This window comes from Marinobacter sp. F4218, assembly GCF_019443085.1.
GTDB lineage: Bacteria > Pseudomonadota > Gammaproteobacteria > Pseudomonadales > Oleiphilaceae > Marinobacter > Marinobacter albus.
Genome location: NZ_JAHZIL010000003.1, coordinates 571,473 through 626,592, shown reverse-complemented (window position 1 = coordinate 626,592; position 55,120 = coordinate 571,473). Strand labels below are relative to the sequence as shown.

General features: G+C 59.2%; 58 protein-coding genes (2 of these 58 only partly in view). 27 read left to right on the top strand and 31 right to left on the bottom strand.

Going from position 1 to position 55,120, the window contains the following annotated elements:
* On the bottom strand, nt 1-920 hold the 5' portion of the coding sequence (locus K0B93_RS06780) for a Leu/Phe/Val dehydrogenase (protein ID WP_219866484.1). 181 nt of this gene lie to the left of the window's left edge; the window shows 920 of its 1,101 coding nt (coding positions 1-920); the start codon lies at nt 918-920; its stop codon lies off the left edge, out of view.
* Between K0B93_RS06780 and K0B93_RS06775 the strand changes: the two genes are divergently transcribed.
* The 4 genes from K0B93_RS06775 to K0B93_RS06760 all read left to right on the top strand — a co-directional run bounded on the left by K0B93_RS06775 (nt 919) and on the right by K0B93_RS06760 (nt 3,332).
* On the top strand, nt 919-1,233 hold the full coding sequence (locus tag K0B93_RS06775) for a hypothetical protein (protein WP_219866483.1): 315 nt from the start codon (nt 919-921) through the stop codon (nt 1,231-1,233). The two genes, K0B93_RS06780 and K0B93_RS06775, sit on opposite strands and share 2 nt — an antisense overlap.
* A 380-nt stretch (nt 1,234-1,613) precedes the next feature.
* The gene (locus K0B93_RS06770; protein ID WP_219866482.1) at nt 1,614-2,156 is read left to right on the top strand and encodes a hypothetical protein; all 543 of its coding nucleotides are present in this window, start codon (nt 1,614-1,616) and stop codon (nt 2,154-2,156) included.
* Nucleotides 2,157-2,286: 130 nt separating this feature from the next.
* Nucleotides 2,287-3,024, top strand: coding sequence for an AzlC family ABC transporter permease (locus K0B93_RS06765; RefSeq protein WP_219866481.1), 738 nt, complete (start codon nt 2,287-2,289; stop codon nt 3,022-3,024).
* Nucleotides 3,021-3,332 carry an AzlD family protein gene (locus tag K0B93_RS06760; RefSeq protein ID WP_219866480.1) on the top strand — a complete coding sequence of 104 codons (312 nt, stop codon included), beginning with the start codon at nt 3,021-3,023 and terminating at the stop codon, nt 3,330-3,332. The genes K0B93_RS06765 and K0B93_RS06760 overlap by 4 nt, the downstream gene beginning before the upstream one ends.
* An 18-nt stretch (nt 3,333-3,350) precedes the next feature.
* Here K0B93_RS06760 and K0B93_RS06755 read toward each other — a convergent pair whose 3' ends face one another.
* Entirely contained in the window at nt 3,351-4,121 is a 771-nt protein-coding gene (locus tag K0B93_RS06755) for a DUF3750 domain-containing protein (protein ID WP_219866479.1), read from the bottom strand.
* A 150-nt stretch (nt 4,122-4,271) separates the two neighbouring features.
* Here K0B93_RS06755 and K0B93_RS06750 point away from each other — a divergent pair, with 150 nt between their 5' ends.
* Complete coding sequence (locus K0B93_RS06750) at nt 4,272-4,487, top strand: dodecin (RefSeq protein ID WP_219866478.1); 216 nt, start codon at nt 4,272-4,274, stop codon at nt 4,485-4,487.
* Here the strand turns inward: K0B93_RS06750 and K0B93_RS06745 are convergent.
* Genes K0B93_RS06745 through K0B93_RS06735 form a run of 3 tightly spaced genes read right to left on the bottom strand, consistent with a single transcriptional unit; the run spans nt 4,474 to nt 6,791 of the window.
* Nucleotides 4,474-5,145 (bottom strand): hypothetical protein, encoded by a 672-nt coding sequence (locus K0B93_RS06745; protein WP_219866477.1) that lies wholly within the window; start codon nt 5,143-5,145, stop codon nt 4,474-4,476. The genes K0B93_RS06750 and K0B93_RS06745 overlap by 14 nt on opposite strands.
* 50 nt (nt 5,146-5,195) lie before the next feature.
* Entirely contained in the window at nt 5,196-6,374 is a 1,179-nt protein-coding gene (locus K0B93_RS06740; RefSeq protein ID WP_219866476.1) for a GNAT family N-acetyltransferase, read from the bottom strand.
* A 57-nt stretch (nt 6,375-6,431) separates the two neighbouring features.
* The gene (locus tag K0B93_RS06735) at nt 6,432-6,791 is read right to left on the bottom strand and encodes a hypothetical protein (protein WP_219866475.1); all 360 of its coding nucleotides are present in this window, start codon (nt 6,789-6,791) and stop codon (nt 6,432-6,434) included.
* A gap of 179 nt (nt 6,792-6,970) precedes the next feature.
* Between K0B93_RS06735 and K0B93_RS06730 the strand changes: the two genes are divergently transcribed.
* Together K0B93_RS06730 and K0B93_RS06725 are read left to right on the top strand one after the other, a co-directional pair.
* Nucleotides 6,971-7,657 (top strand): response regulator transcription factor, encoded by a 687-nt coding sequence (locus K0B93_RS06730; RefSeq protein WP_219866474.1) that lies wholly within the window; start codon nt 6,971-6,973, stop codon nt 7,655-7,657.
* Nucleotides 7,654-8,970, top strand: coding sequence for a sensor histidine kinase (locus K0B93_RS06725; RefSeq protein WP_219866473.1), 1,317 nt, complete (start codon nt 7,654-7,656; stop codon nt 8,968-8,970). The genes K0B93_RS06730 and K0B93_RS06725 overlap by 4 nt, the downstream gene beginning before the upstream one ends.
* On the opposite strand, the gene K0B93_RS06720 is transcribed toward K0B93_RS06725, so the two are convergent.
* Nucleotides 8,929-9,138 carry a hypothetical protein gene (locus K0B93_RS06720; RefSeq protein WP_219866472.1) on the bottom strand — a complete coding sequence of 70 codons (210 nt, stop codon included), beginning with the start codon at nt 9,136-9,138 and terminating at the stop codon, nt 8,929-8,931. The genes K0B93_RS06725 and K0B93_RS06720 overlap by 42 nt on opposite strands.
* A gap of 15 nt (nt 9,139-9,153) precedes the next feature.
* Here K0B93_RS06720 and K0B93_RS06715 point away from each other — a divergent pair, with 15 nt between their 5' ends.
* The 4 genes from K0B93_RS06715 (at nt 9,154) to K0B93_RS06700 (ending at nt 12,148) form a co-directional block, all read left to right on the top strand.
* Nucleotides 9,154-9,759 carry a YigZ family protein gene (locus K0B93_RS06715; RefSeq protein ID WP_219866471.1) on the top strand — a complete coding sequence of 202 codons (606 nt, stop codon included), beginning with the start codon at nt 9,154-9,156 and terminating at the stop codon, nt 9,757-9,759.
* 78 nt (nt 9,760-9,837) lie between these two features.
* Nucleotides 9,838-10,365, top strand: coding sequence for a DUF4136 domain-containing protein (locus K0B93_RS06710; RefSeq protein WP_219866470.1), 528 nt, complete (start codon nt 9,838-9,840; stop codon nt 10,363-10,365).
* A gap of 36 nt (nt 10,366-10,401) precedes the next feature.
* Complete coding sequence (locus tag K0B93_RS06705) at nt 10,402-10,758, top strand: translation initiation factor Sui1 (RefSeq protein WP_219866469.1); 357 nt, start codon at nt 10,402-10,404, stop codon at nt 10,756-10,758.
* A 136-nt stretch (nt 10,759-10,894) separates the two neighbouring features.
* Entirely contained in the window at nt 10,895-12,148 is a 1,254-nt protein-coding gene (locus K0B93_RS06700; protein ID WP_219866468.1) for a D-amino acid dehydrogenase, read from the top strand.
* A 70-nt stretch (nt 12,149-12,218) separates the two neighbouring features.
* On the opposite strand, the gene K0B93_RS06695 is transcribed toward K0B93_RS06700, so the two are convergent.
* The 8 genes from K0B93_RS06695 to K0B93_RS06660 all read right to left on the bottom strand — a co-directional run bounded on the left by K0B93_RS06695 (nt 12,219) and on the right by K0B93_RS06660 (nt 20,216).
* Complete coding sequence (locus tag K0B93_RS06695; protein ID WP_219866467.1) at nt 12,219-13,862, bottom strand: fatty acid--CoA ligase; 1,644 nt, start codon at nt 13,860-13,862, stop codon at nt 12,219-12,221.
* Nucleotides 13,863-14,017: 155 nt separating this feature from the next.
* Nucleotides 14,018-14,299, bottom strand: a complete 282-nt coding sequence (locus K0B93_RS06690) for a pyrimidine/purine nucleoside phosphorylase (RefSeq protein WP_218635126.1) — start codon at nt 14,297-14,299, stop codon at nt 14,018-14,020.
* A gap of 107 nt (nt 14,300-14,406) precedes the next feature.
* The gene (locus K0B93_RS06685) at nt 14,407-14,739 is read right to left on the bottom strand and encodes a Na+/H+ antiporter subunit G (RefSeq protein WP_219866466.1); all 333 of its coding nucleotides are present in this window, start codon (nt 14,737-14,739) and stop codon (nt 14,407-14,409) included.
* A 39-nt stretch (nt 14,740-14,778) separates the two neighbouring features.
* Nucleotides 14,779-15,048, bottom strand: a complete 270-nt coding sequence (locus K0B93_RS06680) for a K+/H+ antiporter subunit F (protein WP_219866465.1) — start codon at nt 15,046-15,048, stop codon at nt 14,779-14,781.
* A complete protein-coding gene (locus tag K0B93_RS06675) occupies nt 15,045-15,533 on the bottom strand; it encodes a Na+/H+ antiporter subunit E (protein WP_219866464.1) in 489 nt (162 codons plus the stop codon). The genes K0B93_RS06680 and K0B93_RS06675 overlap by 4 nt, the downstream gene beginning before the upstream one ends.
* Nucleotides 15,533-17,050, bottom strand: a complete 1,518-nt coding sequence (locus K0B93_RS06670) for a monovalent cation/H+ antiporter subunit D (RefSeq protein WP_219866463.1) — start codon at nt 17,048-17,050, stop codon at nt 15,533-15,535. The genes K0B93_RS06675 and K0B93_RS06670 overlap by 1 nt, the downstream gene beginning before the upstream one ends.
* Nucleotides 17,047-17,415, bottom strand: coding sequence for a Na+/H+ antiporter subunit C (locus tag K0B93_RS06665; protein ID WP_219866462.1), 369 nt, complete (start codon nt 17,413-17,415; stop codon nt 17,047-17,049). Before K0B93_RS06665 ends, K0B93_RS06670 begins: the two co-directional genes overlap by 4 nt.
* Entirely contained in the window at nt 17,415-20,216 is a 2,802-nt protein-coding gene (locus K0B93_RS06660) for a monovalent cation/H+ antiporter subunit A (RefSeq protein WP_219866461.1), read from the bottom strand. The genes K0B93_RS06665 and K0B93_RS06660 overlap by 1 nt, the downstream gene beginning before the upstream one ends.
* 353 nt (nt 20,217-20,569) lie before the next feature.
* Here K0B93_RS06660 and K0B93_RS06655 point away from each other — a divergent pair, with 353 nt between their 5' ends.
* Entirely contained in the window at nt 20,570-22,624 is a 2,055-nt protein-coding gene (locus K0B93_RS06655; RefSeq protein WP_219866460.1) for an NADPH-dependent 2,4-dienoyl-CoA reductase, read from the top strand.
* A 63-nt stretch (nt 22,625-22,687) separates the two neighbouring features.
* Here K0B93_RS06655 and K0B93_RS06650 read toward each other — a convergent pair whose 3' ends face one another.
* Nucleotides 22,688-22,852, bottom strand: coding sequence for a hypothetical protein (locus K0B93_RS06650; RefSeq protein ID WP_219866459.1), 165 nt, complete (start codon nt 22,850-22,852; stop codon nt 22,688-22,690).
* A gap of 106 nt (nt 22,853-22,958) precedes the next feature.
* The gene (locus K0B93_RS06645; RefSeq protein WP_219866458.1) at nt 22,959-23,939 is read right to left on the bottom strand and encodes a GlxA family transcriptional regulator; all 981 of its coding nucleotides are present in this window, start codon (nt 23,937-23,939) and stop codon (nt 22,959-22,961) included.
* A gap of 124 nt (nt 23,940-24,063) precedes the next feature.
* On the opposite strand from K0B93_RS06645, the gene K0B93_RS06640 reads away from it, so the two are divergent.
* From K0B93_RS06640 to K0B93_RS06615, 6 genes are all read left to right on the top strand, one after another.
* Nucleotides 24,064-25,866 (top strand): acyl-CoA dehydrogenase, encoded by a 1,803-nt coding sequence (locus K0B93_RS06640; protein WP_219866457.1) that lies wholly within the window; start codon nt 24,064-24,066, stop codon nt 25,864-25,866.
* Nucleotides 25,867-26,047: 181 nt separating this feature from the next.
* Nucleotides 26,048-26,305 (top strand): hypothetical protein, encoded by a 258-nt coding sequence (locus tag K0B93_RS06635; RefSeq protein ID WP_219866456.1) that lies wholly within the window; start codon nt 26,048-26,050, stop codon nt 26,303-26,305.
* An 89-nt stretch (nt 26,306-26,394) separates the two neighbouring features.
* Nucleotides 26,395-26,688, top strand: a complete 294-nt coding sequence (locus K0B93_RS06630) for a hypothetical protein (protein WP_219866455.1) — start codon at nt 26,395-26,397, stop codon at nt 26,686-26,688.
* Nucleotides 26,689-26,883: 195 nt separating this feature from the next.
* Nucleotides 26,884-28,914: a PhoX family protein gene (locus K0B93_RS06625; RefSeq protein ID WP_219866454.1), complete on the top strand. Its 2,031-nt coding sequence runs from the start codon at nt 26,884-26,886 to the stop codon at nt 28,912-28,914.
* Nucleotides 28,915-29,132: 218 nt separating this feature from the next.
* Nucleotides 29,133-30,773 carry a methyl-accepting chemotaxis protein gene (locus K0B93_RS06620; protein ID WP_219866453.1) on the top strand — a complete coding sequence of 547 codons (1,641 nt, stop codon included), beginning with the start codon at nt 29,133-29,135 and terminating at the stop codon, nt 30,771-30,773.
* Nucleotides 30,774-30,843: 70 nt separating this feature from the next.
* Nucleotides 30,844-31,206 (top strand): DUF4870 family protein, encoded by a 363-nt coding sequence (locus tag K0B93_RS06615; RefSeq protein WP_219866452.1) that lies wholly within the window; start codon nt 30,844-30,846, stop codon nt 31,204-31,206.
* Nucleotides 31,207-31,486: 280 nt separating this feature from the next.
* Here the strand turns inward: K0B93_RS06615 and K0B93_RS06610 are convergent, their stop codons facing one another.
* Together K0B93_RS06610 and K0B93_RS06605 are read right to left on the bottom strand one after the other, a co-directional pair.
* The gene (locus tag K0B93_RS06610) at nt 31,487-31,780 is read right to left on the bottom strand and encodes a DUF6316 family protein (RefSeq protein ID WP_219866451.1); all 294 of its coding nucleotides are present in this window, start codon (nt 31,778-31,780) and stop codon (nt 31,487-31,489) included.
* A 163-nt stretch (nt 31,781-31,943) separates the two neighbouring features.
* Complete coding sequence (locus tag K0B93_RS06605) at nt 31,944-33,251, bottom strand: MFS transporter (RefSeq protein ID WP_416383196.1); 1,308 nt, start codon at nt 33,249-33,251, stop codon at nt 31,944-31,946.
* Nucleotides 33,252-33,451: 200 nt separating this feature from the next.
* Here K0B93_RS06605 and K0B93_RS06600 point away from each other — a divergent pair, with 200 nt between their 5' ends.
* Nucleotides 33,452-34,291: a 23S rRNA (adenine(2030)-N(6))-methyltransferase RlmJ gene (locus tag K0B93_RS06600; protein WP_219866449.1), complete on the top strand. Its 840-nt coding sequence runs from the start codon at nt 33,452-33,454 to the stop codon at nt 34,289-34,291.
* 83 nt (nt 34,292-34,374) lie between these two features.
* Here the strand turns inward: K0B93_RS06600 and dctP are convergent, their stop codons facing one another.
* A complete protein-coding gene (dctP, locus tag K0B93_RS06595) occupies nt 34,375-35,472 on the bottom strand; it encodes a TRAP transporter substrate-binding protein DctP (RefSeq protein ID WP_219866448.1) in 1,098 nt (365 codons plus the stop codon).
* Between the two features lie 93 nt (nt 35,473-35,565).
* On the opposite strand from dctP, the gene K0B93_RS06590 reads away from it, so the two are divergent.
* Together K0B93_RS06590 and K0B93_RS06585 are read left to right on the top strand one after the other, a co-directional pair.
* On the top strand, nt 35,566-36,474 hold the full coding sequence (locus K0B93_RS06590; RefSeq protein ID WP_219866447.1) for a DMT family transporter: 909 nt from the start codon (nt 35,566-35,568) through the stop codon (nt 36,472-36,474).
* On the top strand, nt 36,464-36,742 hold the full coding sequence (locus K0B93_RS06585; protein ID WP_219866446.1) for a GIY-YIG nuclease family protein: 279 nt from the start codon (nt 36,464-36,466) through the stop codon (nt 36,740-36,742). Before K0B93_RS06590 ends, K0B93_RS06585 begins: the two co-directional genes overlap by 11 nt.
* On the opposite strand, the gene K0B93_RS06580 is transcribed toward K0B93_RS06585, so the two are convergent.
* Nucleotides 36,720-37,613, bottom strand: coding sequence for an alpha/beta hydrolase (locus K0B93_RS06580; protein WP_219866445.1), 894 nt, complete (start codon nt 37,611-37,613; stop codon nt 36,720-36,722). The two genes, K0B93_RS06585 and K0B93_RS06580, sit on opposite strands and share 23 nt — an antisense overlap.
* Before the next feature lie 79 nt (nt 37,614-37,692).
* On the opposite strand from K0B93_RS06580, the gene K0B93_RS06575 reads away from it, so the two are divergent.
* Together K0B93_RS06575 and K0B93_RS06570 are read left to right on the top strand one after the other, a co-directional pair.
* Complete coding sequence (locus K0B93_RS06575; RefSeq protein ID WP_219866444.1) at nt 37,693-38,724, top strand: alpha/beta hydrolase; 1,032 nt, start codon at nt 37,693-37,695, stop codon at nt 38,722-38,724.
* A 19-nt stretch (nt 38,725-38,743) separates the two neighbouring features.
* The gene (locus K0B93_RS06570) at nt 38,744-39,400 is read left to right on the top strand and encodes an OmpA family protein (RefSeq protein ID WP_218635100.1); all 657 of its coding nucleotides are present in this window, start codon (nt 38,744-38,746) and stop codon (nt 39,398-39,400) included.
* Nucleotides 39,401-39,493: 93 nt separating this feature from the next.
* Here the strand turns inward: K0B93_RS06570 and K0B93_RS06565 are convergent, their stop codons facing one another.
* A complete protein-coding gene (locus K0B93_RS06565; protein ID WP_219866443.1) occupies nt 39,494-39,778 on the bottom strand; it encodes a hypothetical protein in 285 nt (94 codons plus the stop codon).
* Nucleotides 39,779-40,020: 242 nt separating this feature from the next.
* Nucleotides 40,021-41,250 carry a phosphoglycerate dehydrogenase gene (serA, locus tag K0B93_RS06560; protein ID WP_219866442.1) on the bottom strand — a complete coding sequence of 410 codons (1,230 nt, stop codon included), beginning with the start codon at nt 41,248-41,250 and terminating at the stop codon, nt 40,021-40,023.
* A 193-nt stretch (nt 41,251-41,443) separates the two neighbouring features.
* Here serA and K0B93_RS06555 point away from each other — a divergent pair, with 193 nt between their 5' ends.
* A complete protein-coding gene (locus tag K0B93_RS06555; RefSeq protein ID WP_219866441.1) occupies nt 41,444-42,847 on the top strand; it encodes an FAD-binding oxidoreductase in 1,404 nt (467 codons plus the stop codon).
* Entirely contained in the window at nt 42,847-43,524 is a 678-nt protein-coding gene (locus K0B93_RS06550) for an SIR2 family NAD-dependent protein deacylase (RefSeq protein WP_219866440.1), read from the top strand. The genes K0B93_RS06555 and K0B93_RS06550 overlap by 1 nt, the downstream gene beginning before the upstream one ends.
* Nucleotides 43,525-43,557: 33 nt before the next feature.
* On the opposite strand, the gene K0B93_RS06545 is transcribed toward K0B93_RS06550, so the two are convergent.
* From K0B93_RS06545 to K0B93_RS06525, 5 genes are all read right to left on the bottom strand, one after another.
* Complete coding sequence (locus K0B93_RS06545; protein ID WP_219866439.1) at nt 43,558-44,871, bottom strand: ABC1 kinase family protein; 1,314 nt, start codon at nt 44,869-44,871, stop codon at nt 43,558-43,560.
* A 45-nt stretch (nt 44,872-44,916) separates the two neighbouring features.
* The gene (locus K0B93_RS06540; RefSeq protein WP_219866438.1) at nt 44,917-45,579 is read right to left on the bottom strand and encodes a fumarylacetoacetate hydrolase family protein; all 663 of its coding nucleotides are present in this window, start codon (nt 45,577-45,579) and stop codon (nt 44,917-44,919) included.
* 21 nt (nt 45,580-45,600) lie between these two features.
* Nucleotides 45,601-46,143, bottom strand: a complete 543-nt coding sequence (locus K0B93_RS06535; protein WP_219866437.1) for an adenine phosphoribosyltransferase — start codon at nt 46,141-46,143, stop codon at nt 45,601-45,603.
* Between the two features lie 31 nt (nt 46,144-46,174).
* Nucleotides 46,175-47,473, bottom strand: coding sequence for an NCS2 family permease (locus K0B93_RS06530; RefSeq protein ID WP_219866436.1), 1,299 nt, complete (start codon nt 47,471-47,473; stop codon nt 46,175-46,177).
* A 153-nt stretch (nt 47,474-47,626) separates the two neighbouring features.
* The gene (locus K0B93_RS06525; protein ID WP_219866435.1) at nt 47,627-48,244 is read right to left on the bottom strand and encodes a trimeric intracellular cation channel family protein; all 618 of its coding nucleotides are present in this window, start codon (nt 48,242-48,244) and stop codon (nt 47,627-47,629) included.
* Between the two features lie 185 nt (nt 48,245-48,429).
* On the opposite strand from K0B93_RS06525, the gene K0B93_RS06520 reads away from it, so the two are divergent.
* Together K0B93_RS06520 and K0B93_RS06515 are read left to right on the top strand one after the other, a co-directional pair.
* The gene (locus K0B93_RS06520) at nt 48,430-48,996 is read left to right on the top strand and encodes a BLUF domain-containing protein (RefSeq protein ID WP_219866434.1); all 567 of its coding nucleotides are present in this window, start codon (nt 48,430-48,432) and stop codon (nt 48,994-48,996) included.
* Between the two features lie 151 nt (nt 48,997-49,147).
* Complete coding sequence (locus tag K0B93_RS06515; protein WP_219866433.1) at nt 49,148-50,128, top strand: NADPH:quinone oxidoreductase family protein; 981 nt, start codon at nt 49,148-49,150, stop codon at nt 50,126-50,128.
* Between the two features lie 95 nt (nt 50,129-50,223).
* Here the strand turns inward: K0B93_RS06515 and K0B93_RS06510 are convergent, their stop codons facing one another.
* The 4 genes from K0B93_RS06510 to K0B93_RS06495 all read right to left on the bottom strand — a co-directional run.
* On the bottom strand, nt 50,224-52,053 hold the full coding sequence (locus K0B93_RS06510) for a long-chain-acyl-CoA synthetase (RefSeq protein WP_219866432.1): 1,830 nt from the start codon (nt 52,051-52,053) through the stop codon (nt 50,224-50,226).
* A gap of 75 nt (nt 52,054-52,128) precedes the next feature.
* Nucleotides 52,129-52,956 carry an SDR family oxidoreductase gene (locus tag K0B93_RS06505; RefSeq protein WP_219866431.1) on the bottom strand — a complete coding sequence of 276 codons (828 nt, stop codon included), beginning with the start codon at nt 52,954-52,956 and terminating at the stop codon, nt 52,129-52,131.
* A complete protein-coding gene (locus tag K0B93_RS06500) occupies nt 52,953-54,923 on the bottom strand; it encodes an acetyl/propionyl/methylcrotonyl-CoA carboxylase subunit alpha (protein ID WP_219868050.1) in 1,971 nt (656 codons plus the stop codon). The genes K0B93_RS06505 and K0B93_RS06500 overlap by 4 nt, the downstream gene beginning before the upstream one ends.
* A 35-nt stretch (nt 54,924-54,958) precedes the next feature.
* Nucleotides 54,959-55,120, bottom strand: partial view of an enoyl-CoA hydratase/isomerase family protein gene (locus tag K0B93_RS06495; RefSeq protein WP_219866430.1) — the final stretch only. 660 nt of this gene lie beyond the right edge of the window; 162 of the gene's 822 nt are visible here — the last part of the coding sequence; its start codon lies off the right edge, out of view — the gene reads right to left on this strand; the stop codon is at nt 54,959-54,961.

The following is a 55,120-nucleotide window of genomic DNA, read 5'->3' as shown; positions in this document are numbered from 1 at the left end:
GTTGCCCCGGTGCGCTCGTAGAACACGTCAATGATGCCACCGGCATTGATGGCGAAGTCCGGGGCATAAAGAATGCCCCGGTCTTTCAGGGCCTGATCGTGGTCCGCGCGTTCGAGCAGGTTGTTGGCTGCTCCGGCTACCACCTTGGCCTTCAGCTGCGGAATACTGTCGTCGTTCAGCACCGCACCCATGGCGCAGGGCGCCACCACGTCCACCGGCAGGTACAGAATGTCCTCAGCGGAGGCGGGCTTGGCACCCAGTTCATCCACGGCGCGTTGCATGTTCTCGGCAAAGATGTCGTACACCCAGAGTTGGGCACCGGCTTCTTTCAGGTGCCTGGCCAGGCGGAAGCCGACATTGCCGATGCCCTGGATGGCGACCTTCAGGCCGCTGAGGTCATCCCGGCCCAGCTTGTGGCGGACGGCGGCTTTCAGGCCGATAAAAGTGCCATAGGCCGTGGCCGGAGATGGATCGCCGTTGCTGGGCTGGCCGTCAAAGCCAATGCGCTCTGCAATGCCGGCGACATGCTGTGTGTGTCGCCCCATAACTTTCAGGTCCGGTACGCTGGTTCCGGAATCCTCGGCGGCAATGTATTGGCCGCCCAGACCCTCCAGATGCTTGCCCATGGCTTCGAGCAGGGCTTCGCTCTTCTCTTTGCGAGGATCACCAATAATGACGGACTTGCCGCCACCCAGGTCCAGGTTGGCAAGTGCTGATTTGTAGGTCATGCCTTTGGACAGGCGCAGTACGTCGCGCAGTGCCTGCTCGTCGGTGGTGTAGGGGAACATCCGGCAACCGCCCAGGGCAGGGCCGCGCGAGGTGTTGTGAATCGCAACAATGGCTTTCAGTCCGGTTTCCGGATCGCAGAAAAAGGACAGGTGCTCGTGGTTATCGAACTCGGGATGGCTGAATACGTTCATGGCGTTTCACCTTTCTTCCTTGGCTGTCGCTACCCTTGTGGGGCCTGCGGTAGCCGATGTTTTGTTGTTAGACCGCGGTAGTCGCGATTGGTTGGTACTCAGGGCGCGCGGTGCGTCCTTCCTGATTGGCTATCACCGTTTCCAGAAATCAGCAGGTGCAGTCAGCCGCAAACGGGGCTGGGGCCTGCGTTGGCTGACCATGGCGGAGCGAAAATCGGGGCCGGGCTGGCCTCTGGAAACGGAAGACGTCGATGGTATTGGGCGGGCACGAATACGCGAGGCGCACTCCCGCCGGGGGGCGTGTTGTGTCTGACATAATGAAATCCTCTCCACCTGGCCGGATCTCGGCATGAGTGGCTGTCTTGTTTTTGTCGTCCGGCTTGTGGCCGGCCTTTTGATTTCAGGTGTCCGCTTTCCTAGAGAGGAATTGCCCTTTTGGGGCCGGACGGAAAATAAATTAGTGACTTTTTACGTTAACGTCAATGCGAAAGGCGCGAACAATTCGGGTGAGCTAAGGCAAACCCCCGCAAGGTTTTGTGCACCGGGCAAAAATTTTTTTATAGGAAATGAATATATCCCGCTTTTCGTTAGCGCGAATCGTTTTCAGTCCCTCGCCGGTGGCCGCTCCGGTGTGGGTTATACTCGGATAAGAAAGCTGTGGCGACCCGCTCTGACTGAGCGAAGGAGAGAGTTATGAAACGGCTTTTCTACCTGGTTGATTCCATCGACAGCGTCGAAAGCATTTCCGATGACCTGCATCAGGAAGGCGTCACCAACTGGCGTTTCCACATCGTCAGCAAGGATGAAGCGGGTCTCTATACTCACCGCCTTCACTCTGCCAGCGTTCTGGACCGGACCGATCTGGCCAGGTTCGTGGAGCGCGGGCTGATTATCGGTGGGTTGTTCGCCCTGTGCTTCGTGTTGCCACTGGCGCTGTGGGGCGGCCTGGACTGGCCGGCGTCCGCTTTTGTTGCCATGGGCGTGTTTATGGTGCTGGCGGGTGGCTGGCTCGGTGGTTTTGGCGGGATCGGAACCGAAAACTACCGGATCCGGCGATTCCACAAGGACATTGAAGCCGGGAAGTACCTGATCATGGTGGATGCGCCGAAAGCGAATGTTGATCAGATGAAAGCACTGATGGCAAAGAACCATCCGGAGGCGGTCCTGCAGGGAGAGGGCAGCAGCTTCAATAATCCTTTCGCAGCGGGCGACGGTCGGGTTCATGTCATTCACTAGGCGGTCCTGGATCGGGTCTCAGGTACTGGCCTCAGAGATGACCTTGCAGATAGGACCTTAGTCTGAGAAAGGCCGCAAACTTCGGTATTCACCTATACGCGATCCGGGGGATCTGCCTTAGCTTCCTCTGATGTCTGTCGCTTCCTATTCTTATACCATTCAGCCGCGAAAAGTCCGTCAGGAGTTTGTCCGGCTTTTTCCCATCTCCCTGTTTGTGGTGGCATTCGGTGCTGCCTTTGGGCTCGCGGCTACCCAGAAAGGCCTGTTGCCGCTGGAAGCACTCCTGATGAGCACGGCGGTGTTTGCCGGTGCTTCGCAGTTTGCGGCGACGGACATGTGGGGCAGTGAGGTTTCGGTCCTGCCACTGATCGCGGTTGTGTTTGCCATCAATTCCCGTCATCTGCTCATGGGCGCGTCGTTGTATCCGATGCTCAAAGACGTTGCTCCGGCGAAACGGTATGGGTTGCTTTTGCTGCTAACGGACGCGAACTGGGCGGTATCTGCCCAGGATTACCAGAATGGCAAACGCAATCTGGAAGTGATTCTGGGCGGAGGCCTGGTGCTCTGGATGGCCTGGCTTGTAGGCACCTGGCTGGGTGTTTACTTCGGCGGACTGCTGCAGAACCCGAAGAGTCTAGGGTTGGATATGGTGCTCGGGTGCTTCCTGCTGGCCATGGCGCTCGGGGGGAAGAAATCGCCGCGGGTGCTGGTTGCCTGGACTGTGGCCGCACTGGCATCCCTGGCGGCGTGGAAGTGGCTGCCACCGAATACTCACGTGGTGGTGGGGGCGCTGGCCGGTGGTGTAATCGGGTACTTCTGGCTGGATAAAAAACCGGTCAGTGCCGCTGCCGAGGGAGAAGCGGCGTGACCATCGAAACCACGACGGCAGGCGTTCTGGCATTGATCGCCATCATGACGATCGTCACCCTGGCGACTCGATTCGGTGGTGTGTTTGTCATGTCGTTCGTACGAATCAGCCCCCGCATCGAGAGTTTCATCAATACCATGGCCAGCTCCGTACTGATCGCCATTGTCGTGCCCATGGCCTTTGCCGGGGACCTCGGGGCCATCGCGGCGCTGTCGGTTACCACCGTCACCATGCTGGCGCTCAGGAAACCCCTGCCCGCGATCGCCGCCGGCATCGCCGCTGCCGGTATCGTCCGCTATCTGATCTGAAATCGGCGCGTGCTCGCGCTAGGGGGCACCGTCTTGCATCGGGTTGGGGTTGCGCAGCGCCAGCTCGCCGATACCGGGCAGTTTGATACCCAGGGCCAGGGGATTAACCCCCAGTGACAGGCCCAGAATGTTCAGCTCCAGTCCTTCCCGGACACCGGCCAGCAGGCCGAAATACCCCCCCAGGGAGAACTGGTAACCGGCGCCGCCGGGTACCTCGGCAACCACGCTGTTACCCAGATAATCCTTGCCAATGGCGTTACTGGGTAAGGCAACCTCGAGGCCGGGGACCTCCCGAATCACCCAGGCGATAAAGGTATTGCTGTTCGGTCCGGGCCAGGCCTCATACTCCGTTGGGTAGGGGTAACGCTCGATCGCCTCGTAGATCGACGGAATCAGCGTCTCGGCCTCGGCCCCGCGAACGTCTGCGTAGAGTTCGGGCCTGGCCCCGTACCAGTGGCGGTCCGGCTCGCCCGGGCGGGAGTTGACCACATAGCTGCGCCACCCGGTAACTTCGTGAACCCGGTACTCGTCGGCCCCCTTCTCCTTGGTGGCAATCCAGGTGTGGACGGCAAAGTAGCCGCGCCAGCTCCAGGCCCGGGCACCGTAAACCTGGATGATGGCGCCTTCATGTTGCTCCGGCCGGGGCGCAATTCCGGCGCTTTCCCGGCTGGCAGTTTGCCAGCTTTCTGCGCCCTGGAGGCTGCTGCTGGTGGCCAGCAGTACCGGCCCTACCAATAACAGGAACAGGCCGGCCAGGGGCCAGGCGGTGTACTTCAGGAGACGCTTCATATCAGGGTTCCGGATAGGTTGGGTGCTTTAATTCTAGTCGGTACGACATGGCCCTGTCGCCGGATCCGTTCTGGACAGTGCGGGTTTGCCGGGGTTCCGCTTGTCTTCTAGGCTCAAGGTAACAGTCATTGAAGAGAGAGGAGTGGCGTTATGACCGATCACCATGTGTACAAAAAAGTCGAAATCGTCGGTTCGTCGCGCAAAAGCATCGAGAACGCCATTGAAAATGCCCTGGAGGAGTGTGGCAAGAGTATCCGCAACATGGAGTGGTTCGAGGTGGTCGAGACCCGCGGCCATATCGTCGATGGCAAGGTCGGCCATTATCAGGTTGTCATGAAGGTGGGATTCCGCATCAAGGATAGCTGACGTTGATAACCCGGTTCCGGATGGCGCCGGCCAGGCGGCTCATCAGGTCCCGGGCTTCGCCGTCGTAAAGGGCGTGACATTTGTCCCGCAACACGCGGCGCTCATGATCGGAGGCGGAGCCGGATACTTCCTTCGACATGTCCAGGTGCTGGCAGGCTGCCAGGTGCGCCTTGATCTCGGTGTCGATCAGCCTGGTCACCAGTTCCTCCACCGATTCGCTGCAGAAAGGCCGGTTCCGGTTCAGCAGGTTGCGTGCTTCCAGTGCGGCGTTTCGTGCTTCCAGCCGAAGGTCGCCCGCTGACTCGCCATTTTCCACAGCTCGAAGAAACATGCCCAGCCGGTCATGTAGGATCCAGAGTTGGGGCCAGATCTGGTCATAGGCGTCTTTCTCGGCTTGGTATTTGGCGGCGCCGGCTTCGGAACCGGAAGAGCCGGGGCGGTCCTGATCCGGGCCGTTGAACTGACCGACGCGAAGTTCATCCACCTCCCGGCCGAGAGAGCCGGTCCGCTGCCGAAGCGTTTCGACCTCCCGGCTGGCGGTCCGTTTGGCACTGGATGCCACCCAGAGGGCAGCGAGGCCGACAAGCAAGGCCAGTGCGGCAATCAGTAGTGGGAAATGGGGGCCGTCGAGAACGCTCAGAAGTGGGTCCGTTTCCATGGGGTTGAATCCCTTTACAAAAACATTGCGTTGGACTTTCAGTATAGAAGCTAATCACCGTTGCGCTGTCGAAATGGCAGAAGGGTAAGGGCCTCCTCGTAATACCCGGCAACATGCTCGGCTTCGTCCTCGGTAAACGCCGCTATGGCCTCCCGGAAACCGGGGTGGCGGATCCCGTGCCAGGAATGGGTGATGACGGGTTCGAATCCCCGTACGAGCTTGTGTTCGCCCTGGGCGCCGGCGTCAAAGTGCGTCAGTCCGAGCTCGATGGCCAACTCAATGCCCTGGTAATAGCAGGTCTCGAAGTGCAGGTGATTGAACTCGTCGAGGCAGCCCCAGTAACGGCCATAGAGCGTATTCGCTCCGTTAAGGAAAAGGGCTCCGGCGATCATTTCCCCGTCCCTGACTGCCATCACAAGATGTAGGTGCTCGGAGAGGTTCTCTCGCACCAGTTCAAAGAACTGCCTGTTCAGGTAGGGGCGTTGGCCGCGTTTCAGGTAGGTGGCCTGGTAAAACACGTAAAAGGCGGAAAGCACGTGATCGGGAATGTCGCGCCCGTGAAACCGCTGAAAGCTGATGCCCTGTTCAGACACCTGGCGTCGTTCCTTGCGGATAGATTTGCGTTTGCGGGAGGTCAGCTGTGCCAGGAAGTCATCGAAGCCGTCATAATTCCGGTTGTGCCAGTGGAACTGGCAACCGGTGCGATGCAGTTCCTGTTCGTGCGTCAGCAGCGCCTGGTCTGCGGCGTCGGGGAACAACAGGTGCCAGGAATGGGCGCCCAGTTGTGGCATCAAGGAATCCAGAAGTTCCGGGACCTGGCCTGGGCCGAGTTTTTGCCGGAGTCCGGGCTCCAGCAGCAGCCGAGGGCCCTGGGATGGTGTAAACGGGATGGCGATCAGGAGCTTGGGGTAATAGGCCAGGCCGTGGCGCTGATAGGCGTCCGCCCAGGCCCAGTCGAATACATACTCGCCCATGGAGTGAGTCTTCAGGTAGGCGGGTGCGATCCCGGCAAGCTCGCCGTTGACCCGGAACACCAGGTGGCTGGGTTGCCATCCGGTTTCCGCCCTGGTGCACCCGGAAAGCTCCAGCGCGTGGAGGAACTCATGGCGCAGAAACGGGTTATTCCTGCCGGCGAGTCGCTCCCAGTCCGACCGGGTAATGTCCGCGATGGACTGGCAGGTTTCGACAGTCAGCGAAACGGAAGGGGAGAGGTGTCCGGGTTCGGGCATGGCTCGGGTGGCTCCTTGAGGATATCCCGATACCATACGCCAAAACCCGGGATCTGATCACTGTGCGACGGGTTCACAGCGTTCCTTCAGCTCCTTCTGCCATTCTGCCCGGCGTTGCTCGTATTTCTCTTGTTTCTCCTGTCGGATCTCTTCCCAGGTTTCGAGCTGCTCTTCGGTCAGTTGCAGGCGCTCGGCCATTTCCGACCAGCGTGCCTCCCGTTTTGCCTGTCGCTCGTCATGCTTGAAGCGCCCCTTGTTCTCACGGAAGTTTTCGCACACTTGTTCCATGTTGGGCTTACCGTGGTAGCCGCTGTGTTTGTCGCCGCCATGATGGTCGGCAAGGGCAAACGGGCTTGCGGCGAGCAGGGCAGATGCCAGAATGCCGGCGGTCACGATGGAGTTCTTGCGTTTGTTCATAACAGGTCCTCAGGTTGCATGCCGAGGGTGCGGCAATGGATGTGATTCGCCGCTATGGTAGCGCCGAACGCTGTCAGCGGATGTCAGTACCGTGTAAAGGTTCTGCAAAGGAATACGCGCCGAATCAGCGGGTTGGCGCATGCGTGTTAGACTCCATTTTGTGCTTACGGAGACAGACAATGCAAAACCGGGTGTTGCTGGTAGAAGACGATGACGAACTGCGGGAATTACTGGCCCGCTACCTGACCAATCAGGGTTTTACGGTCCGCGAAGCGGCCAATGGCCAGGACGGACTGACCCTGGCCCTGGGCCAGGATTGCGATATTGTGGTTCTGGACATCATGTTGCCGGACATAAGTGGGCTGGAGGTGCTGAGGGAGTTGCGTGCGGCGACCCATTTGCCGGTCGTGCTCCTGACGGCCCGTGGCGATGAAACCGATCGGATTGTCGGTTTTGAGGTTGGAGCCGACGACTACATTCCCAAACCCTGTAACCCGAGAGAACTGGTTGCCCGCCTGCAGGCGCTGCTGCGCCGGATAGCCTGGGACCAGAAGACCGATGTGAACGCCGCCAGGGTCTACGGCGATTTACGGGTTGAGCCCGGGCACCGGCGTATTCTCCAACAGGGCGTCGCCCTTGATCTGACCGCCACCGAGTACGAGGTTCTGCAGGTTCTGCTGGCCCATGCCGGTAGCGTGGTGCGCAAAACTGACCTGATGCAGTGGGCGCTCGGGCGGCGGCTCGAGGCCTACGACCGCACCCTGGATATGCACATCAGCAATCTGCGCCGCAAACTGGGCAACGAAGATCCGCCACGCATCGAAACGGTCAGGGGGCTGGGATACAGCTATCGGGTGCCCGTGTGAGCCGTCGCCTGATGTTTCCACTGTTCTGGCGGATCTTCCTGTCAATCTGGCTGGCGATGGCGGTCACCGTGGTAGCCAGCAACCTGGCAACCCGTACGCTGCTGGATCGGGAACGGCAGGCGATAGAGCGCCAGGTTGGTCTGAGGGATCTGGGGCTGGAGGCTATCAGGGTTCGTGAAACCGAGGGACGTGGCGATGCCTGGCGCTTTCTGCGCGAACAGGGGAAACGGCTGGAACTGCGCCTGATCCTGATTGAGCTGGACGACGACAAGCGTTTGCCGTCGTCCATCCGAGAGCGGATGAAGTCCGGGTGGTACCCCCAGAAACCCGCGGTGATAGACGTGGCTGATGGTTACCAGCTCGTCGCCTGGCCCCGGGTAAACGGTGAGGGTTGGCTGGATCCGAAGTTTTTCCGCGTCATCGAGATGGGACTGGCTTTCGTGCTGATTACCCTCGCGTGCTTTTGGATTGCCCGTTTCGTTTCACGGCCGCTGAAGCACATGGAAAGTACGGCTCAGCGGATTGCCGGTGGCAACACGGAACTGCGGGTGAGCGAGGACATCGCTCGCCGACGGGATGAGGTCGGCCAGCTTGCGACTGCCTTCAATGCCATGACCGAACGCCTGTGCGGCCTGCTTGAGCGACAGAAACACCTGTTGCGGGATATTTCCCATGATCTGAGGACGCCGCTAACCCGACAGCGTATTGCCATTGAGCTGGCCAGTGATGGCGGTGCCGACGAGCAGCTGGTCGCCAGTATTCTGCGCCAGAACGAGCGTCTGGAAGCCATGACATCGCAGATACTGACGCTGTACCGGGTCGCTGAACAGGGGGGTGATATCGAACGTGAGTCCGTAAAACCGGTCAAACTGCTCAATCAGGTACTGCGAGATGCTGCGGATTACGCCGATCACCAGGGTGTGGAATGCAGGCTGTCGGCGACAGACGAGACGGCCAAGGCATCGGTATTGGGAGATGCTGGCCTAATGCAGCGGGCCTTTGACAACATCCTGCAGAACGCTCTGGATCACACACCACCGGGTAAACGGGTGCAGGTCAGGGCGTCGGTTGCTGATGGTCAGGTGACCGTCGATATTGAGGACGAAGGGGCGGGCGTGCCGGCCGAGTTGTTGCCACATCTATTCGAGCCGTTTTTCCGGGCTGACAAATCCCGCGGCGGCAAGGGCTGGGGGCTGGGGCTTGCGATTGCACGGGATATCGTGACGGCCCATGATGGCGAGATCAGAGCGGCAGCAGGTGAGTCTGGTGGGTTACGAGTGACGGTGCGGGTGCCGGTGTTTACCGCCGGTTGAGCGCGGTGGCTCTTGGGCGTCGTCATCGGTGGGCCTGAGATCCGCTGCGCCGGAGAAGTCGATGCCCTCTTGCAACTCGTCTTCCTCGAAGCGTATGCCGCAGGCGGCTTTCCGGAGTTTTGCAGGCTCTGCGGTTCCGGGACTGTTAGGCTTGTTTTCCTCGGACATAAGGTTTACCGATCAATGACTAGAGATTACCCCGTTCCCGCAGGATACCTCGAGCGCGAGACGGAAGTGAAGAAAAGCCGGTTCATCGCCCGGGTCGCACCGGTCAGTTCCCGGGACGAGGTGAAAGTCTGGCTGGAACAGGCTCATCGCGATCACCCGGATGCCCGGCATATCTGCTGGGCATACCAGATTGGCCGTCCCGGCTCGGCAGCCGAGGCGGGGATGAATGACGATGGAGAACCTTCCGGCACCGCAGGCAAACCGATCCTGAATGTCATTCAGCACAAAGACATGGGGGATGTCCTGGTCATGGTTGTTCGTTACTTTGGCGGTATCAAGCTCGGTGCCGGCGGCCTCGTCCGTGCCTATGCCGGAGCTGCCGAGAGTGTGCTTTCCGCCGTTGAGCGGTCAGTTCAGCAGCCTATGATACCGGCCGATGTGGTGATGGGGTTTGCCGATGAACAGCCCCTGCGGCACTGGTGCGAGGTTCACGACGCCGTGCTGGAGTCGGTGGAATACGGCGCCAGTGTCAGGGCCCGGGTGGCCTTGCCCGAACACCAGGCGGATGCGTTTGTCGCGTTCTGTGATGCCCAGAAGCTGGATTACGATCTCGAAAGGTGAGGAACCAGAAGGGCATCGTGGTCCGTGTCCTATGCGTATACTGAAGCTACGAAACCTCCAATAAAGGAGAACTGCATTATGCGTTTCCTGATGATTTCGGCATTGGTCCTGGCTCTGGCAGGCTGTGCCGGCAATGTGGTGACGGACTACAACTCCTCAGCGGTTTTCGGTAACTACGCCAGTTGGGCCTTTGCCCAGAACGCCGGGAGTGGTGCGTTCGTGTCGCTTGATGGCAGCCGGGTACAGAGTGCGATTGAGCGGGAACTGAAGCGTAAGGCGATGCGCAAGGTGCCGGCCGATGAGGCAGACCTGCTCGCCAACTGGAAGATCGTGGAGGAGGATCGCCTGGAGCAGACCGGCGTGGGGCTGGGCTTTGGCTATGGCTGGAGCAACTTCGGCTGGGGTATCTCTGCACCCCCACCGGTGCGGGAGGTCACAGAGGGTAAGCTCGTGGTTGAGCTGGTGGATACCGAAATCAATGAGGTGGTGTGGCGCGCCGCGAGTCGCCGTTACCTGACTGAGCATCAGTCCCCTGAGACCCGCAGCGAATTGATTGATGAGGTAGTGTCCGAAATGTTTTCCAAGTACCCTCCGGGCCTCGAATAATCGAGTTACGCAGACCAAGGGGAGTGCAGCGCAGGCATGAAAAATCGATCGGAAGGCGGACTGGTTTTTTCCACGGAACAGGGGCGGATGTGTCCTGACTGCCGGAACCCGGTATCGGAATGCACGTGTGGAACGCCCTCCCGGCCCGAGGGCGACGGGATTGTTAGGGTGAGCCGTGAAACCAAGGGCCGGAAGGGTAAGGGCGTGACCCTGATCACCGGTATCCCGCTTGACGAAAAGGAGCTCAAGGCCTTCGCCAAGGTGCTAAAAGCCAAATGCGGCACCGGGGGTACGGTCAAGGACGGAACGGTTGAGATACAGGGCGATCAGCGGGACATCCTCGTCCCGCTTCTGCAGGCGAAGGGCTGGACCGTAAAACGGTCTGGTGGCTGATGGTATAAGACGCAACGGGCCGTCGCTCACGCTACAATTAACGGCATTAACCTTTCTCTTTCCTTGAATACGCGGAGTCTGCCCGGGATCATCTTGCGGTGTTCGGGCGCGTCGGCTCCTCTGACCGGAGGCTTGCATGCACATTCTGGTTTTGGGCGCGGGGGTCGTAGGTACGACCACTGCCTGGTTTCTGCAGAAGCAGGGTCATCAGGTCACGGTGATCGATCGACAGAATCAGGCCGGGGTAGAAACCAGCTACGCCAACGGTGGGCAGATTTCAGTTTCCCACGCCGAGCCCTGGGCCAACCCCTCGGCGCCGCTGAAGGTTCTCAGATGGCTGTTCAAGGCAGATGCCCCGCTGCTGTTCCGGCCTCGTCTGGATCCGGACCAGTGGCGCTGGGCGCTGTCATTCCTGTGTGAATGTACGTCCACGCGGGCAGCCCACAACATCCGGCAGATTGTGAATCTTGGTACTTACAGCCGGAGCCAGTTGCAGAACCTGCGGGAGGAAGTGGGCCTTGAATACGATGCTCTGCAGAAGGGCATTCTGCATTTCTACACCGACCCGCGGGAGTTTGAAGCTGCCATCAAACCGACCCGAATCATGCAGGATCTGGGTTGCGATCGGCAGATCATTGATGCGGACAGAGCCATTTCGTTAGAGCCTGCCCTGAAGCCGATCCGGGACCGGATAGCCGGCGCCACCTACACCTCGGAAGATGAGTCCGGCGACGCCCGAAAATTCACCCATAACCTGGCACAGAAGTGTGCCGAGGCGGGCGTTGAATTTCGCTATGGCACCGAAGTGCTCGGTTTCGAGCATGCCGGAGAGCGGATCCTGGGGGTTCAGACGCTGAAAGACGGCTGTCATGAAATCCTCCGGGGGGACGCCTACGTCCTCAGTCTCGGGAGTTTCAGTGCGCCTCTGGTCAAGAAGGTGGGGTTGACCCTCAGTATCTATCCGGCCAAGGGCTACTCAATCACAGTGCCGGTGAAGAATGAGGACGCCGCGTTCCGCGTCAGTCTGACCGACGACGAATACAAACTGGTTTATTCGCGGCTAGGGGACCGTCTGCGGGTGGCCGGCACGGCGGAGCTCAGCGGTTATTCCCGGGACCTGAACTATACGCGTTGCCGCGCGATTGTCCGGCGCACGGCCGAGGTCATGCCCGAGGCGGGCTACTGGGATCAGGCCGAGTTCTGGAGTGGTTTGCGCCCGGCAACCCCGTCCAACGTGCCCTATGTCGGCAAGAGCCACTTCCCCAATTTATATCTGAACACCGGCCATGGCACTCTCGGCTGGACCCATGCCTGTGGTTCGGCTGCGGCGCTGGCGGACATCATAAGCGGACGCCGGCCGGACGTGGACTTCGCCTTTACGGGTATCTGAGGGGCCGGCCAAAGCAAAGAGCCAGCTCAATTGAGCTGGCTTCTGATTGCTGGCCGAATCATGTCGTGGCTTATTGCAGCTGGTCCCGAATCAGCTTCTTGTTGATCTTGCCCACACTGGTTTTCGGGATGTCTTCAACGAAATCGATCTTGCTGGGTATGGCCCACTTGTTGATCTCGCCGGTATCGACAAACTGCTTCAGATGGTTCTGGATATCTTCCAGTGTCGCATCCTCGCCCGGTTTCAGGGTGACCAGGGCATGGGGACGCTCGCCCCATTTCTCGTCGGGCACACCGACCACGGCGGCCCCGGCGACGGACGGGTGCTGACTGATCAGGTTCTCCAGATCCAGCGATGACAGCCATTCCCCCCCGGTCTTGATGACGTCCTTGATGCGGTCCTTGATCACCAGCGTGTTGTCAGGCTCCATGGAGGCAACGTCACCTGTATGCAGCCAGCCGCCTTGCCACAGTTCTTCACCTTTCTGCTTTTCCTTGAAGTAGCTCTGGGTCAGCCAGGGCGCGCGGGCGACTACCTCGCCTTTGGCGTCGCCATCGTGGGGAACCGGCGTGCCATCGGGATCGACGATCTCAAGTTCCACCATGGGTACCGCAATGCCGGTTTTGACTCGCTTCGCGGTCTGTTGTTCCAGCGGCAGTTCCAGGTCTTCAGGATCGAGGTGGGTGGCGCTCAGCAATGGGCAGGTCTCGGACATGCCGTAGCCGGTGTACATACGAATGCCCAGTTTGGCGCCAGCGTCGCACAGGCCCCTGGTCAGGGCGCTGCCACCGATCAGGACGTGCCAGTTGCTCAGGTCGGCGGTCTTGATCGACTCGGTCCCCATCATCATCTGCATGATGGTCGGCACGCAGTGGGAGAACGAAACCTTGTGCTCCTTGAGCAGATCAACCAGCAGCTCGGGTTCGTAGCGCCCGGGGTAGACCTGTTTGATGCCCATCAGGGTGGCTGCATAGGGCACGCCCCAGGCATGGACGTGGAACATCGGGGTTACCGGCATGTACACCGACGATGAACGGAGTAGCGGCATCTCGTCGTAGGCCGATAGCGAGCCGGTCATGGCCAGTGTGTGCAGCACCAGCTGCCGGTGGCTGAAAAAAACGCCCTTCGGGTTGCCGGTCGTGCCGGTGGTGTAGAAGGTGGTTGCGACACTGTTCTCGTCGAAATCCGGAAACTCGAACTCGGTGTCGGCCTTGGCCAGCAAGGCTTCGTACTCGCCCGCGGTGTCGAGTTGGGTTGACTGCGCGGCGGCCTCGTCGGTGAGCTGGATGTAGGTCTTGACGGTCTCGATCTCATCCTTGACCGATTCAAGGATGGGCAGGAAGTCATCGTGGACCAGAACCACGTCGTCTTCGGCATGGTTCATGGTGTAGACAATTTGCTCCGGAGACAGCCGCACATTCACGGTGTGCAATACCGCGCCGATCATCGGAATGGCGAAGAAACACTCCAGGTAGCGCGGTGTGTCCCAGTCCATCACGGCAACCGTGTCGCCGGCTTTCACACCCGCATCTGTGAGGGCGTTGGCCAGGCGATGAATACGTTCCACCAGGTCGGTGTAGGTGTACTTGCTGCGATTAGCGTACACGATCTCCTGATCCGGATTATAGCGCGGGCCAGAGAGCAGGAGCTGCTTGATCAGCAACGGGTACTGGTAGGCGTTGTCCGCCGGCGGGAGAATTCGGGTTTGTGCCATCACCTGTTTCCTCTTTCTCAGTTGTTGATGTTGTCGCGAGAAACAGGGGTAAATCTGACACAGATTGAGTAAAACGGAAACCGTAACGAAGGAAAAAACCGCAGAACATACCGGCGCTTAAATGAAACGACTGTTACGCTCTGCGGTTCTGGAGATTATTCGTAAGTGCAGAGGTAAGCGGTGTCGATATCGGCTTTTGCTTTGAAGCTAGCCTGACCGGCAACATCGAAACTCTCACCGGCTCCATAGGTCATCCACTCATCCACACCTGGCAGCAGCACGGTCAGGGCACCGCTGATGACCGTCATGGTCTCTTTCTTGCTGGTTCCGAACTCATACTCACCCGGGCTGATAACGCCTACGGTTGCCGGCAGGGTTGAGGTCTGGAAGGCGATGGACTTGGCCTTGCCATCGAAGTATTCGTTAACCTTCAGCATACGCTGGTTCCTCAAAAATGGATGGGGCGCCTACTATACGGAAAAATGTTGCAAGACCAATGACTATTTTGGTGCCGGGCTGCAACTGATCAGTTTAGCTCAACCGCTTACTGTTCCCACGGTTTTCCCCGGGTGTTGTTCACCGTGGATACACCGATGTGCATGGCGGCCTTGGCCAGAATGTTGGCACTCACCGGCGCGGTCATGAACAGGAACACCGTGATCAGGATTTCCGCGATGCCAATGCCTTCCCCCTGACTGCTGAAATAGATCACGGAGCTTATGACAATGGCACCGACACCCACAGTGGTGGCCTTGGTGGGGCCGTGGAGCCGGGTAAAGAAGTCGGGAAGCCGGGCCAGGCCGATGGCGCCGACCAACGTAAAGGCGCCGCCGGTCAGCAGCAGCAGACAGATGGCGTATTCAGCAAACTGGCTCATCGCAAAGGTCCTCCAAACGCGGTTGAACGTGGCGCCGGCTTATTCAATGACGCTGCCTCGCTTAAGGTATTTGGCCATGGCCACGGTACCCACAAATCCCATGACCGCAATCAACAGGGCTGCCTCAAGGTACATGCGAGTCCCGAGCGTTATGCCCAGCAGAATGATCAGGGCTATGGCGTTGACGTACAGGGTATCCAGGGCCAGCACACGATCGGGCGCATCCGGGCCCTTGATCAGCCGGTAAACGTTCAGCAGGGCCGCGAGGGTCACCATGCCGATGGTAATGTAGAGCGTGATGGTGATCATTCGAACATCTCCAGCAACGGTTTTTCGTAGCGGGTGCGGATGGCGTCAATCACCTCGTCATCGGTCTCCGCATCCAGGGCATGCACCAGCAGGATCCGGTTATCGTCGCTGATATCGACACTGACGGTGCCGGGCGTTAGCGAGATGGTGCTTGCCAGGATACTGATCGCCAGCGGGTGCTCCAGTTCCAGAGGGTAAGAGACGAATACCGGCCGGGGTTGGCGCGGGCTGAGAATCAGCTTCGCCACCTCGAAGCTGGCGACAACAATATCCCGGATCACCCGCACCAGGTACGCCGGCATTCGCCAGGACTTGATGAATGCAGGCCGTTCCGGCCAGAAGCCGTGGGTAATCTGGGGGATGGCCCAGGCCAGGATAATGCCCATGACCACGCTGGCGCCGGATACGCCGTCGTTCAGGAACTGCCAGCTGGCGAAGAGGATCAGGCTGAGCCACGGCTGGGGAAAACTGAGGCGATCGAACATTAGTTATCCTCCCCAACCATGGGCGTCTTGAGAATCTCGATATAGCCTGAGGGATTCTGAAGCTGGATTGCAGTGGCATCCGTGTAGTCGCTGATCGGACCGGCGAGGGCAACGACGACAATGCTCAGGGCCACCAGGGCTCCGGCGGCAACTGAGACGTTGCCACCCAGCGGGCCGGGTTCCTCAATGTGCCCATCCACGGTCCGCCAGAACACGATGCTGCCGGCGCGGCTGTAAGCAATGACGGTAAAGAAACTGCCAATCAGGATTACCGACCACAACCATGCCATTTCGGGCCCGGACATGGGCGATTGCAGAATGAGAAGCTTGGCGAAAAACCCGCTCAGGGGCGGTAGGCCCGCCGCCGCCACCGCGCCGAGCAGGAACAGCACGCTCAGGAAGGTTCGATTGCGCATTCGGGGAGCGGTCACAATCCTGTCTCTTGCGCTGCCCCGTTGGCGGGCGACCAGTTCGGCCACCAGGAACAGCCCGCCCACGGTCCAGGTGGTGTTGAGCAGGTAGAACAGGGCAGCAGAGATGCCCGCCACCGAACCCAGGGCAATAGGCGCCAGCAGGGTACCGACGGAAATGATGACCTGCCAGGCAACGAGGGTTTTCAGGTTGTCTGCACCGAGCGCACCGATAACCCCCATGGCAAGGGTCAAGAGCGCCAAAGGAAACAGCCAGTCCATACCCAGGTTGGCAAGTGCACCGGCGTCGTCGCCGAAAACGAGCAGGTAAACCCTCAGAATCGCGTAGATGCCCACCTTGGTCATGACCGCGAACAGCGCGGCCACCGGTGCGGTGGCCTTGGCATAAGCCTTCGGTAGCCAGAAGCACAGGGGGAGCAGGGCGGCTTTCAGGGCAAAGACCACCAGCAGCATCATGCCGCCGGCCCTTACAATCTCAAGATTTTCACCGCTGACCTTCGGTATCTTTATGGCAAGGTCTGCCATGTTCAGAGTGCCGGTGACGCTGTAGATCATGCCTACGCTGATCAGGAACACGGCGGATCCCGCCAGATTGAGAACCACGTAATGCAGTCCGGGAACGGTGCGCGCCCGCCCCCCGCCATGCATCAGCAGGCCGTAGGAGGCAATCAGCAGTACCTCGAACGCCACAAACAGATTGAACAGGTCACCGGTGAGGAAGGCAATGTTCAGGCCCATCAGCTGGAACAGGAACAGGCCGTGGAACTGACGATTGCCTTCGTCGGCGCCACCGATGGCAAAGAGATGACAGAGCAGCGCGAGAATCGCCGTCAGTATCAGCATCAGGGCCGCCAGGCGATCCAGCACCAACACAATGCCAAAGGGCGGCTGCCAGTTTCCGAATGCATAGAGGCGGTAGCTGTCGTCGCTGGCCAGGACGACCAGAACGACGGTCGACACCAGGAGCAGCACCGTGGTGGCGATGGCCAGGGTGCGTCTCAGGCTGATGGGCGCATAGCCCATGAAAACCTGAAGGATGCCGCCGAGCAGTGGGATCAGGATAGGTGCGGTAAGCCACTGGTTCATTTACCGGTACCCTCCTCGTTCTGTTCCGGTTGGGGCGCTTTGGCATCCTGATGTCCGTCCACATGATCGTCCTCGTGGTCAGCCAGGCTGCGCAACGACAGCACCACCACGAAGGCGGTCATGGCAAAGCCGATCACAATCGCCGTCAGTACCAGCGCCTGGGGCAGCGGATCGGTGTAGGTGTCAGTTGTCCCGATAATGGGCTGGGCTCCGGTCGCGAGCCGGCCGCTGGAAAACAGGAAGAGGTTGACGCCATAGGAAATGAGCGTCAGGCCGACGATCACCGGGAAGGTCCGCGCCCGCAATAGCAGGTACACGCCAGATGCGGTCAATGCGCCGATGACCAGTGCAAAGACAAGCTCCATTAGGTGCCCTCCCGAGTACTTTTAATGGCGGAGTGAGGTGAAAGTCGCCCGATACTGACCAGTGCCAGCAGAGTGGCCCCGATCACGGTCAGGTAGACGCCTAGATCGAAGACCAGTGCCGAAGCCACCTCAAACTTGCCTACCACCGGCCAGGTAATGTAACCGAAGGTGGAGGTCAGGAACGGATAGCTGAAGGCAAAGCTGCCTGCACCGGCAACGACGGCGAACAGCAGACCGACCCCGATAACGCTGTGGTATTTGAACGGCACCCGGTCCTGGGTCCAGATCATGCCACTGGCCACGTACTGGAGAATCAAGGCGATCGAGGTGATGAGGCCGGCAATAAAACCACCGCCCGGAAGATTATGGCCGCGGAGAAAGATGAACACGGAAACCATAAGGGCCAGCGGTAACATGGGTCTTGCGATCAGTCGCAGCATCAGTGGGTGCGCGTCCCGGGTCCAGCCGTGGCCCTGGCCATCGCCCGGAGGCGGTGTCAGGGCCGTGTTTTTAAGCATGGCGTAGATACCCAGGGCGGCAATGGCCAGAACGGTAATCTCACCCAGTGTGTCGAAGCCCCGGAAATCCACCAGAATGACATTGACCACGTTGGTGCCGCCTCCGCCAGGCTTGCTGTTCTCCAGGAAGAACTCCGAGATGGAACTGAACGGCTGGGTCAGCATGGCCAGAGTCACCAGAGTCATGCCCACCCCGGCAACCGCGGCGATGATGATGTCCCGGGCTCGCCTGGGCTTGGACGTTTCCAGCGGTGTCCAGGATGGCATGTAATAGAGTGCCAGCATCAGCAGCACGATGGTGACGACCTCTACGGACAGCTGGGTCATCGCCAGATCGGGAGCTGAGAACCGGGCGAACGCGAGCGCCACCAGCAAACCCACGACGCTGAGCAACACCAGAGCATAAAATCGGGCGCGATGAAAGGCCGCGGTGAGGCAGGCACAGAGAATCAGGATGCCCGCGCCAACAACCGTTGGGCCATCAATCGGGCTCAGGCCCGCCTCACCGATGAATACCCCCAGGTTGCCGAGAGGCGCAGCAGCGACGGCGATCACGCTGAGCACCAGGAGCAGTCCGTAACGTTGCAGCGAACCGTTTTCCAGCGTTGCGGTCAGGCGGTGCGCCAGGTTTTCGACCCGCAAGACCACGGCCTCGAATACGGCTTTCTCGTCGATTTCCTTGAACCGGGCATGAAAGTCAAAGAAGCGTTGACGCTGACTGTACATCAGCAGGCCACCGAAGAATGCCAGGAAGCTCATGAGCAGCGGCAGATTGAAGCCATGGGCGATGGTCAGATGGTATTCCGGAACATCGCCACCGAGGGTCGCCGCGGCGGCGGCATACAGCAGTGGCCCCACGGAAATTGCCGGGAAGATACCGACCATGATGCAGGCAAACACCAGAATCTCGACCGGAATCTTCATGTACCGGGGTGGTTCGTGGGGCGGGTAGATGGGCAGGTCTACCGGTTTGCCATTGAAAAAGACGTCGTGAATGAAGCGGGCGGAATAGGCCACCGCAAAAATCCCGGCAAGGGTTGCCACCAGTGGGGGCAGCCAGGCCCAGAACCCCGGAAGGTTCAGTTCCAGCGACTCGGCGAAGAACATTTCCTTGCTCAGGAAGCCGTTCAGCAACGGTACCCCGGCCATGGACGAGGCAGCCACCATGGCGAGCGTGGCGGTGTGGGGCATGTAACGCCACAGGCCGTTGATCCGTCGCATGTCGCGGGTGCCGGTTTCGTGATCGATGATGCCTGCAGCCATGAACAGCGAGGCCTTGAATATGGCGTGGTTTATCACGTGGAAAACCGCCGCTACGGCCGCCAGTTTCGTGCCCATGCCGAACAGCAGGGTGATCAGGCCCAGGTGACTGACGGTGGAATAGGCCAGCAGTCCCTTGAGGTCATGCTTGAACATCGCCACATAGGCGCCGAGCAGAAGGGTGGCCATGCCGGTGAAGCTCACCATATAGAACCACTGCTCGGTGCCGGCCAGGGCAGGATACAGGCGTGCCATCAGGAAGATGCCGGCCTTCACCATGGTCGCCGAGTGAAGGTAGGCGGACACTGGCGTGGGCGCCTGCATCGCATGGGGCAGCCAGAAATGGAACGGGAACTGGGCGGACTTGGTAAAAGCCCCGAGCAGCACCAGAGTCAGCGCGACCGGGTACATGCTGCTTGCCTTGATCTGGTCGCCCGCTGCCAGCACATCGTCCAGTTCGAAGCTGCCGACGATGTTGCCAATCATCAGAATGCCCGCCAGCAGCGCCAGGCCGCCACCGCCGGTAACCGCCAGAGCCATGCGGGCGCCGCGTCGGGCATCCTGCTTGTGCGTCCAGAAACTGATCAGCAGGAAGGATGTGAGGCTGGTCAGCTCCCAGAAAATCATCATCAGCAACAGGTTGCTGGAGAGCACAATACCGAGCATCGAACCCTTGAAACACAGGAGCAGGGCGTAGAACTTGCCGACGTTTTCCTTGGCCTTCAGGTAGTAGCGGGAATACAGGATGATCAGCAGGCCGATAATCAGGATCAACAGCGCGAACAGCAGCGACAAGCCGTCAAGCCGGAAGCTCAGGGACAGTCCCAGGGCCGGCAGCCACTCGGCAGTGAACAGCACCACGCCCCCATCGGCAAGGGTCTGCCAATGAGGATAGAGCGCGGCCAGCGCAATGAGGGCCGGAACGGAAGATGCTATAGCGATTGCCGTGCGCCCGCCCTGGGCAAACAGGGGCGCGGCGATGGCGCCCAGAAACGGCAGTAAAACAACCAGCGGTAGCGACATCGCAACCTCGTTATCGGTTCTTCTTTTTCATGAATGGAAACGGGTGTTTGCCTGAGTCTAGTCTCGGGCCAGCCTTCCTGCATAACTCTGGAAACATGCTTGGAATCAGAGCTCTGCGGGAGAGTTCAGACCGGGGCAGGTGGGTCGGGGAAGTAGGGTAAACGACCCCGGTGCCGCGCGATGTCAGCGGTAAGCGGTGGGCGCTTGGAGTGCATGCAGCCGAAGGACCTTGCGGTCATGGTTGCTCCGTCAGTCAAACTTGATTGCCGATGATACGTGGCCCGTCCCGCAGGTCAAGTCAACTTGCCATAGATCAAGTGTATACTCGATATAAATTTTTCAGAGGTCATGTTATGAGCGCCACTTACCCGAATCTGCTGAAACCCCTTGATCTCGGTTTTACCGAGCTCCGGAACCGGGTGCTGATGGGGTCCATGCATACCGGTCTGGAGGATCGGTTCTGGAACATCCATAAGTTTGCGCGCTATTTTGCCGAACGGGCCGAAGGTGGCGTGGGCCTGATGGTGACGGGTGGCTACTCGCCCAACATCGCCGGCCAGCTTGCGCCGTTGGCCTCCACGATGAATAACCGAGCCACCGCGTTGCTGCATCGTCACGTGACCGGGGCCGTTCATGAAGCGGGCGGCAAGATCTGTCTCCAGTTGCTGCACGCGGGCCGTTATGGCTACCAGCCTCTGATCGTCTCGGCCTCCGCGACCAAGGCGCCGATCAGTCCTTTCAAGGCACGAGCGCTTTCCAGCAAAGGCGTTGAGCGGCATATCAATGATTTTGTCAGTGCCGCCAAGCTGGCCAGGTTCGCCGGTTATGATGGTGTCGAAGTGATGGGGTCCGAAGGCTATTTCATCAACCAGTTCCTGTGTGAACGTACCAACAAGCGCACCGACCAGTGGGGTGGTCCCTACGAGAATCGCATGCGTCTGCCGGTGGAGATCGTTCGCCGTATTCGTGAGGCGGTTGGGCCCGAGTTCATAATAATCTACCGGCTGTCGATGCTGGATCTGGTGGAAGGGGGCCAGACCTGGGATCAGATCGTGACCCTGGGCAAGGCCATTGAGGAGGCCGGCGCCACGATCATCAATACCGGTATCGGGTGGCACGAGGCCCGGGTGCCGACCATTGTGACATCCGTACCCCGGGGCGGGTTCGCCGATGTCACGGCCAAGTTCTACGGCGAGGTGGATATCCCGGTCTGTACCACCAACCGCATCAATACCCCGGAAAAGGGCGAAGAAATCCTCGCCGCCGGCAAGGCGGATATGGTGTCTATGGCGCGCCCGCTGCTGGCGGACAGCGAGTTCGTCCGCAAGGCGGAGCAGGGGCGCGCGGATGAAATCAACACCTGCATTGCCTGCAATCAGGCCTGCCTTGACCACGCTTTCCAGGCCAAGCGGGCATCCTGTCTGGTCAATCCAAGGGCCTGCCACGAAACCGAACTGGTGCTGACGGTTGCTCCAGTGGCCCGGCGCGTGGCTGTGGTTGGCGCGGGGCCGGCGGGACTGGCGGCGGCGACGACGGCGGCAAAGCGGGGACATCGGGTGACCCTGTTTGAGGCTGACGACAGGATTGGCGGCCAGTTCAATTACGCCAAGCGTATTCCCGGCAAGGAAGAGTTCTACGAGACATTGCGTTACTTCCAGCGTCAGATTGAACTGCTGGGCATTGACCTGCAGTTGAACACCCGGGTCGACAGCGAAAAGCTAGTCGCCGATGGATTTGACGACATCGTCATTGCGACCGGCGTGAAGCCACGCACGCCAAAGATTGACGGCATTGACCACCCCAAGGTTCTGGGTTACCTCGACGTGCTGCGGCACAACAAGCCGGTGGGCACGAGCGTGGCGGTTATTGGCGCCGGCGGGATCGGCTTTGATGTGAGTGAATTCCTGACCCACGATTTCAGCCATCAGCCCGAGGGCGAGCAGGTCAGTGTCGAAGCCTGGCAGGCGGAGTGGGGCGTGAATCCCGACTTCGAGGGCCCGGGGGGGCTGGCGGAGCCAAAACCGACGCCGTCACCGCGCAAGATTTACCTGATGCAGCGCAAGACCGGCAAGGTGGGCGCAGGTCTTGGCAAAACCTCGGGCTGGGTACACCGCAATAGCCTCAAGCATCGGGACGTGGAAATGCTCCGAGGCTGTCGCTACGATCGGATTGATGACCACGGGCTGCACATCGCGCTGACCGACAAGGACGGCAAGGCGCAGGAAACGCGGGTGCTTGAGGTGGACAATGTGGTGATCTGTGCGGGGCAGGAGCCCTATCGGGAGCTCTATGATCAGATCGAGGCAAAGGGTGTCAGAGCGCATCTGATCGGTGGAGCGGATGTCGCTGAAGAACTGGATGCGAAACGGGCAATTCGCCAGGGAACCGAAGTTGCCGCGAATATTTAGCCGCCGAAGCGTGGGGCTTCCCGCCCCAAAGTGATCAGTATCTGACGCGGAGCGTCAGTCTGATCACTGGAACATTTTGAGCGCGGCGGAAATCGCCTCGGCCTCTGCTTCGAGTACCTGGCAGCGCAGGCTGTTGCCCTGCTGAAGCGCTTGAGCCAGCTGTTTCTGCTTCATGTCATAGAGCCGGTTGAGAATATCGGCCTGACTTTGTCTGATCGGTGCGTTCATGGTTACCTCCCCACTTTTACACCTGTGTCGAAAACTTTTACGTTCGGCACCAACTTTTGGCCCTCCCATAAGGTTAGATGCATAACGCAGGCCAGTTGTTACAGCGTCAACGGCCAAATCGCGAGCGATAGGCACCGGGTGCCAGCCCCGTGTGTTTGCGGAATAGCCGGCTAAATGAGCTCACGTCCTCATAGCCGACCCCGTTGATGATTTCGTCAATGTAGCGTCGTGACGTTTCCAGATGATGACGAACATGCTCCACCCGAAGCAGTTGCAGGTAGGTGTTGGGAGTATCGCCGGTGGCGGCCTTGAATCGCCGCAACAGAGAACGCTCGCTCAGCCCGGCCTCCCGGGCCAGTTCCGCCAGCGAGACGGTGTGCGCAAAGTTTGTGTCGAGCCAGTCCTGCAGTTTCAATACCATGCTGTCGGAGTGGTAGCGCTTCGCCTGCAGGGCGCTGTATGGCGCCTGACTTGTGCGTCCGGCATCAATGACAAAAGCTTTCGCCAGTTGTCGGGATACCTCCGGTCCAGCGTACCGCTCCACCAGGTACACGCCCAGATCCCACCAGGCCATGCCGCCCCCGGCGCAGGCGATGTCGCCGTCGACCGTTACCAGCTTCTCCGGTCGGCAGATCACCTCCGGGTAGCGCTGACGGAACTGGTTGCTGAAGCCCCAGTGGGTGGTTGCCTCCTTACCGTCAAGCAAGCCCGCTTCCGCCAGCAGAAAGGCACCGGTGCAGTTGCTGGCCAGCAACGAGGGGGAGGCATCCTGCCGGGACAACCAGTGAACCAGCCCGGTATTGCGTGCCAGTATGTCCGCGATCGGCGCACCGATGGTCGGCACGATGATGATATCCGCGGCCGGCAGCTCATCCCCGTTCCAGCTGCCATCGGCGAGCAGCGTGATGCCGTTGATGCAGCGGCAGGGGGCGCCGGCCTGCGTGAGCAATTGTGTCCTGAACATAGGCTCGGGCTCCTCTCCATGGATACGGGCCCAGGTCACGCCCGCCAATCGGAACAGGTCGATGATGCCAGTAATGGCGCTGGCAAGGGCGCCATCAAAACCGATGATTGAGACCGTGTGCATGGACTACTCCGTTGGCAGGACGTCTGGCAGGCGTGGCGGTATTGGCCATGATTATGTCATAAATGCCGGTTTTCTATCCCCCCTTGCTGTGACACTCTGTGTGCAATTAACAGGAGAACCAAGCATGACTGACACTTTGATCGAACGCCGGGATCTGGCATTTCAGCTTTACGATGTGCTCGATACGCAATCATTGATCCAGCGGGAGCGCTTCAGCGAGCACAGCCGCGACACCTTTGACGCGGTAATCGAAACCGCCGACCGCATTGCCCGGGACAAGTTTGCGACCCACAACAGTGCCGCCGACAAGGACGAACCGCGCTTTGTGGATGGCGCCGTCGAGATGCTGCCCGAGGTCAAAGAAGCCTTTGATGCTTACGCGGAAGCCGGCTTCATTGCCGGTCGCTACGATTACGATCTCGGTGGCATGCAATTACCGGAATCGGTGATGGCTGCCTGCAACGGCTTTTTTACCGCTGCCAACCCAGGCACCGCCGGTTACCCGTTCCTGACTACCGCCGCTGCCAACCTCATCCGCGTTTTCGGCAACCAGCAACAACAGGACACATTCCTGCCCCACATGCTGTCAGGGCGCTTTACAGGTACCATGGCGCTCACCGAACCCCATGCCGGTTCCTCTCTGGCGGACATCCGCACCTCGGCGACACCCACCGATGATGGCCATTATCTGATCAAGGGCGCGAAGATCTACATCTCCGGAGGCGAGCAGTCGCTGACTGAGAACATCGTTCATATGGTGCTGGCCAAAATCAAGGGCGCTCCGGCAGGGGTGAAAGGCATCTCCCTGTTCATCGTTCCCAAGTTCCTGGTCGACGAGGAGGGGAACGCCACTGAACGGAATGGCGTGAACCTCGCGGGCCTGATTCACAAGCTTGGGTACCGGGGCACCACCTCCACCGCCCTCAGCTTCGGGGATGACGCCCCGTGTCATGGCTATCTGGTGGGCGAGCCGCACCAGGGCCTGAAGTACATGTTCCAGATGATGAATGAAGCCCGCGTCGGCGTGGGCTTTGGCGCGGCGGTCATCGGATATCGCGGGTACATGCACAGTCTGGAGTATGCCCGGGACCGACTTCAGGGGCGCAAGCCCTCGGAAAAGAACCCGGAAGCGCCGCAGGTTCCCATTATCGATCATGCCGATGTCCGGCGAATGCTGCTGGCCCAGAAAGCCTACAGCGAGGGTGGCCTGGCGCTGTGCCTGTATGGCGCCCGGTTAATGGATGACCAACATACCCACCCGGACGAGCAAAAAAGGACGGAGGCGGGCAAGCTGCTGGATCTGCTGACCCCGGTGATCAAGGCCTGGCCTTCGGAGTATGGTCCCAAGGCCAACGACCTCGCGATCCAGGTGTATGGCGGGGCAGGATACACCCGGGAATATCCGGTGGAGCAGTGCTGGCGCGACAATCGCCTGAATCCGATTCACGAGGGGACCAACGGCATCCAGGCACTCGACCTGCTGGGCCGCAAGATCTGGCAGGACCAGAGTCACGGCCTGCAACTGCTGATGCAGGAGATGCAGGTGGATCTGGAGGCGGCGTCCACCGCCCGTTGCCAGCAGTGGGCGCTGTCGCTGAGCGAAACCCTGCAGCAGGCAGTAAAAGTTACCCAGAGTCTGGGCAAGTCCTTGATGAGCGAGAACCCTGACAACGTGCTTGCCAATGCCTCCTGTTATCTGCACCTGTTTGGCCACATCATCGTGTCCTGGATGTGGTTGCGTCAGGCCAACGTCGCTGAAAAGCTGCTGGTGGAAGCGGGGTCTGACGACGAGCGTAACTTCTATCAGGGCAAACTCCAGGCTGCCCAGTACTTCTTCCACTGGGAATTGCCGACGGTGGCCCAGGACCTGGTGCTGTTGAAAAACCAGGATGATACCTGCCTGAACATGAAGCCGGAGTGGTTCTGACACCCCTAACCTGAATCACCGGCGAGCGCCGGGTCGAGGCAAGGCTCGCCGGTGGTCAGGGGGAAGTGGCGAAATCGGCCGTTGTGATCCAGACTTTTGAGGTCCGCCTTTGCGGATTCCTCAGGGCATGTTGAGTAGACCAGGAACAAGATAAGAACTCGACCACAGGGATGGTAAAATCATGGCAACACCGAATGCTCATTCAGTGGCGGTGCACTGGTCTGTCCAGGATATGCTCACTGAATACCTTACGTCAGGTCGGCTGGCGGAGGTGGTCTATCGCGACAGCGCCGGCCAGGTTTGTGTGGTTCACGACGTCATCAGGGATCTGTTCAGGCGGGCGGGCCAGGATTTCATCCTGCTCGGTCGGGGGAACCTGGTGGGCATAGATCATGTGATTACCCTGGATGGTCAGCTTCTCTCCGTAAGTCATTACTAACCAAAGAGTAACCCTGATGTAATTGTATGTAGCAGGATGTGGCCGTAACCTGTTTCGTCGAAATCACCGACCAACAGAAGGATATGGTTATGAACAAGTTCACACTGGGTGTACTGGCGTTCGCGATGACACTCGGCCTTTCGGCCTGCAGTTCCGAAGACAACGAAGGTGTCGATGTCGAACAGGCTGCCGACAATGCCGGTGAAATGATGGAAGACGCCGGTAACGCAGCCGAAGAGACGTACGAGGAAGCGACCGGCCAGGACGAAGGCGCCCTTGGCGAACTGGAAGAGGGTGCGGAAAATGCGGCGGATGAAATGGGTGATGCCGCTGAAGAGGCCGGAGAAGACATGGAAGAGGGCTACGAGGAAATGACCCAGTAACACGTCGGAGTCACCTTGCGCTGTCCGGCGCAGAGCCGTACCTCTGTGCCGGGTTGTCAGTCCTGCAACCCTGCCGGCAAGCACCTGTCAAAAAACGGTAACCATTCTGTCTTAACTCTGTTCCCGCCCTGTCATAATTACTGTTGAAACTGACCTCTCCGAAACGAATGCCTGTCATTATAGGGAGAGAGCACCATGGCCAAGCACGACCTTGATCCGAATTACCTGGATCCGAACTACGAACCGGTAGTCAACCACGCCGGCAACAACCCGTTCCATGAGGTCCTCGCGGCCCGTATGCAACGCCGCTCGGTGATAAAAGGCACCGTTGGTGCCGCGCTGGCCAGCATCATGGGCGTCGGCCTGGCAGCATGCGCCAGCGACGGTAATAGTAGCAGTGGCAACACCAATGCCAACTCCGATAACGCCTCGGCCACCGAGTTGGGTTTCAAGGCCGTTGCTGTCTCAGCCGCCAACCAGGTGGTTGTTCCCGAAGGCTACTCCGCCCAGGCTTTCCTGCCCTGGGGTACACCGATTACCGGTTCCTATCCCGCTTTCCGGGCCGATGCCTCCAACAGCGGTGAGGACCAGGAACAGCAGATCGGCATGCATCACGATGGCATGCATTTCTTCCCGATCGACCAGAAAGCCGGCGGCAGCAGTTCCACCGAGGGCCTGCTGGTGATGAATCACGAGTACATCAATCCGGGCGCCCTGCATCCGGATGGCCCCACCAGCGCTGACGCCAACGGTGGTGTGCGTCCCGAGGACGAAGTTCGAAAGGAGATTGCCGCCCATGGTGTGTCCGTGGTGCATATCAGGCAGGACAGCCAAGGCACCTGGGATGTGGTCTTTGGCAGCCCGTTCAACCGGCGGATTACCGGCGGTACCGAGATGGATATCCGCGGCCCCGTACGTGGATACGAGAAACTGATCACCAGGTTCAGCCCGGATGCCACCGAAACCCGCGGCACCCTGAACAACTGCTCCATGGGCCCGACACCGTGGGGCACTTACCTGACCGCCGAAGAAAACTGGCACGGTTATTTTGCCAATAGCGCGGGCACGCAGCCCCGGGAACAGGCCCGCCATGGTGTCGGCAGCTCCAGTCGATACGACTGGGAGCTGGCGGACAACGGGGCGGACGCCTACGTCCGTTTTGATATTACCCCGGGTGCCGGAAACGCGGACGAGGACTATCGCAACGAAGCCAACACCTTCGGTTACATGGTAGAGATCGATCCCTTTACGCCCGAGAGCAAGCCGCAGAAGCGCACCGCCCTGGGTCGTTTTGGTCACGAGGGGGTGATTTTCGCGCCGGTCAAGGAAGGCCAGCCGGTGGTCTGCTATTCGGGTGACGATTCCCGCTTCGAGTACATCTACAAGTTCGTGTCATCCCAACCTTATTCGGCAGCGACTGCCGGTGGTTATCTGCTGGATAAGGGTACTCTGTACGTTGCCCGCTTCAACGAGGACGGCTCCGGGGACTGGCTGGCACTGTCGCTTGAGGATGCCGACTTTGCCGCCAAGGTGGCTGCCGCCGAAGGCACCACGGTCGGTGAAGTTGCATTCGACGGTTTTGCCAACCAGGCCGATGTGCTGCTGAACACCCGACTGGCCGCCGACATTGCCGGCGCAACACCGATGGACCGACCCGAGTGGGGAGCCGTCGATCCGAACACCGGTGAGGTCTATTTCACGCTGACCAATAACTCCCAGCGTACGGAAGAACAGACCAACGCGGCCAACCCGTTGGCAGAAAACCGCACCGGCCACATCATCCGTTGGGCGGAGGAAAACGATGACCACGCCGCTGTTGCGTTCAACTGGGACATCTTTGTGTTTGCGGGTGAACAGGGCACCGAAACGGTTGTCGATGGAAACACGGTTGTTTCCTTGAGTGACGACAATATTTTCAACAGCCCGGATGGTCTCTGGTTCGACTACAACGGCCGGCTGTGGATTCAGACCGATGGCTCCGACGATGCGCCATACCAGAACAACATGATGCTGGCGGCCAATCCGGTGACCCGCGAAATCAAGCGCTTCTTCGTGGGACCTCAGGGGTGTGAGGTCACCGGTGTGGTGACCACGCCGGATGTGAAGACCATGTTCGTCAATATTCAGCATCCGGCGGCGGATTGGCCGTTCGGGACCGAAGGCGACCATCCGCGAGATGCCGCGGTGATTGTCACCCGTGACGATGGTGGAGTAATCGGCGCCTAGGCGCCCTGCCAACCGCTGACTGCAACCGCAGGGCTGGTCGATTCCGTCAGGGAATCGGTTGGCCCTGCGGTTTTTTTGTTCAAGAAATCGCCGGCCACGCCGTTACAATCAAAGTATCAACTAAAGTATGAGTTATTAGCTTAAGCCAATTCATTAATCTCCCTAATGGCCTTCAGGCGAAGAATGATTGAACGAATAACAATAATTTCGAGGTTTGTATGGCATTACTCGAACGGACAACAGTTCTCTGGGGGGTGGCAGTCGCGGTCGTCGGTGCGGTTACCGGGGTATTGGTGGCACCAGTGTTAGGTCTTGAACCCGCGTCCGTGTTTATTGGACTGATTGGCGGTCTTGCGCTTGCCGGTGGTTACTTCATCTTACGGGTTCTCGAACCCATTGAACGGGGCATCAAGGGCCTGAACGACGGCTCCTTGCCTGATGATCATCCGCTTCGAACCCAGTGTGACGGTCTGCTTGCTGATGCCAAGGCGGGGCGTGCCCTGGTTGAGACGCTGGCTGGCAGTGCTGACCAGAATGCCATTTCTGCGGCCCAGGTCTCTTTCGCCGCTGACCAGTTGAAACTGCGTCTTGACCGACAGGTGCAAGAGACCGCCCAGATGGCCGACTACGCTGGCCAGATCACGGAAACTGTCCGTGAATCCTCCGCCCAGGCCACTGAGGCCGCTACCATGGCGCACCAGGCGAGTGTGACCAGTGCAGAAGGGCGGCAGGCTCTGGTCGATGCCATCGACAGCGTGCGGCTGGTTCATCAGCAATCGGCAGAGAACCTCACGCTCATCCAGGAACTGAATGAGAAATCCAACAAGATCCAGGGTGTCACCACCACCATTCAGGGCATCGCCGAGCAGACCAACCTGTTGGCTCTCAACGCCGCCATCGAAGCCGCTCGCGCTGGTGAGCAGGGCCGGGGATTTGCGGTAGTCGCGGATGAAGTTCGGCAACTGGCGGGTAGAACGGCCCAGGCCACCAGTGAAGTCGCCGAAACCCTGCAGGAAATTCGATCAGGCACCAACCTGGTTGTCACCCGGATTGAGGATCTTGCCCGTAGCGTCGAGGAAGGGCTGACGTCCGTGGAGAGTGTTGGCGAGCGTCTGGACCAGATTCGTGACCAATCAGACCGGGTGCAGCAGCAGGTGGCCCGGATTGCTGAAATCGACCAGAAAAATGAGCAGAGTCTGGAGCAGATGTTTGCCGGCATTGAAACGGTCCGGGATCAGATTGAAGAGAGTGACTCCAGCGTTGCGTCACTTGCGGAACAGGCCGCAACCCTGATGGAACTGGCGGAGAAAGCCAACGCCGCCTTTGCCCTGAACAGTGATGCCAGTTACCACCGGTTTTTTTACGACCAGGCCAAGACCGGCGCCGCGAAGATCAGCCGGTTGTTTGAACAGGCGATCCGTGACGGCAAGCTGTCGGAACAGGCGTTGTTTGATAGGAAGCGGGAATTGATTCGCAATACCCACCCGCCCAAGTACGCGAGCAGTTTTGACCGATTTACCGACCAGTACCTGCCTGCCGTTCAGGAAGCCGTCAAGAACGCCCACGAGTCCCTGGTCTTTGCCATCTCTGCGGCACCGGACGGCTACGTACCTACCCATAACCGCGACTTCGCCCATGCCCCGACCGGCGATCCCAAGGTGGACCTGGTCAAGAGCCGGAGCAAACGGCTGTTCAATGACCGGACCGGTATCCGTTGTGGTAGTCACACCCAGGATATGTTGTTGCAGACCTATCGTCGGGACACCGGGGAAATCATGCATGACCTCTCCGTGCCCATCTATGTAAAGGGTAAGCACTGGGGCGGCTTTCGCCTGGGATACCGTCCGGACAACCACTGATCCTTCAGGAAGTTTCGGTGTCTGCGGGCTGTGGTAGACTCCAGAAAGAAACCCCGAAGGAGAGTACGTTTTGGCAGAACAGGAACATATCCCCGCTGATCCCGACCCGATCGCACGTCGTTCAGACCCGGCGCGCAATCTGGCGGTTGTGGTCTATATCCTTCAGGCCCTGTCATTCTTTGTTGGCGGCATCACCGGTCTGGTGGGCGTGATCATCAATTACGTCAAGATGGATGACGTCCGCAATACCTGGATCGAGCGCCATTTCCAGTGGCAGATTCGCACCTTCTGGATCGGTCTGCTGTGGACAGTTATCGGTATCGTGACAGCGCCGCTGATCATTGGCTGGTTCATCCTGCTCGGGATCTCTATCTGGATCATTTACCGGATTGTCAAAGGCGCACTCGCGCTGAACGAGGGAAAACCCGTCTGATGTTCCAGACGACCGGGCGGTTCGACACCGTGGAAGTGGAGTTTGCACCGTCCCTGCTGTCTTTGCTGATATCCGAGCCGGGTCTTCAGGCCCGACTGAACACCGAATCACAAAGCCGTATTCACGGCCCTTTCTTTATTTTTCCTGTATCAGAGGGTGCTCACATAACTGAGAGCGGCCAGACTGAGCAGGAAAAAGCACAGGGCGAAGGTCACCCTGGCTCGGCGGTGGGGTGGGAACAGACTTTCACGGTAGCTCATGTTCAGACTCCGGTGGCCAATCATGGAGTTGCTACTGCCAGCGAGTGCCAGAAGATCCTGGCCTCGACGCACAGCCCGCAGTTGGTCTTGGAACACTGATCTGCATCGTGTAGGTGCACGGCCTTCAAAGCGCCGGGCGTTCGTTTGTTCAGGCCTTTGTAGGCTTTGATGTGGCAACTAAGAGCGTCGGAAGCCTCTTTTGACGTCGCGAAAGGACCCAGATCCGCCTGTTCGCGGGTCAGGGCATACCAGCCATACAAGGTGTGCATGAGCCGGTTCTGATGTGTGCTGGGTATTGCGGTGTCTGTTCTCATGTCTCTGCCTCTGTTTACAACGACTACGCAGTAGAACGACACTTCCTTGTTGTTATCTTCCCGCTGGTCTGGTCCGTGATTGTGGATACCGCTCACCACGGACAATGCCCCAAAATGGTTCCTCGGGCATTGCTTTTTGTGACGCAGCTCTCAGACGGACGGGTCAATCTGACGTCACTTCCCGGAGCCTAAGGGCACTTAACAAGCCCGCGAACCCCATCAAACCCAGAACAAGAATCACGGCCACCTCCGACACTGTGGACACCAGTGCAGTGAGGCCACCGGTTATCAGCAGTAGAAAACCGATCACCGTATTACTAACTGCAGTGTAGTCGGTTCTTTTGTTGCCGCCAGCCATATCGACCAGGTAGGTTTTCCGCCCCAGACGGACGCCAGCGTGGGCGATGCTCAGGATAAAGAAAGCGGCCGGATAAAACCAAACACTGCCCATATCCGTGCCCACGAACAGGGCGGTAATGCCAACGGCGAGGCATACGCCGCTGGCCATGGCGGCTCCTCGGATCATCACCTGGCGACTGGATTTGTCGGCCATCCAGCCCCAGAAACTGGCGCTGACGGAACTTGCCAGACTGCTGGCAAGCAGGAAAATGCCCAGCATCCACCCGGCGTCTGCCTCTTTCTGGGCCAGAACCACAAAGTACGGGGACGCAAGGGCAGAGCACAGCAGCAAGGCTCGGGTAATCACGAAGTGGCGAAACGGGGCATCGTCCTGCATAAGCGAGAGGCTTTTCAGGGCGTCGGAGAGGGCGTTGCCGCCACCACCGGTTTCTCCCGCATATTCCTGGACGCCAGCGAACAGGAACCCCGCAATGATCCAGAAACCGGCGGCAAGCAGCAGCAGGGCGGTGTAAAAGGCGATGCTGGGGTCGCCACGATCCCAGAACAGCAACACTGTCATGAGTACCGTTGCCGTTCCACCCAGGGTGGTGGCAAGTCCGGACAATCGGCCCCGGCGGGTCTTGGGAATGCATTTTCCCTGAACGTCCTTCATCGCCACGGAGCAGAAGCCTCTGGCGAGCGAGAACGCGATCAGTGCCGCGATTATGCCACCGCCCGCGGCATAGCCCTCCAGAAACCAGACACTGGCGGCCATGGCAATGACACTGACGGCCTGACCGAAGCTACCGAGGGTCCAGAACCACTTACGTACCGCTTTTCGCCGGACCCAGGCGCCAATCACCATCTGTGGTACCAGGGAGCCTGCTTCGCGAATGGGGACCAGCCAGGCCACGAGAGCTGGAGCGCCAACAGTGCTCATTAGCCACGCCAGTACAGTTTTCGGGCTGATCAGCAGGTCTCCGAGTTTGGTCAGAACGTTGCTGGCCAGAATCAGGAAGAAATTGCGCGGGACTTCACGGCAGGCTTCCTCGGGTATGTCCTTGCAGACGCGAGCATCTTCCTCGTTGGCAATGAGGCTGTAGAGCTGATCGATGTGATCTCTGTTCTGCATGGGCAAACCGGCGTCCTCGGAGCGAGTGTATGGCAAGGATACCAGCTAACCACGATATCCCTGAACCCGGGATCTACGCAGGGGGCAACCGGTCAGACCAGCCAATCACGGAACACTGCAGCAACCGCCGGAGGCGCCGCTTGCTTGCCTGATGATTTTCCTTGATGCCTAATGGGCCTCCGTACTTAGGGAGCCGATCCATGCTGAGTTATCTCCACGCCTTCCATGCCGGAAACTTCGCCGATGTTCAGAAACACGCAGCCCTGACGCTGGCCATTGCAATGATGCAGGCCAAGCCGTCGGGTATTGCCTTTTTGGATACCCACGCCGGCAGCGCGATTTACGATCTCGAGAGTGAGCGGGCCCGGAAGACGGCTGAGGCCGATCACGGCGTCCAGAGAGTCTGGACTGCCCGGGCCCGACTGCAATCGCCGGACTGGCAAACGGTGCTGGATACGTTGTCAGCGAACAACCCGGGGACCGGCCGGCTGAAACATTATCCCGGTTCGCCGGCGTGGTTTCGCCGCTTTCTCCGCCCCGGAGACTCGCTGGCGGCCTTTGAGCTTCACCCCACCGAAGGCAATCACCTGGAAGACTGGGCATCGGAGCAGGGGGTCAGGGTGGTCCGTTCGGATGGTCTTACCGGTTTGCTGAAGCAGCTTCCGCCCCAGCAGCCGCGATTGCTTGTGCTGATTGATCCTTCCTATGAAATCAAGTCCGATTACGCCAATGTGGCGGCAACATTGGCAAAGGCATGGCAGAAGTGCCGGCATGGCGTCTTTCTTATCTGGTATCCGATTCTCACCAGTGGACTCCAGCAGGGCTTGATAGACGCGGTCCGGCAGAGTGGGATTCGAAAGGTCCTGCGTAGCGAAGTGCGCCTTGAGCACCCGCCGGAACGGGGCATGACCGGTTCGGGCATGCTGGTCGTGAACCCACCCTGGGGATTCGATGACCGCCTGGCAAGTATGCTGGGGGAGGTCGAGGGAGCCGACCTGCTGGACATCAGACACCAGTTGGATTGGCTGGTGCCTGAGTAGAGCGAAGTATCAACCCGTTGTGGTAGTTATCGCAAACGAACCCTGATGCAGGTGTCCTGGCTGATGAAGGCGTTGGCTTTGTCTCAGCCCCCGTTCTCGGTCGGTGATGTCTGCGCTCGGCTCTCAAGCGTTTCAACCAGCTGGCGAATCCGCTTGAGAATTTCACTCCCGCGTTCGCCGGTTGCGTCCATGTAGTCCTGATGCACCGGCTTGCTGGCTTCTGCAAACGCCGCGCGTTCGGACTCGGTGAGCCGAACCACCTTGATATCGCCGGCTTCGAGCATGCTCTCCAGACGGGTCTGATTAAGTTCTTCCTGGGTTTTCCAGGACACCTCGGCGACTTCGGCCAGAGCGCTATCGAGCCACTGCTGCTGCTTGGCAGGTAACGCCTTGTACCAGTCTCCGTTGGTGACCAAGGAGGAAATGAACTGGGCAGGGCGGGCATCCGTCAGGGTGCTCTGTACTTCGTAGAAGTTCATCTCCTCGATCGCAAAAATCGGGTTGGTCTGGGCGTCAATCTGGCGCAGTTGCAGGTCGCTGTATACCTGGGAATAAGGCGTCTGGCTCGGCTTGGCGCCATAGGCACGGTAAGTTGCTGCCGCCATGTCCGAGGTCATGGTCCGGATTCGCAGGCCCTCGAAATCCGCCGGCGTACGTAGAGGCTTGTTGGCGGTCCACGCCATCCACCCTTCCGGTACAAAAGCCAGCAGTTTCAGGTTCCGACTGGCGTAGGGCGTTTCGAACATCGCCATGAGTTCAGGGCTGGCCAGGAGCTGGCGGTTCACTTCCCCGTCATCGGACAACAGATAGTGCAGGGTGAATACACCCACCTCGGGAATCTGGTCGGCCAAGTGCCCCGGGGAGGCAAAAGCGAGATTCACCGAACCATTTTTGGCGAGTTCTGTCAGCTGAGCCGAGGTCCCCAGAGAACCATACGGAAAGATATCCAGCAGGATTTTGCCGTCAGACAGTTCCTCAATACTCTCCTTTAGCGCTTCCGCATAGGCGTGTTGTACACTGCCCTCGATTTCTTCCAGGGCAAAGCGCCAGGTGACGGGGTATTCCGGTGGTTCGGCTTCCGGCGATACGCTGCCTGCCGACGTGGGTTCACTTTCGGAACAGCCGGCCATGAGTGCGAACAGGATTGCCAGAAAGGAAAACCTGAGGCTGGTGGTGCGCATTTCCCGTTCTCCAGAGCCGGGGTGAATGGTGAATTGCCGCTAAGTTAACACATTTGGGCAGGCGGGTTCCTGCTCTCAATCGTCGGAGGGAGTATGAAAAACCAGAAGCAGGCGATGCTGTTCGGCCTCGCGACGGTCCTGCTTTGGTCTACGGTTGCCACGGCGTTCAAACTGGCGTTGCGGGAGTTGTCGCCGGTCGAGATGCTCTTGATTGCGTGTATTTCCTCGGTGTTGGTGATTGGCGGTGTGCTGGTGGTCCAGGGCCGCTGGCATCAGGTGTTTGAGCTTAACCGTCGACAATACCTGCAATCGTTCGGCATGGGGCTGATTAACCCCTGCCTGTATTACTTCGTTCTGTTCGGTGCCTTCGACCGATTGCCGGCGCAAGAGGCGCAGCCGCTCAATTATACCTGGGCCCTGGTGCTGGCCTACCTGTCAGTGCCCTTCCTTGGGCAACGATTACGGAGGCTGGATATCCTGGCCGGTCTCGTGTGTTACGGCGGTGTTGTGGTCATTGCCACCCGGGGCGCAGTGACCTCGCTGAGCTTCTCCGACCCGCTGGGCGTGGCCCTCGCCATTGGCAGTACCCTGATCTGGGCGTCCTACTGGATCCTGGCTACCCGCGACACCCGGGATCCGGTGGTTGGCCTGTTCCTGAATTTCTTGTTTGGACTGCCCGTCATCGCCCTGATCTGTGGGGTGACGGAAGGCTTTGCCGTACCATCCGCCGGCTCTCTGGCCGCAGCGGTCTACGTGGGTGCGTTTGAGATGGGCGTGGCGTTTGTGCTTTGGTCCTACGCTATGAAGAAGGCAGAGAACACCTCGAAGATCAGCAATCTGATTTTCATCTCGCCGTTCCTTTCCCTGGTGTTTATTTACTTTATTCTCGGAGAGCAGATCCTGCCTTCCACCTACGTCGGGCTGGTGTTGATTGTCGCCGGGCTCTGGTTGCAGCAGAAAAAAGTGCGAAATCGTGAGCAGGCGCTGGCCCATGGCTCCTGAATGGTTTGTTTATATGGTCAGGACCGCGAAAGGTTCGCTGTATACCGGCATCTCCACCGACGTACACCGACGATTTGCCGAACATCAGGCGGGTGCGCCCAGGGGCGCAAGGAGCCTGAGGGGCAAGGGGCCGCTGGAGCTGGTGTTTCATTCGCCAGCGGGGGACCGAAGCCGGGCGTCGCGCCTTGAATGGCACATCAAGCGGTGGCCGCGCGCGCAAAAAGAGGCGTTGGCACGTGGTGAACTCAGGCTGCCAGATGACGTTTGATGTGGGCGCCTGCGTCCTCAAGCGCCTCGGTGGCCCGGTCCAATTGCCCGCTGTGAACCTGGAACACGTGCCAGAGACTGTTGAAGACTTCGAGTGTGGTCGGGACGTTGTCCCTCTGTGCGACAGCGGCAAGTCGCTGGGCATCGTTGAGCAGGATTTCTTCACTGCCGACCTGGATCAGCAGTGGTGGCAGGTCGGTCAGATCACCGAACACCGGCGAAATAAGCGGGTTGGTGAGCGTTTCGCCGGCGCTGTAGGATTGCGCGGATTTCTCGGTCCAACGGGCCTGAAGCACCGGCTCGCATTCCGGTGAATAGAGTTGTTGCTGGCTGAGGTCTACCCAGGGCGAGAAAACCGTGAGCGACGACGGCAGGGGCAAATGCCGGTCGCGGAGCCGCATGGCCAGGGCAACGCTCAGGCCGCCTCCTGCTGAATCTCCGGCCACGGCAATCTGTTCCGGCTTGTAGCCCTGTTCGAGCAGCGTCGTGTAGACTGCTTCAGCGTCATCAAGCGCCGCGGGGAAAGGATGTTCCGGCGCCAGCCGATAATCCGGGGTGATGATCTGGCAACCCGTGGATTTTGCGAGGTGCCCGGTAAGCCCGCGGTGGGTACTGGAAGAACCAATAATGTAGCCGCCGCCATGCAGGTACAGCACCACGCCGCGGGTGTCCGGGCCGAAGCTGCTGCGGGTGACCGGGATGCCGGCGATGGCGTCCTGTTCGAAGCGGCAGCCGCGTGGAGGTTTGGACGTGCGATAAGCCTGCCGAACCAGGGAACGCTGGAGCCTGACCGGGACTGCAGGATGAAGCATGGGACGAACCAGGTGCTTCATGGTTTGGCGAAGACCGGCCTCGAGAAGGTGTTGAAGCATCTGTGTTCTACCCCCGCTATGCGTTAGGATTGCAGATCAAATAGCTTATTAATCAATCATGACAGGCGTTTAACTCTACGTGTACTGGAAAACAGATACCATAGAAATTCCGGATTGGGACAGGCATTCACTGTTGGATCGACTGGAAGCGTTCGATCCCGCCGCGCCAAGAGAGCTCCGCGATGAAATGGTAGCCTATTGCCGTTTTTATGGTCTGGACCTGTGGGTGGAGCACCCGGAAGTGAGCTACCACCAGGGGTATGTGGAGGCGAGTCGCCATCAGGTCATGGTTCATTACTACCGGTTACCCGAGTCATCCAGCCAGCGGGGAACGGTTTTCATCCTGCATGGCTATTTTGACCATGTCGGGTTGTATAGCCAACTCATTGACCGGTGCCTCGGGGCGGGGTTTGATGTCCTGGCCTACGATCAGCCGGGCCATGGTTTGTCCAGTGGTACGCCCGCGGCCATCGGCAGTTTCATCGAGTACCAGGGGGTGCTGTCGGATGTTATGGCCCGCGTCAGGGGCAAGGTTCGGGGTCCCTGGTTCGCGGTTGGTCAAAGCACCGGTGGGGCGATCCTGATCGATTACCTGTTGTCTAACCACCACTCCCAGGAGACGTCGGCGTTCCGCCGGGTGGTTTTGCTGGCGCCCCTGATACGCCCGGTGGGCTGGCTCGGCGCAAAGGTGCTGCACAGCATGGTCAAGCCCTTTATCACCCGTTGGCGCAGGGTTTTTTCGGCGAACAGCGGCGATTCCCGTTTCCTGCGGTTTCTGCGAGAGCATGATCCGTTGCAGGCACGGGCCGTACACGTGGACTGGGTCAGCGCATTGCGCAGTTGGGTGCCCCACATCGAATCGGCGCGCCCGGTGGACTTTCCGGTCACAGTGGTTCAGGGCGAAAAGGACCTGACTGTGGACTGGGAGCACAATCTGAGAATTCTTCGTAACAAATTTTCCTCAGTTGAGGAACTGAGAATCCCTGACGGTCGTCATCATTTAGTGAACGAAGCTCAGGATTTGCAGGCGACGGTATTCAATACCATCATTGACACGTTTTCGAACGAAGCGGTGCAAACTGTTGGGAACGGCCCAGCGGGCCGTGAATAAATAAACACAGGAGAATGCTGTGAAAAAGACGATTCTTGCTTTCGCGGTTGCGACCGTAGGTCTTGGCGGTTGTATGACCTATGATCCGTACACCGGTGAAGAAAAAACCTCCAGCGCTACCAAGGGCAGTATCATTGGCGCGCTGGGTGGTGCGGCTATTGGTGCAGCAACTTCGAGTAAAAGTGACCGGGGCAAGGGTGCCCTCATTGGTGCAGCCGGTGGTGCCGCAATTGGCGGTGGTATCGGTTACTACATGGACAAGCAGGAAGCGGAACTGCGCCGCAAGCTGGAAGGTTCCGGCGTGCGTGTGGTTCGAAATGGCGATGAGATCGAGCTGATCATGCCTGGCAACATCACCTTTGACCTGAACCAGTCGTCCATCAAGCCTTCTTTCACTGACACCCTGGATTCGGTGTCTCTGGTTCTGAAGGAATTCGACAAGACCATCATCCAGATCGAAGGTCACACAGACAGCTCAGGCTCCCAGAGCTACAACCAGTTGCTGAGTGAGCGTCGTGCCAGTTCGGTTCGGGATTTCCTGCTGAATCGCGGCATTGAGCCCAAGCGCACCCGGGCCGTTGGCTACGGTGAACGTTACCCGATCGCATCCAACGACAACGCCGCTGGGCGCGAGCAGAACCGTCGTGTGGAGCTGACCCTGGTTCCGATGCAGTAAGAAAGCCAAGCCAGATATATCAAAGCGCGGCAACCCTGGTTGCCGCGCTTTTTTTGTTTTCTGCGGGTGTCCGGTTTACCGGGTGGCCTCTGCTCAGTTGGTGTTGCTGGGCAACCATTCGTCGATACGCCGCTTCAGGTTGTCCAATTGATCTTCCCCCGAATCCCTGAGCTCGCCAAGTCTTGCCCGGGCGGTTTCAATCTGGTCCTCAAGGGATTGGATCTTCTCTGAAAATTCCCTCTGGATCTCGGCTTCTGCCTTGTCATCTTCGGCCTTCGCCATCTTGGCCTCGGCTTCTGCCCTTACCTGGTCGATCTGCTTGCTCCACCGTTCGGTCTGGGTTTGCAGTTTGGTCAAAAGGGATTCTCTAACGGACATGGATGCGCTCCTGTCTTGAGATGAATGGACTGGTTATATCCAGTTCCTACTCTTAAACATGGCCGGTATCCCTTCTTTCTCAAGGCCAGATCATGAGATTCTTATTAAATCCCGGAAATAAAAAGGCCTTTGGCCTCTTCTGCTTGGACTTGATCAGGTTTGGCCGCGAATGTTTACCGTCAAAAAAAAGCCCGGGTCTATGCCCGGGCTTCGATGGTACTGGCGAATCTGGAACGACAGGCTCAGAACAGGACGCGGCAGCGGATTGTGCCCTTAACGTGGAGCAGCTTTTCCAGCGCCAGTTCACCGTATTCCTTGTCAACGTCAACCACCACGTAACCAATGTCTTCCTTGGTTTGCAGGTACTGGCCGCAGACGTTGATCTCGTTCTCGGAGAAAACCTGGTTGATCTCGGACATGACGCCCGGCACGTTCTCGTGAATGTGCAGCAGACGGTGCTGGTTCGGATGAGACGGCAACGCCACTTCCGGGAAATTGACCGAGGACACGGAGGTGCCGTTGTCGCTGTACATGGCCAGCTTCTCGGCCACTTCGCGGCCGATGTTTTCCTGGGCTTCGATGGTGGATCCACCCACGTGCGGGGTCAGGATCACGTTGTCGAATTCGCGCAGCGGCGAGACAAATTCTTCGGTGTTCGACTTGGGCTCAACCGGGAATACGTCGATGGCTCCGCCCAGAAGCTTGCCGCTTCGCAGCGCGTCAGCCAGCGCGTCGATGTCCACCACGGTACCGCGAGAGGCGTTCATCAGGATGGATCCCGGCTTCATCTGTGCGAACTGTTCCGCCTTGAACATATACTTGGTAGACGGCGTTTCCGGCACATGCAGGCTCACCACGTCAGCTATGTTGAGCAGTTCCTGCAGGGTGCCCACCTGGGTGGCGTTGCCGATCGACAGCTTGGAAACCACGTCGTAGAAGTAGACGTCCATGCCCAGGCCTTCCGCGAGGACGCTGAACTGGGTTCCGATGTTGCCGTAGCCGATGATGCCCAGTTTCTTGCCACGAATCTCGTAGCTGTCCTTGGCGGACTTCAGCCACTCGCCGCGATGGGCCTTGGCATTTTTCTCCGGCACGCCGCGCAGCAGCAGGATGGCCTGTGCCAGCACCAGTTCGGCCACGCTTCGGGTGTTGGAGAAAGGCGCGTTGAACACGGCAATACCCCGACGGGTCGCCGCCTGCAGGTCGACCTGGTTGGTGCCGATGCAGAAACATCCCACAGCCACCAGCTTGTTGGCGGCCTCAAATACTTTCTCGGTCAGCTGGGTGCGCGAGCGAATACCGACGAAGTGCGCATCGGCAATCTTCTCAATCAGGTCTTCCTCGGCCAGCGAGTGAGTCAGATACTCGATGTTGGTGTAGCCTGCAGCGTTCAGGGTATCAATGGCAGATTGATGCACGCCTTCCAGCAGCAGGATCCGGATTTTGCTCTTTTCGAGAGACGTATTTGACATGGGCTTGCTTCCGAACCTTTCGTCACGTGAAATGACCCGTGGCCAGTGATCGTCAGGGCTGGCTCACAGAACAGGGGCGGTATGATACCATAAACGCAGAATTTCACAGCGCGCCGGTTTGCCTGAATCAACTGTCTTGAAAGCCGCCGGTTTTCGGGCCTCCGGACCAACCTTTTACGAGACTTACGCATTCATGAATTCCGAACAGATCATTGCTTCCCTGAACGACCTGGTTGCCTCCGGTGACAACCCCGGAAAGGTGCTGACGGACCCCGCTGATCTTGAGAACTATGGCAAGGACTGGACCAGGATCTATCCACCCAAGCCGCTGGCGATTGTTCTGCCCAAGACCACGGAGCAGGTTCAGGCCCTGGTGCAGTTCGCCAACCAGAACCAGGTGGCACTGGTGCCTTCGGGCGGTCGTACCGGCCTGAGTGCCGGCGCGGTTGCGGCCAACGGTGAGGTGGTGGTCGCGTTCGATAACATGAATCAGATCCTCGACTTCAATGCCAGCGATCGAACCGTTCGTTGTCAGGCCGGTGTGGTCACGGAGCAGCTCCAGAATTTTGCCGAGGAGAACGGCCTCTATTACCCGGTCGATTTTGCGTCAGCGGGGTCAAGCCAATTGGGTGGAAATCTGTCCACCAATGCCGGTGGTATCAAGGTGATTCGCTACGGCATGAGCCGTGACTGGGTGGCAGGTCTGAAGGTGGTCACCGGAAAGGGTGATGTTCTCGATCTCAACAAGGATCTGGCCAAGAACAATACCGGCTACGATCTGCGTCATCTGTTCATCGGTGCGGAAGGAACCCTGGGCTTTATCACCGAGGCCACCATGAAGCTCTCCCGCAAACCCGACAACCTCACGGTGCTGGTGCTGGGATTGAACGACCTGACCAACACCATGGATGTGCTCCAGACATTCCAGAAGCAGATAGACCTGACCGCCTACGAGTTCTTCTCGCACCAGGCCATGGGGCATGTCCTGGCTCACGGTCAGGTCCAGGCACCGTTCGAGACCGAGGCGCCGTACTATGCGCTTCTGGAGTTTGAAGCGGTTTCCGATCAGGTCATGGACGATGCCATGTCCCTGTTCGAGCAATGCGTGGAGAATGGCTGGGTGCTCGACGGCGTCATCAGCCAGAGTGAAACCCAGGCCCAGAACCTTTGGCAGTTGCGGGAACGGATTTCGGAGTCCATTGCACCCCGCACGCCCTACAAGAACGATATCTCCGTGGTGGTTTCCAAGGTGCCCGGATTCCTCGAGGAAATCGACGCGGTGGTGACCGAACACTACCCGGATTTCGAGATCATCTGGTTCGGCCATATTGGCGATGGCAACCTGCACCTGAATATTCTCAAACCTGAAGACATGGCCAAGGAAGACTTCTTCGAGAAGTGTCAGCAGGTCAACAAGTGGGTATTCGAGATTGTTGAGCGCTACCAGGGCAGTGTTTCGGCCGAGCACGGCGTAGGCATGACCAAGAAGCCTTATCTGCAATACACGCGCAGCGAGTCGGAAATCGCCTACCTGAAAGGCATCAAGCAGGTGTTTGACCCTGCGGGCATCATGAATCCGGGGAAAATTTTCGACTGATGCGGGACCATATTGTCGTACTCACCGGCGCTGGTATCAGCGCTGAAAGCGGACTCTCCACCTTCCGTGATAACGGCGGCCTGTGGGAGGAGCACAGTGTGTACGACGTGGCCACGCCCGAGGCGTTCGCCCGCAATCAGGAACTGGTGCTGCGGTTCTACAATGACCGGCGGCGCCAGCTGGAATCCGCGCAGCCCAATCAGGCCCACCGCCTGCTGGCGGAGCTGGAATCCCGGTACCGGGTGACAGTGGTCACCCAGAACGTCGATGACCTGCATGAGCGTGGCGGCTCCAGTCAGGTTATTCATCTCCACGGTGAACTCACCAAGGCCCGCAGTTCCCGGCATCCCGAACTGGTGTATGACATTGGCTATCGGGATATCCGGCCGGGAGAAACGTGCGAGCGGGGTGCCCAGCTGCGCCCGCACATTGTCTGGTTTGGCGAGGAGGTGCCGATGCTGGACACGGCCGCCGATGTGGTGCGTACCGCAGACCATCTGCTGATCGTCGGCACGTCGCTGCAGGTCTACCCGGCGGCCGGCCTGGTGTACGAAGTGGATCGGGACGTGCCCATTACGGTGGTGGATCCCGGCGCGCCCGCCTCGGTGTCCCGGGCCCGGTTCATTCGCAAGGGGGCCTGTGAAGGCGTTGCCGAGTGGGTCGCCGGTCTGCGCTGAACCGGAGACTTGGCCAGCCAGCGCTGTTGGCGGTCAGCCCGGGGTTGTTTCCAGGTATCTCTCCAGCTCCGAGCGAAACGCCGCCTGCACCCCCAGACGCTTCAGCATCCAGTAATGCCCGGCAATCATACGGTCGATGAAGATGCTCTCCACCGGCGGCTTGAAGTAATCCAGGTATTTAAAGACGGTACTGGTCTTGGCCGCTACGTGCTTGTGCAGGTCCGCTTCGGCGAAGTCGTAGGGTTCGTCCTGGTTGAAAGGGACAATCAAAATGTCGCGCCACATCGCGTAATAGGCTTCGTCCACGGCTGGCTGGCTTTCGACCCGGGCACCCAGATCGATCAGGTGGCGGTCCAGTGCCTGATAATCCTCCTCCAGTGCCGCAACCAGGGCCTTGCGATAAGACTCAACGATGCCCGGCTTCAATTTTTTCACGCAGCCAAAATCGTACATGATGATTGAGCCATCTGGCCGGTAGGCGAAATTACCGGCGTGCGGATCGCCGTGGATGCACTGAAAGCGGAACAGTTGGTCGGCCATGGTGGTGAAGATGCGCTGGCCGATGAGGTTGATGGTTTCCTGATCGTAGCGCTCCGGTGTGACCTCGCTGACATGGTCGCCCTCGACCAGTTCGAGGGTGAGTACCCGACGGGTCGAGTGGCTGTCGACCACCGACGGAATGATGACCCAGTTGTCGTTCTGGTGGAACTTTCGGAATAACCGGATGTTGTCGGCTTCGTTAACGTAGTCGAGTTCTTCCTTGAGCCGTTCCCGGATCTCGCCAAATAACTGATCCACTGCTTCCCTGGGCATTTTCAGCAGCCCGCCAAGCTTGAGGGTCATCCGTAGCTGCTTGAGATCCGAATCGCAGGATTCGTCTACACCCGGGTACTGGACCTTAACAATGACATCGGTGCCGTCGTGCAGGCGGGCCCGATGTACCTGACCGATTGAAGCGGCGGCGTAGGGTTTTTCCTGAAGGTATTCGAACAGTTCCGAGACGGGCTTACCCAGTTCCGATTCAATCTGCTCCACAATGACATCAAAGGGCATAGGCGGCGCTTCTTTCTGAAGCGTCTGCAGGGCGTCGGAGAATTCCTTGGGCAGGAAGTCCTGGGTCTGGGAGGCAATCTGCCCCACCTTCATGACGGCGCCTTTCAGCTCGCCCAGGGTATCTGCAATCTGCCCGGCCATGCGGGTATAGCTCTCGCTCTGGGCGCCTTCGTCGTTTTCACTGCGAAACATCCGGCGCGCGCGCTGGCCAGCATACTGGCCGGCCACGGATGCGGTCATGCCTGCGAGTTTCAGAAATCGTCCGCGTCGGGAGGTTACCGGTTTCTTTGCCATGCCAGATGTACGTCCTTCACCGGAGATAGGTTTGCTGACTGAACGTTAAACCACTTTGGTTTCCACGAACAGCACATCCTCCATTTCCAGTGACAGCGTCTGGCCATTCTGCAGGGGGCCAACACCCTTGGGCGTGCCGGTCAGCACGACGTCACCCGGCAGCAGCGAGAACAGGGTGCTGATGTGCGCAATCAGCGGGACCACCGGATTGAGCATCTCGCGGGTATCCCCGGTTTGCCGGCGCTCGCCGTCGATGTCCAGGGTGAAGTGGATGTTGTCCGTGCGAAGTTTTTCCTTGGCGACAAACGGTGACAGCGGGCAGGCGCCATCGAATGCCTTGGCACGTTCCCAGGGGTGCCCCTTTTCTTTCAGCGTGGTCTGAACATCCCGGAGGGTCAGATCCAGTGCCAAACCATAGCCGAGGATGGCGGTTTCCGCTTCACTCGCCGAGGCATTGGTCAGCGGGCGTCCGATCAGCACCGCCAGTTCCGTCTCGAAATGAACCGATCCGAGATTTTGGGGGAGGACCAGGGGGCGGGTGATGTGCACCGCCGCTGTCGAGGGTTTTATGAACAGCAGCGGTTCATCGGGCACCGGGTTGTCCAACTCCCGGGCGTGTTCTGCGTAATTGCGGCCGATGCAGACGATTTTGCCCAGCGGCAGGTGTACCGGAGTGCCATCCTTCCAGTGATGTTGGTAATCCTGCATAACCGCCTCCTGTCTGCCTGTTCAGTCGCCGTCAAACGAGCAGACAGTATAAACCTGAAGTCCTTCATCCTGCAGCTTACGGGAGCCGCCGAGATCTGGCAGGTCGATCATCGCTGCCACTTCCACGATTTCTGCACCAATGCGGCGGATCAGGCGGGTGGCGGCGAGCATGGTGCCACCAGTCGCGATCAGGTCATCCACCAGGACCACCTTGTCGCCGGGCTTGAAGGCGTCCTTGTGCAATTCCACGGATGCGGTGCCGTATTCGAGTTCATAATCCTCGACCAGCGTGTCGAACGGCAGTTTGCCCTTTTTACGGACCAGCACCAGGGATGCGTTCAGTTCGTAGGCGAGAGCCGAGCCAATGATGAACCCGCGTGCATCGACCGCTGCCACCGCATCGATTTCATGACCGTGGTAGCGATGGACAAAGGCGTCAATCAGCTTGCGAAACGCGGTCTTGTCCTGCAGGACCGTGGTGATGTCTCGGAAGGCCACCCCGGGTTTGGGCCAGTCAGGTACGGTGCGAATGGCTTTCTTGATGCTTTCGGAGAAATAATCCATGACGGGTCCGGTTTATTGCTCTGGAGGCGGCTCAGGCCGCGTCCAGGAAAATGAATTTCAGCACGAATACAACGGCGATGGTAACAACGCTGGCGTTCAGGTCAGACCAGCGCCCGCTCAGGGCTTTCACGATAGCGTAGGTGATAAAGCCCAGGGCAATGCCGTTGGCGATGGAAAAGGTCAGCGGCATCATCAGCGCGGTAACCACCGCCGGCGCGGCGTCGGTAATGTCTTCCCAGTCGACCAGCTTCAGACCGCTGGTCATGAGCACGGCGACATACAGCAGGGCGGGTGCCGTAGCGTAGGCCGGGATGATGCTGGCGATGGGCGAGAGCAGCAGGCACGCCAGAAAGAGGGCGGCCACGACCACGGCTGTGAGACCAGTGCGGCCACCGGCCGAAATGCCGGCCGTGGATTCTATATAGCTGGTGGTTGTGGACGTTCCCAGGGCCGCCCCGGACATGGTGGCCACCGAATCGGACATCAGGGCCCGGCCCAGGCGAGGCAGTTTGCCTTCCTTGTCCAGCAGGCCGCCGCGATGGGCCGCGCCGATCAGGGTGCCGGAGGTGTCAAACAGGTCCACAAAGAGGAATGCGAACACAATACTGATCATGCCCACATTCAGCGCACCGGCAATGTCCAGCTGCATAAAGGTGGGGGCCAGGCTTGGCGGCGCGGACACAAAACCCTCGTATTCGACCATGCCCAGCATCATGGCAATGAGCGTAACGGCAATGATGCCGATCATTACCGCTCCGGTAATCCGCCGGAAGGACAGTGCACATATGAGCACGAACCCGCCAAAGAACAGCAGGCTTTCGGCTGTCTTGATCTCGCCCAGGCCAACGAGTGTGGCGGGGTGATCGACCACGATGCCGGCATTTTTAAGCGCGATCAGGGCCAGGAAAAAGCCAATGCCGGCAGAAATTCCAAAGCGGAGTGACATCGGAATACTGTTAATGATCCACTCGCGGACCTTGAGGATGCTGAGCAGGAAAAAGATCAGGCCCGAGAGGAACACCGCCCCGAGTGCGACCTGCCAGCTGTAGCCCATGCTGCCAACCACGGTGAAGGAGAAGAAGGCATTCAGTCCCATGCCGGGCGCGAGGGCAATGGGGTAGTTGGCCCAGAGGCCCATGATCAGGGTGCCGATGGTGGCCGCCAGGCAGGTGGCGACGAAGACGGCTCCGAAGTCCATGCCCGTGGAGGACAGGATGCTTGGGTTGACCACGATGATGTACGCCATGGTCAGGAAGGTGGTGATGCCCGCCACCAGTTCTTTACGAACGGTGGTGCCGTGGGCCTGGAGTTGGAACAGTCGTTCAAGCATGACGGAAGTCTGCCTCTCAGGATGCCGATAGTTGGGAGTTGGGAATCAGTTTCGAACGGAAAACGTGAATTGCGTGAAAAAACGGCAATCTTACCGGCTGACGGCCCTCAGGCCAAGGGATGATTGACAGTTCACTATTAATTAGGTGTCAAGCTATTGGTGGTTGGCGTCCCGCTGCAGGCGAATGTCGTAGCGTACCGCCAGGATGCGGACTATCGCGATAAACGCGACACCAATGGTAAGCGGCAGGGCCTCGTTCCCGAGCAACGACTGGCAGAAAAAGTAGAGCCAGCAGCCGGCAAACGAAACGGACGCGTAGACCTGGTCCTTTCGGAAAATCTGCGGGACCTCGTTGCACAGCGTGTCGCGCAGGGCGCCGCCGAATGTGCCTGTCATCACGCCCAGGAAGGAGGCGATCAGCCACGAGTGGCCCAGATCCAGTGCCAGTTGGGCGCCCAGAATGGAAAAAACACCAAGTCCCACGGCGTCCGGAATGACAATTTGTGATGTCCGGAGCCGGTCAGCGTGTTTCCAGTAACTGAAAAGAATTGCCATCACGAGGATCAGCACCGGTTGCTCCTGATGTTTGATCCAGTACACCGGGTGGTTGTCCAGAATGAGGTCCCGTAGCGTGCCGCCGCCCAGTGCGGTGATGAAGCCGATGGTAAACACACCCACAGGGTCCATGTTCTTGGCTCGCGCGACGATCATGCCCGAGATGGCGAACGCGATGATCCCGAGCATTTCGAGAAGGTAGACAATGTCGAACATGGCGGGGCCTGACGTGGTGAGAACGAACAACGGAACGTCTTTAAACGGGTGCGCGAAGAATAGCCCAAAAGGACGTTGGCTTCATCCCGGGGGGCACGGCTTGGCCGTCGTGATGATCCGTAGTTGCCTGTCCTTACGTATCATGTGTCGTATTTATATCAATTCTGCAGTTTGGAGTAGCTGATATGTCCCTGATGCGCCTGGCCTACGCCAGTGAAGCCACCTTTGAAGCCAAGTCGGTGGAAAAAGGCGTCGAACCTCACGTCGCCCGGATTCTGATGACCTCCCGCCGAAACAATGGAAAATGTCAGTTAGTGGGTGGTCTCTACTACGGTGACAACCGTTTTTTCCAGTACCTCGAAGGCGAGGAGAAGGATGTTCTTGAAACCTATCAGCGGATTCAGAAGGACAGCCGGCACAAGAACCTCATCACGCTGATCGAAGAACCGCTCGAGGCCCGTACCTTCGAGAACTGGTCGATGAAATACGTACCGCTCTCAAGAGACGTACGCCGGTTTCTGGACGATCATGGTCTTAATCGTTTTGACCCGGCCTCGTTCAGTTCTGGCCAGTGCGAGGAAATGATCGAGCTCATCCGGAATTCCAGCCAAGACCAGAAACTGGTCAATTATGACGAGGCCAAGACAATCGAAAAAAGGCCCAATGCGTTCTCAGTCGGGCAGCGCACGGGCCTGATTGTTGCGGCATTGTGTCTGGTGGGTGCGCTGTTTGCTGCCGGGTCCATGCTCTGAAGCTGGTCGTTGTATAAATCGCACTTATAAATTTAGATAAGAGATCTTTATTTGCTTCATGGAGCGACACTGTTTAGCTTGACGGGTACTGAAAATCAGGCAGATGCTTCGCTGTCCTTTCTCCCAAAACAAGATTGCTACAGGAGTTTCCATGAAAGCCATCCTCTGCAAGGAATACGGTCCGGCCGATTCCCTGGTCATTGAAGATGTTCCCAGCCCGGAAGTTAAAGGCCGCGGTGTCAAAGTACGAGTGAAGGCCGCCGGCCTGAACTTCCCGGATACGCTGATTATCGAGGGCAAGTACCAGCTGAAACCCTCCATGCCGTTTTCTCCGGGTGGTGAGATGGCCGGTGAGGTTATTGAGGTTGGTGAAAAGGTTACCCGCTTCAAACCCGGTGACCGGGTTGCCGGCCTGACCGGTTACGGAGCCTTTGCCGAGGAAGTTGTGGTGCCGGAACAGAACCTCCTGCCGATTCCCGACAGTATGTCCGACGAAAAGGCAGCTGCCTTCACCATGGTTTACGGAACCTCCTATTACGCCCTCAAACAGCGTGCCAACCTCCAGCCCGGCGAGAGCCTGCTGGTGCTGGGCGCCAGCGGCGGCGTCGGTCTGGCGACCGTGGAACTGGGCAAGGCGATGGGCGCTCGTGTGATTGCAGCGGCCAGCTCTGCTGAGAAGTTGGCCATCGCCAAGGATGCCGGTGCGGACGAACTGATCAATTACTCTGAGGAGCCCCTGAAGGAAGCGGTCAAAAATCTGACCAAGGGCAAGGGTGTGGACGTGATTTACGATCCGGTCGGTGGCGATTTCACCGAGCAGGCCCTTCGCGCCATGGGATGGAACGGTCGCCATTTGATTATCGGCTTCGCGGCGGGCGAGATCCCCAAGGTTCCCGCGAACCTGACCCTGCTCAAGGGCTGTTCCGTGGTCGGCGTGTTCTGGGGTAGCTTTACACAGCGTGAGCCGGAGGCCAGCGCCCAGAACATGATGGAGCTGATGAAGCTCTATGCCGAGGGCAAGATTGATCCGAAGATCAGCGAAGTGTTCGAGTTCGACGATTATGCCAAGGCCCTGGGGGCACTGACTGAGCGTCGTGCAACCGGCAAGGTGGTGCTGAAGGTCGGCGCTTAAGGTTCTGGGTTTGCTCCGCACCTAGCCTTTTGGGGCTCGGTGTGGGGCGAGAGGGAGCCTTCGCCCTCTCGCCCAGTCGAGCTTCACAGCGATAGTCAGAAATTAACCTTTCCACCATCAATATCGGCAACCAGCTCAGGCGTCAGCCGGGTATACCCCTCCGTTTTAGGCAACCACGCAAACACCTTTTCTTCGGCCCGGTCCAGCGAATAGCCAGTCTTCTGGATATCTACCTTGCGGTACTTGAAGGTACCGGTCTTCTCGATGGCCTGGGTGACCCGGACGAACACCGGGATGGCGTAGGTGGGCAGGTTCGCCTTGAGGTAGGCAAACAACCTGTTGACGTCGAATTCGCGTCCATTGCTGTGCGGTACCAGAGTGACCATGCCCGCCTTACCATTGGTTTTCGGGATTTCGACGCCATACACGATGGCTTCCTCGACCATGCCGGAGCCATCGATAATGTTCTCCACCTCGTTGGTCGAGACGTTTTCGCCCTTCCAGCGGTAGGTGTCGCCCATGCGGTCCACGAACTGCAGATGTCGACAGCCAATTTCCTTGAGCACGTCGCCGGTGTTGAACCAGGCATCGCCTTTCTTGAAGGCGTCCCGGAGTATGGATTTCTCGGTGGCGTCTTTCTGGGTATAGCCCTCGAAGGACCATTTCTTGGTGATCTCACCAATCAAGAGCCCGGGTTCGCCTTTGGCGACCTCCTCCATATGGCCTTTAGTGTTGCGAATGGGGTCCCGTGTCCCGTCGCGGAATTTCACCAGCTTGTACGGGGCGGTGGAAAAGCCGACGGTATTGTCCATGTTGAAGAAGTTGCTGAAGCCGATGTTGCCCTCGCTGGAAGCATAGAGCTCGGCCACGGTTTCAATACCGAAGCGTTCCTTGAATTCGCGCCAGATCGAGGGGCGCAGGCCGTTCCCGATCATCTTGGTCAGACCGTGAGCCCGGTCCTGGTCACTGGCGGGCTGGTTCAGCAGGTAGCGGCAGAGTTCGCCCACATACCCGAAAGTCGTGGCGCGATAGCGGCGCACGTCGTCCCAGAACGCACGGGCGGAAAACTTCCGGCGCAGGGCGATGGCAGAGCCGCCCGCCAGTACCGAACCCCAGCACACCAGCAGGGCCGTACCGTGGTAGAGCGGCAGGGTGCAGTACAGGACGTCCTCGGGTTCCATCGCCAGGGACATCAGGCCAAAGCCGCCGTACGCTTTTATGAACTTGCGATGGGACCCCGGAGCCGCCTTGGGCAGGCCGGTTGTGCCTGAGGTGAACAGGTAGATGGCGGTGTCCCCCATGCGTGGCGGATCGCAGAGCTCAGGGTTGTCGCTGTTGAAGGTGCTGACTCGCTCCGCCATGTTGAGGTAGCCCTCGGGTGCCTCACCAAAGGCGTTCAGGGTGTTGACGTCGGGCACGAATAGGAAGGGGGTGGGGTGGCTGGTCTTGACCTTGTCCTTTACCCCCTCGAAGGACGGGATAAGCTCCTCGCCGACGACCACCATCTTCGGTTCGATCAGGTTAATGCTGTGTTCGAGTACCTTGCCTTTCTGGGACGTATTGAGCATGGCGCAGGCGACGCCGAGTTTGGCCGCGCCCGCGACCACTGCCAGTAATTCGGGCCGGTTCTCGAGGAAGACCGCAATGGCGTCGCCTTTGGTCAGGCCCTGGGCGCGGAGGAAGCCGGCGATGCGATTGGCCCAGCCATTGAACTCGTTCCAGGTAATGACCCGATCATCGAACAGTACTGCAGGGCGCTGGCCGTGGCGTTCGGCATTGCGTTCGATCAGGGTGCCGAGGGTCAGTTCCCGATTTCCATCCTTGAGCGCGTAATAGTAATACCCGCGGGCAATGGACGGAAAACGCCGCATGATGCCCGGCAGTCGGCGGGCGATGTCCAGTGCAGAAACGCTGTTGTTGCTCATACTGTTCTTCCGTAAGGGGTTCGATTATCTTTTTTGTCGGTTTCGCTCCGCCGCTACGGGGTTTCTGCCCTGGAGCTAGTCCAGGAACAGATCCGGCATAAGAGGCTTATCGCCCGGAGCGTACCGGTAAGGTTCGAAATCCGTAATACCATCCTGCCGCAGCAGGTCTTCGTCTATCAGGTGCTGGCCCGTCAGCTCGTCCGCGGAGCGATTCAGTATGCTTACCGCAGCATCGGCCATGATGTCCGGCTTGCGGCCCTGGGCCATCATCTGTGGACCGCCGACTTCAAACTCGATCGCCGCGGTGGCAATCAGGGTCTTTGGCCAGAGTGTGTTCACGGCTATGCCGTAACGCCTGAACTCCTCGGCCATGCCCATGCTGAGCATGGTCATGGCGTACTTGGTCGTGGTGTAGGGCCCGTACTGGGCAAACCACCTGGTGTCCAGGTTCAGCGGCGGCGACAGGCTCAGTATGTGTGCCCGATCCGAGGCTTTCAGATAGGGCAGAGCCGCCTGGCTGCAGGTGAACACCGCCCGGGCGTTGACCTGATGCATCAGGTCGTACCGGCTGACCTTCAGGTTTTCCACGCCGGTCAGACGGATGGCGCCGGCGTTGTTGATCAACGCGTCGATGCCACCGAAGTGGTCCGCGGCCTCGTCCATGCGCTGGCGAACCTGCCTGTCGTCCCGAACGTCGAGAACCAGAGGCAATGCCTGGCCACCGGCCGCCCGTATTTCCTCGGCCACGGTGTGAATGGTGCCCGGCAGCTTCGGATGTGGCGTGTCCGACTTGGCCGCAATAACCACGTTGGCACCCTGTCGGGCACAGGCCAGTGCGATTGCCCGGCCGATACCGCGGCTTCCCCCGGTGATAAATACCGTACGCTGGTTCAGTGTGTTCATGCTCCGGCCTCCTGTTTGGCGGATTCGTCGGCGGTAATCTCCACCAGCAACTGGCTTCGTTTCACCTGATCACCCTTACTCGCAAGCACCCGACCGACGGTTCCGTCGCGGTCGGCCTTGACCGGGTGTTCCATTTTCATGGCTTCCAGGATGACCAGTGTCTCGCCCTGGCGGACTTCCTGCCCGGGCTCAATGAGAACCTCGATGATGGCGCCGTCCATCGAGGCCTGGATCCGTCCGCTGCCGCCACCACTGGCATCTGCCGCCGGTTGATGCGTGATGTCGCGCACCAGCCAGGACTGTCCGGAGGCCTGGAAATATAGGGAATCTCCATCCCGGTGATATTGGCAATACTGACGGACACCGTTGTCGATGATGCACAGGCGGCCATCCTCGAGGTTTTCGACGATGACCTCATGGTGTTCGCCGTTCCAGTCGAGAGTCAGGTGGCTGCCGGTTCGGCGTACCAGTAGTTCAAGGCTGGCGTCACCGATTTCGAGCTGGATCGGGGTCGTGGTTGCCGGCGCATTGCTCCAGGCGGTCTGGCCCGAAATGCCATGGTCGAGCACGCTGGCGGCCAATGCCAGCTCCCGCGGGCCCGGCCTTTGCGGCTGCAAAGAGGGATCCTGGCTGAACGACTGCTGCAGGAAGGCGGTGGTCGCTTCACCGGCGCTGAAGGTCTCGTCTGCGATGATGCGGCTGAGGAAGTAGCGGTTGGTGGTGACACCGAACACGAGGGTGTCCTCGAGGGCCCGGATCAGCCGGCGGCGGGCGTCGTCCCGGTTCTGGCCCCAGGCGATGACCTTGGCCAGCATGGGGTCGTAGTGTGGCGTGATGGTATCCCCCGAGCGGACGCCGGTGTCGAAGCGCAGGCCCTCGCCCTCGGCGGGTTGAAACACGAGTAACGGGCCGGTTTGCGGTGTAAAGCCGTTGGCCGGGTCTTCGGCGTAGAGCCGGACTTCAATGGCATGGCCATTCAGCTCGATCTCATCCTGTGCCAGGGGCAACGGGCGGCCTTCGGCTACGCTGAGCTGCCAGGCTACCAGGTCCTGGCCGGTGATCAGTTCGGTCACCGGATGCTCGACCTGCAGACGGGTGTTCATCTCCAGAAAGTAGAAGTTACGGTCCTTGTCGACCAGAAACTCCACCGTTCCGGCACCCTCATAACGGCAGGCCAGCGCCGCCTTTACCGCCGCTTCACCCATGGCGGCCCGAAGTTCGGGAGTCACAATCGGCGAGGGCGCTTCCTCCACCACTTTCTGGTGTCGCCGCTGCACTGAACAGTCCCGTTCGCCGAGATACACCGCATTGGCGTGGCGATCGGCGAATACTTGGATTTCCACGTGACGAGGTTCAATAACGGCCTTTTCCAGAATCAGTTCATCGTCACCGAAGGCCTGTTTGGCCTCGGAGCGTGCGCGCTTGAGGTTGTCGGCCAGGCTGGATTCGTCGTTTACCAGGCGCATGCCCCGGCCACCGCCGCCGGCGGACGCCTTGATCATGAGCGGGTAACCGATATCCGCGGCTGCGGCGATCAGTTCCTCGTCGCTGGCGTAGTTGCCTTCGAAACCGGGCACTACCGGAACGCCCGCTTCCTGCATGGCAATCTTGGAGCGGCGCTTGCTGCCCATGAGTTCAATGGCATCTGCAGGTGGGCCCACGAAAACCAGGCCGGCCGACTTGCAGGCGTCGGCGAACCCGGCGTTTTCGGAGAGGAAGCCGTAGCCGGGGTGAATGCAGTCGGCCCCGGTTTTTCGGGCGGCTTCAAGAATGGCGTCGGCATTCAGGTAAGAGGCGGTGACCTGTGCCGGACCGATGCAGACGGCCTCGTCGGCCTCGTGCACGTGAAGGGCGTTGGCGTCCGCCTCGGAATAGACGGCCACCGTTCGATAGCCGAGGGCTTTGGCGGTGTGAATGACTCGAACGGCAATTTCACCGCGGTTGGCGATCAACAGTTTGCTTAACATGTTCTTGATCTCTCGCTTGGGTGCGGGGTCTGCAATCATTCGGAGTCGCCGGCCCAGGCAGGCGGGCGCTTCTGCATGAACGCCATGGTGCCTTCGGCGCCTTCGCTGCCGCGTATCGCCTCGGCGAATTTCTCCGCCGCACTGTCGAGCAGGCCGCTCATGGCTTCGTGGCCCACCCGATGTAGCAGCGCCTTGGT

Bases quoted from the DNA above. Each gene is read 5' to 3' on its own strand.
- K0B93_RS06775 (WP_219866483.1), top strand. From the start codon at position 919: ATGGCGTTTCACCTTTCTTCCTTGGCTGTCGCTACCCTTGTGGGGCCT.
- K0B93_RS06770 (WP_219866482.1), top strand. From the start codon at position 1,614: ATGAAACGGCTTTTCTACCTGGTTGATTCCATCGACAGCGTCGAAAGC.
- K0B93_RS06765 (WP_219866481.1), top strand. From the start codon at position 2,287: ATGTCTGTCGCTTCCTATTCTTATACCATTCAGCCGCGAAAAGTCCGT.
- K0B93_RS06755 (WP_219866479.1), bottom strand. From the start codon at position 4,121: ATGAAGCGTCTCCTGAAGTACACCGCCTGGCCCCTGGCCGGCCTGTTC.
- K0B93_RS06750 (WP_219866478.1), top strand. From the start codon at position 4,272: ATGACCGATCACCATGTGTACAAAAAAGTCGAAATCGTCGGTTCGTCG.
- K0B93_RS06745 (WP_219866477.1), bottom strand. From the start codon at position 5,145: ATGGAAACGGACCCACTTCTGAGCGTTCTCGACGGCCCCCATTTCCCA.
- K0B93_RS06740 (WP_219866476.1), bottom strand. From the start codon at position 6,374: ATGCCCGAACCCGGACACCTCTCCCCTTCCGTTTCGCTGACTGTCGAA.
- K0B93_RS06735 (WP_219866475.1), bottom strand. From the start codon at position 6,791: ATGAACAAACGCAAGAACTCCATCGTGACCGCCGGCATTCTGGCATCT.
- K0B93_RS06730 (WP_219866474.1), top strand. From the start codon at position 6,971: ATGCAAAACCGGGTGTTGCTGGTAGAAGACGATGACGAACTGCGGGAA.
- K0B93_RS06720 (WP_219866472.1), bottom strand. From the start codon at position 9,138: ATGTCCGAGGAAAACAAGCCTAACAGTCCCGGAACCGCAGAGCCTGCA.
- K0B93_RS06715 (WP_219866471.1), top strand. From the start codon at position 9,154: ATGACTAGAGATTACCCCGTTCCCGCAGGATACCTCGAGCGCGAGACG.
- K0B93_RS06710 (WP_219866470.1), top strand. From the start codon at position 9,838: ATGCGTTTCCTGATGATTTCGGCATTGGTCCTGGCTCTGGCAGGCTGT.
- K0B93_RS06705 (WP_219866469.1), top strand. From the start codon at position 10,402: ATGAAAAATCGATCGGAAGGCGGACTGGTTTTTTCCACGGAACAGGGG.
- K0B93_RS06700 (WP_219866468.1), top strand. From the start codon at position 10,895: ATGCACATTCTGGTTTTGGGCGCGGGGGTCGTAGGTACGACCACTGCC.
- K0B93_RS06695 (WP_219866467.1), bottom strand. From the start codon at position 13,862: ATGGCACAAACCCGAATTCTCCCGCCGGCGGACAACGCCTACCAGTAC.
- K0B93_RS06690 (WP_218635126.1), bottom strand. From the start codon at position 14,299: ATGCTGAAGGTTAACGAATACTTCGATGGCAAGGCCAAGTCCATCGCC.
- K0B93_RS06685 (WP_219866466.1), bottom strand. From the start codon at position 14,739: ATGAGCCAGTTTGCTGAATACGCCATCTGTCTGCTGCTGCTGACCGGC.
- K0B93_RS06680 (WP_219866465.1), bottom strand. From the start codon at position 15,048: ATGATCACCATCACGCTCTACATTACCATCGGCATGGTGACCCTCGCG.
- K0B93_RS06675 (WP_219866464.1), bottom strand. From the start codon at position 15,533: ATGTTCGATCGCCTCAGTTTTCCCCAGCCGTGGCTCAGCCTGATCCTC.
- K0B93_RS06670 (WP_219866463.1), bottom strand. From the start codon at position 17,050: ATGAACCAGTGGCTTACCGCACCTATCCTGATCCCACTGCTCGGCGGC.
- K0B93_RS06665 (WP_219866462.1), bottom strand. From the start codon at position 17,415: ATGGAGCTTGTCTTTGCACTGGTCATCGGCGCATTGACCGCATCTGGC.
- K0B93_RS06660 (WP_219866461.1), bottom strand. From the start codon at position 20,216: ATGTCGCTACCGCTGGTTGTTTTACTGCCGTTTCTGGGCGCCATCGCC.
- K0B93_RS06655 (WP_219866460.1), top strand. From the start codon at position 20,570: ATGAGCGCCACTTACCCGAATCTGCTGAAACCCCTTGATCTCGGTTTT.
- K0B93_RS06650 (WP_219866459.1), bottom strand. From the start codon at position 22,852: ATGAACGCACCGATCAGACAAAGTCAGGCCGATATTCTCAACCGGCTC.
- K0B93_RS06645 (WP_219866458.1), bottom strand. From the start codon at position 23,939: ATGCACACGGTCTCAATCATCGGTTTTGATGGCGCCCTTGCCAGCGCC.
- K0B93_RS06640 (WP_219866457.1), top strand. From the start codon at position 24,064: ATGACTGACACTTTGATCGAACGCCGGGATCTGGCATTTCAGCTTTAC.
- K0B93_RS06635 (WP_219866456.1), top strand. From the start codon at position 26,048: ATGGCAACACCGAATGCTCATTCAGTGGCGGTGCACTGGTCTGTCCAG.
- K0B93_RS06630 (WP_219866455.1), top strand. From the start codon at position 26,395: ATGAACAAGTTCACACTGGGTGTACTGGCGTTCGCGATGACACTCGGC.
- K0B93_RS06625 (WP_219866454.1), top strand. From the start codon at position 26,884: ATGGCCAAGCACGACCTTGATCCGAATTACCTGGATCCGAACTACGAA.
- K0B93_RS06620 (WP_219866453.1), top strand. From the start codon at position 29,133: ATGGCATTACTCGAACGGACAACAGTTCTCTGGGGGGTGGCAGTCGCG.
- K0B93_RS06610 (WP_219866451.1), bottom strand. From the start codon at position 31,780: ATGAGAACAGACACCGCAATACCCAGCACACATCAGAACCGGCTCATG.
- K0B93_RS06605 (WP_416383196.1), bottom strand. From the start codon at position 33,251: ATGCAGAACAGAGATCACATCGATCAGCTCTACAGCCTCATTGCCAAC.
- K0B93_RS06600 (WP_219866449.1), top strand. From the start codon at position 33,452: ATGCTGAGTTATCTCCACGCCTTCCATGCCGGAAACTTCGCCGATGTT.
- dctP (WP_219866448.1), bottom strand. From the start codon at position 35,472: ATGCGCACCACCAGCCTCAGGTTTTCCTTTCTGGCAATCCTGTTCGCA.
- K0B93_RS06590 (WP_219866447.1), top strand. From the start codon at position 35,566: ATGAAAAACCAGAAGCAGGCGATGCTGTTCGGCCTCGCGACGGTCCTG.
- K0B93_RS06585 (WP_219866446.1), top strand. From the start codon at position 36,464: ATGGCTCCTGAATGGTTTGTTTATATGGTCAGGACCGCGAAAGGTTCG.
- K0B93_RS06580 (WP_219866445.1), bottom strand. From the start codon at position 37,613: ATGCTTCAACACCTTCTCGAGGCCGGTCTTCGCCAAACCATGAAGCAC.
- K0B93_RS06565 (WP_219866443.1), bottom strand. From the start codon at position 39,778: ATGTCCGTTAGAGAATCCCTTTTGACCAAACTGCAAACCCAGACCGAA.
- serA (WP_219866442.1), bottom strand. From the start codon at position 41,250: ATGTCAAATACGTCTCTCGAAAAGAGCAAAATCCGGATCCTGCTGCTG.
- K0B93_RS06555 (WP_219866441.1), top strand. From the start codon at position 41,444: ATGAATTCCGAACAGATCATTGCTTCCCTGAACGACCTGGTTGCCTCC.
- K0B93_RS06550 (WP_219866440.1), top strand. From the start codon at position 42,847: ATGCGGGACCATATTGTCGTACTCACCGGCGCTGGTATCAGCGCTGAA.
- K0B93_RS06545 (WP_219866439.1), bottom strand. From the start codon at position 44,871: ATGGCAAAGAAACCGGTAACCTCCCGACGCGGACGATTTCTGAAACTC.
- K0B93_RS06540 (WP_219866438.1), bottom strand. From the start codon at position 45,579: ATGCAGGATTACCAACATCACTGGAAGGATGGCACTCCGGTACACCTG.
- K0B93_RS06535 (WP_219866437.1), bottom strand. From the start codon at position 46,143: ATGGATTATTTCTCCGAAAGCATCAAGAAAGCCATTCGCACCGTACCT.
- K0B93_RS06530 (WP_219866436.1), bottom strand. From the start codon at position 47,473: ATGCTTGAACGACTGTTCCAACTCCAGGCCCACGGCACCACCGTTCGT.
- K0B93_RS06525 (WP_219866435.1), bottom strand. From the start codon at position 48,244: ATGTTCGACATTGTCTACCTTCTCGAAATGCTCGGGATCATCGCGTTC.
- K0B93_RS06520 (WP_219866434.1), top strand. From the start codon at position 48,430: ATGTCCCTGATGCGCCTGGCCTACGCCAGTGAAGCCACCTTTGAAGCC.
- K0B93_RS06515 (WP_219866433.1), top strand. From the start codon at position 49,148: ATGAAAGCCATCCTCTGCAAGGAATACGGTCCGGCCGATTCCCTGGTC.
- K0B93_RS06510 (WP_219866432.1), bottom strand. From the start codon at position 52,053: ATGAGCAACAACAGCGTTTCTGCACTGGACATCGCCCGCCGACTGCCG.
- K0B93_RS06505 (WP_219866431.1), bottom strand. From the start codon at position 52,956: ATGAACACACTGAACCAGCGTACGGTATTTATCACCGGGGGAAGCCGC.
- K0B93_RS06500 (WP_219868050.1), bottom strand. From the start codon at position 54,923: ATGTTAAGCAAACTGTTGATCGCCAACCGCGGTGAAATTGCCGTTCGA.